This window comes from Azohydromonas lata, assembly GCF_034427735.1.
In the GTDB taxonomy this organism is placed as follows: domain Bacteria; phylum Pseudomonadota; class Gammaproteobacteria; order Burkholderiales; family Burkholderiaceae_C; genus Azohydromonas; species Azohydromonas lata.
In genome coordinates this window covers 1-54,768 of record NZ_JAXOJX010000023.1, presented here as the reverse complement: position 1 = coordinate 54,768, position 54,768 = coordinate 1, and the positions used below count along the sequence as shown (strand labels likewise).

General features: G+C 69.5%; 54 protein-coding genes and 1 tRNA gene. 27 read left to right on the top strand and 28 right to left on the bottom strand.

Annotated features, from left to right (window positions below):
- Nucleotides 1-1,141 precede the first annotated feature (1,141 nt).
- The gene (locus tag SM757_RS14980) at nucleotides 1,142-1,486 is read right to left on the bottom strand and encodes a hypothetical protein (RefSeq protein ID WP_322466067.1); all 345 of its coding nucleotides are present in this window, start codon (nucleotides 1,484-1,486) and stop codon (nucleotides 1,142-1,144) included.
- Nucleotides 1,487-1,757: 271 nt separating this feature from the next.
- Between SM757_RS14980 and SM757_RS14975 the strand changes: the two genes are divergently transcribed.
- Both SM757_RS14975 and SM757_RS14970 read left to right on the top strand, forming a co-directional pair.
- Nucleotides 1,758-4,430 (top strand): tape measure protein, encoded by a 2,673-nt coding sequence (locus SM757_RS14975; RefSeq protein ID WP_322466066.1) that lies wholly within the window; start codon nucleotides 1,758-1,760, stop codon nucleotides 4,428-4,430.
- A gap of 64 nt (nucleotides 4,431-4,494) precedes the next feature.
- Nucleotides 4,495-4,845, top strand: coding sequence for a hypothetical protein (locus SM757_RS14970; protein WP_322466065.1), 351 nt, complete (start codon nucleotides 4,495-4,497; stop codon nucleotides 4,843-4,845).
- 18 nt (nucleotides 4,846-4,863) lie between these two features.
- Here SM757_RS14970 and SM757_RS14965 read toward each other — a convergent pair whose 3' ends face one another.
- Complete coding sequence (locus tag SM757_RS14965) at nucleotides 4,864-5,121, bottom strand: hypothetical protein (RefSeq protein WP_322466064.1); 258 nt, start codon at nucleotides 5,119-5,121, stop codon at nucleotides 4,864-4,866.
- Between the two features lie 172 nt (nucleotides 5,122-5,293).
- Here SM757_RS14965 and SM757_RS14960 point away from each other — a divergent pair, with 172 nt between their 5' ends.
- The 3 genes from SM757_RS14960 to SM757_RS14950 all read left to right on the top strand — a co-directional run bounded on the left by SM757_RS14960 (nucleotide 5,294) and on the right by SM757_RS14950 (nucleotide 8,562).
- Complete coding sequence (locus SM757_RS14960; protein ID WP_322466063.1) at nucleotides 5,294-6,202, top strand: hypothetical protein; 909 nt, start codon at nucleotides 5,294-5,296, stop codon at nucleotides 6,200-6,202.
- Between the two features lie 890 nt (nucleotides 6,203-7,092).
- Entirely contained in the window at nucleotides 7,093-7,488 is a 396-nt protein-coding gene (locus SM757_RS14955) for a hypothetical protein (RefSeq protein WP_322466062.1), read from the top strand.
- 237 nt (nucleotides 7,489-7,725) lie between these two features.
- On the top strand, nucleotides 7,726-8,562 hold the full coding sequence (locus SM757_RS14950; RefSeq protein ID WP_322466061.1) for a hypothetical protein: 837 nt from the start codon (nucleotides 7,726-7,728) through the stop codon (nucleotides 8,560-8,562).
- Here the strand turns inward: SM757_RS14950 and SM757_RS14945 are convergent.
- The gene (locus tag SM757_RS14945) at nucleotides 8,519-9,007 is read right to left on the bottom strand and encodes a DUF488 domain-containing protein (RefSeq protein WP_322466060.1); all 489 of its coding nucleotides are present in this window, start codon (nucleotides 9,005-9,007) and stop codon (nucleotides 8,519-8,521) included. The two genes, SM757_RS14950 and SM757_RS14945, sit on opposite strands and share 44 nt — an antisense overlap.
- Nucleotides 9,008-9,648: 641 nt before the next feature.
- On the opposite strand from SM757_RS14945, the gene xth reads away from it, so the two are divergent.
- Entirely contained in the window at nucleotides 9,649-10,431 is a 783-nt protein-coding gene (xth, locus tag SM757_RS14940; RefSeq protein WP_322466059.1) for an exodeoxyribonuclease III, read from the top strand.
- A gap of 54 nt (nucleotides 10,432-10,485) precedes the next feature.
- Here xth and SM757_RS14935 read toward each other — a convergent pair whose 3' ends face one another.
- Nucleotides 10,486-10,842, bottom strand: coding sequence for a putative quinol monooxygenase (locus tag SM757_RS14935; protein WP_322466058.1), 357 nt, complete (start codon nucleotides 10,840-10,842; stop codon nucleotides 10,486-10,488).
- Nucleotides 10,843-10,973: 131 nt separating this feature from the next.
- Complete coding sequence (locus SM757_RS14930; protein WP_157118884.1) at nucleotides 10,974-11,357, bottom strand: hypothetical protein; 384 nt, start codon at nucleotides 11,355-11,357, stop codon at nucleotides 10,974-10,976.
- Between the two features lie 288 nt (nucleotides 11,358-11,645).
- Here SM757_RS14930 and SM757_RS14925 point away from each other — a divergent pair, with 288 nt between their 5' ends.
- Complete coding sequence (locus SM757_RS14925) at nucleotides 11,646-12,698, top strand: hypothetical protein (protein ID WP_322466057.1); 1,053 nt, start codon at nucleotides 11,646-11,648, stop codon at nucleotides 12,696-12,698.
- 56 nt (nucleotides 12,699-12,754) lie between these two features.
- Here SM757_RS14925 and rng read toward each other — a convergent pair whose 3' ends face one another.
- The 8 genes from rng to SM757_RS14885 are packed head-to-tail and all read right to left on the bottom strand — an operon-like array spanning nucleotide 12,755 to nucleotide 19,848.
- Nucleotides 12,755-14,236: a ribonuclease G gene (rng, locus tag SM757_RS14920; protein ID WP_322466056.1), complete on the bottom strand. Its 1,482-nt coding sequence runs from the start codon at nucleotides 14,234-14,236 to the stop codon at nucleotides 12,755-12,757.
- A gap of 34 nt (nucleotides 14,237-14,270) precedes the next feature.
- Nucleotides 14,271-14,885 carry a Maf family protein gene (locus SM757_RS14915; RefSeq protein ID WP_322466055.1) on the bottom strand — a complete coding sequence of 205 codons (615 nt, stop codon included), beginning with the start codon at nucleotides 14,883-14,885 and terminating at the stop codon, nucleotides 14,271-14,273.
- 53 nt (nucleotides 14,886-14,938) lie between these two features.
- On the bottom strand, nucleotides 14,939-15,409 hold the full coding sequence (rlmH, locus tag SM757_RS14910) for a 23S rRNA (pseudouridine(1915)-N(3))-methyltransferase RlmH (protein ID WP_322466054.1): 471 nt from the start codon (nucleotides 15,407-15,409) through the stop codon (nucleotides 14,939-14,941).
- A gap of 12 nt (nucleotides 15,410-15,421) precedes the next feature.
- Nucleotides 15,422-16,267: a ribosome silencing factor gene (rsfS, locus tag SM757_RS14905; RefSeq protein WP_322466053.1), complete on the bottom strand. Its 846-nt coding sequence runs from the start codon at nucleotides 16,265-16,267 to the stop codon at nucleotides 15,422-15,424.
- Complete coding sequence (gene nadD, locus SM757_RS14900; protein WP_322466052.1) at nucleotides 16,268-16,879, bottom strand: nicotinate-nucleotide adenylyltransferase; 612 nt, start codon at nucleotides 16,877-16,879, stop codon at nucleotides 16,268-16,270. It abuts the gene before it with no gap.
- Nucleotides 16,876-17,829, bottom strand: coding sequence for an oxygen-dependent coproporphyrinogen oxidase (gene hemF / locus SM757_RS14895; RefSeq protein ID WP_322466051.1), 954 nt, complete (start codon nucleotides 17,827-17,829; stop codon nucleotides 16,876-16,878). Before hemF ends, nadD begins: the two co-directional genes overlap by 4 nt.
- Before the next feature lie 4 nt (nucleotides 17,830-17,833).
- Nucleotides 17,834-19,120 (bottom strand): phosphoribosylamine--glycine ligase, encoded by a 1,287-nt coding sequence (gene purD, locus SM757_RS14890; protein WP_066335668.1) that lies wholly within the window; start codon nucleotides 19,118-19,120, stop codon nucleotides 17,834-17,836.
- Entirely contained in the window at nucleotides 19,117-19,848 is a 732-nt protein-coding gene (locus tag SM757_RS14885) for a YebC/PmpR family DNA-binding transcriptional regulator (RefSeq protein WP_066335672.1), read from the bottom strand. The genes purD and SM757_RS14885 overlap by 4 nt, the downstream gene beginning before the upstream one ends.
- A gap of 110 nt (nucleotides 19,849-19,958) precedes the next feature.
- Here SM757_RS14885 and SM757_RS14880 point away from each other — a divergent pair, with 110 nt between their 5' ends.
- Entirely contained in the window at nucleotides 19,959-21,464 is a 1,506-nt protein-coding gene (locus SM757_RS14880) for a helicase HerA-like domain-containing protein (protein ID WP_322466050.1), read from the top strand.
- A 64-nt stretch (nucleotides 21,465-21,528) separates the two neighbouring features.
- On the opposite strand, the gene SM757_RS14875 is transcribed toward SM757_RS14880, so the two are convergent.
- Entirely contained in the window at nucleotides 21,529-21,978 is a 450-nt protein-coding gene (locus SM757_RS14875) for a hypothetical protein (protein WP_322466049.1), read from the bottom strand.
- Nucleotides 21,979-22,131: 153 nt separating this feature from the next.
- Here SM757_RS14875 and SM757_RS14870 point away from each other — a divergent pair, with 153 nt between their 5' ends.
- The 5 genes from SM757_RS14870 to SM757_RS14850 all read left to right on the top strand — a co-directional run bounded on the left by SM757_RS14870 (nucleotide 22,132) and on the right by SM757_RS14850 (nucleotide 25,745).
- Nucleotides 22,132-23,937 (top strand): glutamine--tRNA ligase/YqeY domain fusion protein, encoded by a 1,806-nt coding sequence (locus tag SM757_RS14870; protein WP_322466048.1) that lies wholly within the window; start codon nucleotides 22,132-22,134, stop codon nucleotides 23,935-23,937.
- 144 nt (nucleotides 23,938-24,081) lie between these two features.
- A complete protein-coding gene (locus SM757_RS14865) occupies nucleotides 24,082-24,333 on the top strand; it encodes a hypothetical protein (RefSeq protein ID WP_066335686.1) in 252 nt (83 codons plus the stop codon).
- Between the two features lie 66 nt (nucleotides 24,334-24,399).
- The gene (locus SM757_RS14860; RefSeq protein WP_066335689.1) at nucleotides 24,400-24,795 is read left to right on the top strand and encodes a YchJ family protein; all 396 of its coding nucleotides are present in this window, start codon (nucleotides 24,400-24,402) and stop codon (nucleotides 24,793-24,795) included.
- Entirely contained in the window at nucleotides 24,792-25,601 is an 810-nt protein-coding gene (locus SM757_RS14855) for a pseudouridine synthase (RefSeq protein ID WP_322466047.1), read from the top strand. Before SM757_RS14860 ends, SM757_RS14855 begins: the two co-directional genes overlap by 4 nt.
- A gap of 68 nt (nucleotides 25,602-25,669) precedes the next feature.
- Nucleotides 25,670-25,745 (top strand) — tRNA-Ala (locus SM757_RS14850).
- Between the two features lie 539 nt (nucleotides 25,746-26,284).
- Here the strand turns inward: SM757_RS14850 and SM757_RS14845 are convergent.
- The gene (locus tag SM757_RS14845) at nucleotides 26,285-27,205 is read right to left on the bottom strand and encodes a DUF808 domain-containing protein (protein ID WP_322466046.1); all 921 of its coding nucleotides are present in this window, start codon (nucleotides 27,203-27,205) and stop codon (nucleotides 26,285-26,287) included.
- Between the two features lie 127 nt (nucleotides 27,206-27,332).
- Between SM757_RS14845 and SM757_RS14840 the strand changes: the two genes are divergently transcribed.
- From SM757_RS14840 to SM757_RS14810, 7 genes are all read left to right on the top strand, one after another.
- On the top strand, nucleotides 27,333-27,611 hold the full coding sequence (locus SM757_RS14840) for a hypothetical protein (protein WP_157118887.1): 279 nt from the start codon (nucleotides 27,333-27,335) through the stop codon (nucleotides 27,609-27,611).
- A gap of 147 nt (nucleotides 27,612-27,758) precedes the next feature.
- On the top strand, nucleotides 27,759-28,811 hold the full coding sequence (locus SM757_RS14835; RefSeq protein ID WP_322466045.1) for a LacI family DNA-binding transcriptional regulator: 1,053 nt from the start codon (nucleotides 27,759-27,761) through the stop codon (nucleotides 28,809-28,811).
- A 151-nt stretch (nucleotides 28,812-28,962) separates the two neighbouring features.
- On the top strand, nucleotides 28,963-29,724 hold the full coding sequence (locus SM757_RS14830) for a sugar phosphate isomerase/epimerase family protein (RefSeq protein WP_322466044.1): 762 nt from the start codon (nucleotides 28,963-28,965) through the stop codon (nucleotides 29,722-29,724).
- A complete protein-coding gene (locus SM757_RS14825; RefSeq protein ID WP_066335704.1) occupies nucleotides 29,721-30,686 on the top strand; it encodes a sugar kinase in 966 nt (321 codons plus the stop codon). Before SM757_RS14830 ends, SM757_RS14825 begins: the two co-directional genes overlap by 4 nt.
- Nucleotides 30,683-31,657 carry a 2-hydroxyacid dehydrogenase gene (locus SM757_RS14820; RefSeq protein ID WP_066335705.1) on the top strand — a complete coding sequence of 325 codons (975 nt, stop codon included), beginning with the start codon at nucleotides 30,683-30,685 and terminating at the stop codon, nucleotides 31,655-31,657. The genes SM757_RS14825 and SM757_RS14820 overlap by 4 nt, the downstream gene beginning before the upstream one ends.
- Nucleotides 31,658-31,689: 32 nt before the next feature.
- On the top strand, nucleotides 31,690-32,505 hold the full coding sequence (locus SM757_RS14815) for a shikimate dehydrogenase family protein (RefSeq protein ID WP_322466043.1): 816 nt from the start codon (nucleotides 31,690-31,692) through the stop codon (nucleotides 32,503-32,505).
- Between the two features lie 104 nt (nucleotides 32,506-32,609).
- On the top strand, nucleotides 32,610-33,647 hold the full coding sequence (locus SM757_RS14810) for a TRAP transporter substrate-binding protein (RefSeq protein ID WP_322466042.1): 1,038 nt from the start codon (nucleotides 32,610-32,612) through the stop codon (nucleotides 33,645-33,647).
- A 72-nt stretch (nucleotides 33,648-33,719) separates the two neighbouring features.
- Here the strand turns inward: SM757_RS14810 and SM757_RS14805 are convergent, their stop codons facing one another.
- From SM757_RS14805 to SM757_RS14760, 10 genes are all read right to left on the bottom strand, one after another.
- Nucleotides 33,720-33,977 (bottom strand): hypothetical protein, encoded by a 258-nt coding sequence (locus SM757_RS14805; RefSeq protein WP_157118888.1) that lies wholly within the window; start codon nucleotides 33,975-33,977, stop codon nucleotides 33,720-33,722.
- 5 nt (nucleotides 33,978-33,982) lie between these two features.
- On the bottom strand, nucleotides 33,983-35,866 hold the full coding sequence (gene feoB / locus SM757_RS14800) for a ferrous iron transporter B (RefSeq protein ID WP_322466041.1): 1,884 nt from the start codon (nucleotides 35,864-35,866) through the stop codon (nucleotides 33,983-33,985).
- A 34-nt stretch (nucleotides 35,867-35,900) separates the two neighbouring features.
- On the bottom strand, nucleotides 35,901-36,143 hold the full coding sequence (locus SM757_RS14795) for a FeoA family protein (protein WP_066335768.1): 243 nt from the start codon (nucleotides 36,141-36,143) through the stop codon (nucleotides 35,901-35,903).
- Between the two features lie 71 nt (nucleotides 36,144-36,214).
- Nucleotides 36,215-36,793: a DUF4405 domain-containing protein gene (locus SM757_RS14790; RefSeq protein WP_322466040.1), complete on the bottom strand. Its 579-nt coding sequence runs from the start codon at nucleotides 36,791-36,793 to the stop codon at nucleotides 36,215-36,217.
- Entirely contained in the window at nucleotides 36,772-37,527 is a 756-nt protein-coding gene (locus SM757_RS14785; protein ID WP_322466039.1) for an FAD:protein FMN transferase, read from the bottom strand. The genes SM757_RS14790 and SM757_RS14785 overlap by 22 nt, the downstream gene beginning before the upstream one ends.
- Nucleotides 37,528-37,548: 21 nt before the next feature.
- Nucleotides 37,549-38,091: an FMN-binding protein gene (locus SM757_RS14780; RefSeq protein WP_322466038.1), complete on the bottom strand. Its 543-nt coding sequence runs from the start codon at nucleotides 38,089-38,091 to the stop codon at nucleotides 37,549-37,551.
- A 2-nt stretch (nucleotides 38,092-38,093) separates the two neighbouring features.
- Nucleotides 38,094-39,413, bottom strand: a complete 1,320-nt coding sequence (locus SM757_RS14775) for a hypothetical protein (RefSeq protein ID WP_066335719.1) — start codon at nucleotides 39,411-39,413, stop codon at nucleotides 38,094-38,096.
- 58 nt (nucleotides 39,414-39,471) lie between these two features.
- A complete protein-coding gene (locus SM757_RS14770) occupies nucleotides 39,472-40,692 on the bottom strand; it encodes a cytochrome-c peroxidase (protein WP_322466037.1) in 1,221 nt (406 codons plus the stop codon).
- A 204-nt stretch (nucleotides 40,693-40,896) separates the two neighbouring features.
- Nucleotides 40,897-41,757, bottom strand: coding sequence for a carboxylating nicotinate-nucleotide diphosphorylase (gene nadC / locus SM757_RS14765; protein ID WP_066335723.1), 861 nt, complete (start codon nucleotides 41,755-41,757; stop codon nucleotides 40,897-40,899).
- Nucleotides 41,758-41,853: 96 nt separating this feature from the next.
- Complete coding sequence (locus SM757_RS14760; RefSeq protein WP_407655763.1) at nucleotides 41,854-42,780, bottom strand: LysR family transcriptional regulator; 927 nt, start codon at nucleotides 42,778-42,780, stop codon at nucleotides 41,854-41,856.
- 149 nt (nucleotides 42,781-42,929) lie between these two features.
- Here SM757_RS14760 and SM757_RS14755 point away from each other — a divergent pair, with 149 nt between their 5' ends.
- Nucleotides 42,930-44,462, top strand: coding sequence for a CoA-acylating methylmalonate-semialdehyde dehydrogenase (locus SM757_RS14755; protein ID WP_322466035.1), 1,533 nt, complete (start codon nucleotides 42,930-42,932; stop codon nucleotides 44,460-44,462).
- Between the two features lie 496 nt (nucleotides 44,463-44,958).
- Nucleotides 44,959-45,684, top strand: coding sequence for a PEP-CTERM sorting domain-containing protein (locus SM757_RS14750; protein WP_322466034.1), 726 nt, complete (start codon nucleotides 44,959-44,961; stop codon nucleotides 45,682-45,684).
- Between the two features lie 42 nt (nucleotides 45,685-45,726).
- On the opposite strand, the gene SM757_RS14745 is transcribed toward SM757_RS14750, so the two are convergent.
- The 3 genes from SM757_RS14745 to SM757_RS14735 form a co-directional block, all read right to left on the bottom strand.
- Nucleotides 45,727-48,399: an AAA family ATPase gene (locus tag SM757_RS14745; RefSeq protein ID WP_322466033.1), complete on the bottom strand. Its 2,673-nt coding sequence runs from the start codon at nucleotides 48,397-48,399 to the stop codon at nucleotides 45,727-45,729.
- Nucleotides 48,396-49,517, bottom strand: coding sequence for a metallophosphoesterase family protein (locus SM757_RS14740; protein WP_322466032.1), 1,122 nt, complete (start codon nucleotides 49,515-49,517; stop codon nucleotides 48,396-48,398). Before SM757_RS14740 ends, SM757_RS14745 begins: the two co-directional genes overlap by 4 nt.
- Before the next feature lie 68 nt (nucleotides 49,518-49,585).
- The gene (locus tag SM757_RS14735; protein ID WP_322466031.1) at nucleotides 49,586-50,611 is read right to left on the bottom strand and encodes a helix-turn-helix transcriptional regulator; all 1,026 of its coding nucleotides are present in this window, start codon (nucleotides 50,609-50,611) and stop codon (nucleotides 49,586-49,588) included.
- 185 nt (nucleotides 50,612-50,796) lie between these two features.
- On the opposite strand from SM757_RS14735, the gene SM757_RS14730 reads away from it, so the two are divergent.
- From SM757_RS14730 to SM757_RS14710, 5 genes are all read left to right on the top strand, one after another.
- The gene (locus tag SM757_RS14730; RefSeq protein WP_066335737.1) at nucleotides 50,797-51,858 is read left to right on the top strand and encodes a hypothetical protein; all 1,062 of its coding nucleotides are present in this window, start codon (nucleotides 50,797-50,799) and stop codon (nucleotides 51,856-51,858) included.
- A gap of 152 nt (nucleotides 51,859-52,010) precedes the next feature.
- Nucleotides 52,011-52,604, top strand: coding sequence for a hypothetical protein (locus SM757_RS14725; RefSeq protein ID WP_157118889.1), 594 nt, complete (start codon nucleotides 52,011-52,013; stop codon nucleotides 52,602-52,604).
- A gap of 119 nt (nucleotides 52,605-52,723) precedes the next feature.
- Nucleotides 52,724-53,311, top strand: coding sequence for a hypothetical protein (locus SM757_RS14720; protein ID WP_066335744.1), 588 nt, complete (start codon nucleotides 52,724-52,726; stop codon nucleotides 53,309-53,311).
- A gap of 73 nt (nucleotides 53,312-53,384) precedes the next feature.
- The gene (locus SM757_RS14715) at nucleotides 53,385-53,684 is read left to right on the top strand and encodes an HPr-rel-A system PqqD family peptide chaperone (RefSeq protein WP_066335748.1); all 300 of its coding nucleotides are present in this window, start codon (nucleotides 53,385-53,387) and stop codon (nucleotides 53,682-53,684) included.
- A gap of 10 nt (nucleotides 53,685-53,694) precedes the next feature.
- A complete protein-coding gene (locus tag SM757_RS14710; RefSeq protein ID WP_322466030.1) occupies nucleotides 53,695-54,636 on the top strand; it encodes an HprK-related kinase A in 942 nt (313 codons plus the stop codon).
- The last annotated feature ends 132 nt before the right edge of the window (nucleotides 54,637-54,768 follow it).

The following is a 54,768-nucleotide window of genomic DNA, read 5'->3' as shown; positions in this document are numbered from 1 at the left end:
GAGCCGGAGACCAGGCACACCAGGGCGGCCAGGCGGGGGGGGCAGCCTGTTGACAAACGTTGACCCGGCGACCTCGCGCACCAGGGCAGACTGATAAGGTTTAGGTAAGGGTCTGGGGAGGTTTTGGGTAGGGTGCGGCACCAGCGCAGGCGCCGCCTGCCTCTTTTCCGGGCACTGCCACTGAAGGCTTGCGGGGCAAGGGCTTAGGCGTGATCTGGGCCGGTTGTCCCGCGCCTTGTCCACTGTTTCTGTGGACGGCAGATGGATTTTCTGTACGCATCGCGCGCGCAAGCGAGGGTCAGCGCATCGAGATGCCGAGGCGCAATGCGCGAGACCATGAAGGTAGTGGACGGGTGCGCTGGCGCTGGTGGCCTGGAGCCATAGGGTTCCGTAAGGGCGCGGGCGGCGGGGCCTCGTCCCCTTCCGATAGTGCAACGGTGACCGCGTGCTCCGCGCGTGCGCAGTCGGCGGCACAAATGGGTTGGGTGCGCAGCCGGCGACTTCAGAAAACTTCAGATTGCCCGCGAGCTGACCGGTGGTGCTTCCTGAGGAAACGGCACCCTGCGGCATCCCGCGCGCTCCCCTGGCGCTGGTGGCCCGATGCCTTCACAGTGCTTCCGTCACCGCGACGGAATGGCGGTGCGCTGGTGGCCGGTGCCACGTGAGCGGCGATGCCCCGCCGCCGCGTCAGGAGCGCCTAGGAGCAGCGAACGCGGGTGGGATGGTGGCAGGTGCCGGCGCCAGTGCTGGCGCTGCTGCAGGGCCGTTTTTTTGGGTCAAAGCCCGCAGGGTATGGGGACTGTCCGACGTTAGAGAAGAGTCATCCGGCTCCGCCTCGCTGTCCGACTGCGCCGGCGCAAAAACTCACGCGGCACTGCGCCTCGGATCGCCATTTTTGTCAATGAAATCAACCGGCTCAAAGTTGAGCCGGTTGACTGCGGCTGCGCCTGGGGTGCGTGGAGGGCGCAGCCCCGGTGCACGAGCCTGCGACCTGAGAAAACCTGAGTCGGCGGGTGGTTGCGGCGCGCAGCGCCAGCCCTGGGCCGGAAGCAGACAAAACCAGACACTGCGCCTACTCCTGGACAGCGTGTCGACTTCTATACCGGCCCAGGCCGATACGAAGACATGACGGTGTACCCACCTATCGGCAGCGCGCCTCTCCCAGCGCGACCCACTTGTTCGTGCGCACGAGCTTCTGGACGTCGATTACCTGCACTGAGATGCCGCGGCCGGCCAGTCCTTGCTCTGTAACGACCTCACAGACATAGCTCGCATAGCCATCCCGTGAGGAGCCGTTGTCAATCACGCCAACTCTGAACATGGACGGCGAGGTCCAAAGCGCATCCTTGGCGGTCTTCTCAGCTGGGCTTTTGAACTGACGCAGCACCGCTTCCTGAGCCGGCGACAGCGATACAGCCTGCGACTGAGCCGCCGTTGGCCCTGCAAGCGCCAGCGCCAGCGCGCCGAGCGCAATCACCTTTTTCATGACGTCCCTCACATTGGTTGATTAGTGCACATGGTGTGAGCGCGGCCTGATTTGGCGCACTCCCTAAGGATTCTGGTGCGGTGCTAGCCGACAACTGCCAAGCGACTCCATGCGGCCGCCACGGTGCTCAGCAGCCACAGCGCCATCCCAGGTAGCTGGAACGGGCGGTTGACCGAAAAGGCTTTGGGAATGGTCCAGCGGCGTTTGGGGCTGACAGCGTGATCCGTAGCTTTCCGGGGATGACCACAAACCTAAGCCGAAGGGGACCGCTGTGAGCGAACTGGTAGGCGCCATCTACTACGAGTGCACCTTGGAAACCCAAGGCTTGATCCACGCGCAGCGCAAAGTTGATGCCGCACTGAAGAAGGCCGCCGACAGCTTCGACAGCCTCAAGCAGGTCGGCGTTGGCGCTATGACGGCCATCGCCACTGCCGTGAAGATTCTGGCCGCAGCCATGAGCTTGGTGAAGGCGGCCGAGATGGCCGACGACATGCGCCTCCTGGCTGCCCGCGTCAACATCGCCGCCGGCAGCATCCAAGCCGGCGCCGAGGCGCTGCAGGCTCTCACCAAGATCAGCGCGGCCACGCAGACCGAGTTGGAGAGCAACGTCCAGGTGTTCGCGCGCCTGAACTCGTCCATCAAGCAGATGGGCGGCACACAGCAGGACACGCTCACGCTTACCGAACTGCTGGCCAAGGCCATCAAGGTTTCCGGTGTGTCGGCAGCCGAGGCCTCCGCGGCGATGCTCCAGTTCGGCCAGGCGCTGGGCTCCGGGAAGCTCGCCGGCGATGAGCTCAAGTCGCTGATGGAAACCGCGCCCTATCTAATGAAGCAGTTAGCCGACGGCATCGGCGTGCCTATTGGCCAGCTCAAGAGCCTGGGTGAGCAGGGCAAGCTCACCGCCGACGTGGTGGTGCAGGCGATGAGCAAAGCCGCCAACAGCATCAACAGCGACTTCGCCCAGATGCCTGAGACGGTCAAGGGTGCCTTCACCGTCGCGATGGATGCCGCCGCGCGCGCTAACGAGAAGTTGGACGATCTGACCGGCACGAGCGCTGCGCTCACCGGTGCCGGCAAGGGCCTGGGCGACGTGCTGGACTTCGTGGCCGGTCGCCTGGCTGCCATGGCCGGCGAAAGTGAGAAGGCCGGCCGCGCGAAGCTGGTGCAGAAGTGGGCTGAGGACACGGCCACCGTGCTGTCGTATGTCGTGGACGCCACGGACTTCGTAGTGCGCGGCTTCCGGCAGATGGGCGCTGGCGTGGCCGGTCTAGCTGCATCGGCCGGGCTCGCTGCCCAGGGGCAGCTGGGCGCCGCGCGCGCCGCGCTGACACAGATGAAGGACGACGTGCTGGCCATCGGGAACGCCGGCTACATCGGCCCGCGCTTCCGGCAGCAGCAGGCGGCGCTGAAGCTCACGCCCGAACCCGACCGCCTGGACCGCGCTGGGCAAGCTGCGCCGGCCATGTCCAAGCTCAAGCCGACGAAGGACGAGGACGAGGCCCGCAAGGCCGCCGCCAAGACCGCGGCGGCACAGGCCTACTACGAGGGCTTGGTGGCCGCGAACAAGACCGCCCTGGAGCAGATCGACGCCGAGGAGCAGAAAGCTCTCACCGAGAACCAGCGGCGCATGCTGGCGGACAAGGACAACGCGGCGATCTACACCAAGGCGAAGGTGGAGATCATCAAGAAGTTCGCGATGGAGCGCGCGCGCCTGGAGGAGGAAAACGCCCAGCAGATTGCGGACCTCAACATCCAGACAACCACCGACGAGGCCACAAAGATCGAGGCCATCCGTGCCGAGAGCGTGCGTCGTGCGGATGCCGCGGAGCGCCTGGGCACGATGACCCACGAGCAAGCCGAGCGCGCCAGGACCGCGGCCACCTTCGAGGCCGAACAGGCGCGCGCCGACCTGGCCGAGCGCAGCACCCGCGCCCGCGCCGAGGCCGGCATCCTGTTGGCCGGAACCACCGAGCGCCGCATCCTGCTCGTCCGGGACGAAGCGATCCGACAGGCGGAGGAGGCCTACCGGCGTGGGCGAGCCACGTTCGAGGAGGCGGAAGCGGCGAAGGTCCGCGCGGTGCAGACCGCCATTGATCAGCAGAAGCAGTTGGAGGCTCAGCGTACGGGCGTGAAGCTGCAGACGCTGCAAATCAAGGCCGAGGGCGGCGGACTACAGGACCAGGAGAACCTGATTCGAGGCCAGGCCGCAGCGGAGATGGAGCAGGCGAGGCAAGCGGAGCTGCTTGACCTGGAGAACGCCCAGCTCTACGCCGACCTGCGCGTGGCCATCGAAGAGGACATGAATCGGCGGCTCGAAGCGGCGCGCACGGCGGCGAACGTGTCGGCTATGCAAAGCACGGCCAGCACTTTCGACTCCCTGGCTGGCATCATGAAGACGGCGGCTGGCGAGCAGTCGGGCATCTACAAAGCGATGTTCGCAGCCAGCAAGGCCTTCGCCATTGCCGAGTCGATCGTGAAGATTCAGCAGGGCATCGCCAACGCTGCATCGTTGCCATATCCGCTGAATCTGGGCGCCATGGCCAGCGTGGCGGCTGCCACGGCGAGCATCGTGCAGAACATCCAGGCCGTGAAGATGGCCGGCGGGCGGCGGTACGGAGGCCCAGTGTCGGCCGGCTCGCTGTACCAGGTGAACGAAGACGGCCGGCCTGAGATGTTCACGGCGTCTGGTGGGCGCCAGTTCATGCTGCCTACGGCCAGTGGGCGCGTGACACCGGCTGACCAGGTGGGCGGCAGCGACGCCGCGCCCACCATCAACATCATCAACAACGGGCGCGCCATGGCGGTGGAGAACTCGTCCTGGGACGCGCAGAAACGCACCATGGACCTGACGGTGAAGGAAGTGGCCAATCAGATCAGCAGCCACACCGGGCCCGTGTGGAGTGCACTCAGGGGCACGACGAACGTGCAGTCTCGCCTGAGCTGACGCTTGCCAGCGCCGTGCGGGTGGCGCGCGGCATCATGGGCGCTCCAATAACAAGGGAGATTCCATGTTGACTATCAAGCGCGCGGCCAGCGCGGCGATCTTCGCCTGGCTGCTAGCCACAAGCGCGGCCGCACTGGCCCAGTCCTACACCATCCCGTCAGACCCGAAGGCCACCTATGCCGTCCTGGAGCGCGGCGGCAACGGCAACATCCGCACCATCACGTACCGGCGCAGCGGGCCCAGTGGGCAGTCGTATTCCAAGCGAGAGTACGACTGCAATGCGGCGAAGACGCGCTACTTGGGGACCGGCGACACGATGGAGGCCATGAAGGGCTCGAAGCCTGAGCCGAGCCGGTACGGCATCGTAGATGGCTCGATTGCGTCCTACTTGGGCGGGCTCGCCTGCAACAAGTAGAGAAGGGCGCCGTTTAGCTCAGTGCACAAGCCCCAGAGGCGCCTGCAGTTCCTCGAGTTCCCCCGGCGGCTGCTGTGCCGGGATGGTGGCCAGCAAGTCCACCTTGACGTGAGACGTGCCGCGAATCACGGTGAACTTTTGCCCCGCCTCCACCGTGAACTCCACACGCGTGCCGGTAGCTAGGCACGTGACGGCATAGCGGGCAGTTGCGCCGGTGGACTCGATGTGAAGGGGCTCCCCCTCCTTGCCTTCGAAGGCGCCGATGTGCTGTGTCATGTATGGATGGTGGTGGACGTTCACATGGAGCCTGCTAACCAGGAAGGCGACAGGCGCGAAGTCTGAGCATATCATTGCGACAACATCAATATGCAAAGGAGTTGTCGCTGTGATAACAGATCAAACGAATGAGCGGTCCACAGTTATGCGACGCGCGCTTGCTGCGCTCGGCATGACAAGCACCGAACTGGCCGATCTGCTGTCGAACATTCGTATGGACGGACAGTCGACTTCAAAGTCAACAATTTCCCGTTGGGTAAATGGTGCGCCAGCTGAGCCAGGAGTGCTTCTTTATCTTCGTGAGCGGCTTGTTGCGTTGGCGAAGAAATCACCGCCATCGTTAGGAGAATGCCGCGCTATCGCTATTGGTGGCGGAAAAGGAGGAGCGGGCGCCACGACCATCACATTTCATTTGGCCGCAGTTGCAGACCATCTCGGGTATCGAGTCACGCTGGCCTCAATTAACCGAATTTTCGATGTCAATGACAAAACGGCAGCCGCATTGGGACTCAAAATAGAGCACAAAGCAGTCGACATTGCCAATATTAGCAATATAAAGAAATCGCTTACCGATAAGTCCGACCTTTTATTGATCGACTACGGATCACGCACCCTCACGGGTTTTGATGATGACTATATAGGGCGAGCAGATGATTTCGATTTGGAAGGCATTGATCTTTTTGTTATCCCTTTCAGTCCGGCTGTTGAGTGGGAATATGATCCAGCACTGAAGGCCGTCAATACACTCATGAATTATGGTATTACAAGGTTTCGCTTGCTACCAAACATTCGGAGATTTGATGTTGGCCATTTACTTGGCGACACCAAAGCTGTGGAGGCAATAAAAGAATATCACTCATATGTCACGGAAACCTGCGTTTATCACAGGGAGGGTCTTGAATGGAGCACAAATTTCCAGGCGGGAAATCCCGATTGGGCTGGCATGCCGGAAATTAGCCTGTACTACGAGTATCTGTCGGTTTTCAGTGACTTGCTCAAGGCCATCGGCGTGGATATGGAAGTTGAAAACAGTGTCGACAAGATGAGCATTGAAGAGCTGCTTGCATACGTCCGGAAGTGACCTGGCCGCGCTAGTAGCACGCGACGGTGGCACTGGTTGGGCGCTGCTCAGTCTCTCAACGCGATGTCAGGGTCACGAAATCGCTACGCTGCAGGTCCCTGCTACACCGCGTCCAGCGTCGAACCGATGCTGCCTTCAAGTCGGCAGGCGTGCGCTTCACTGCTGGCAGATTTTCAGCTCCGCACCCGCCGGACGGCGGCAGGGTCCCGCCCCTGTCCGACGTTAGAGAAGAGTCATGCTGACTACCCAGGCTGTCCGATGGCGTGAGAACCAGCGGCCTTCGAAATTCGCTCTGCCGCCCTCGCCTGCCACCACTGCCCGTCGAACGCCTTGACTGACACCCTTAGCGTCCTGCTGGCTCTGCGGGCAGCACGCGCGAGCACAGCGGCCTGGTGGGTTTGGTGGGTTTTGGGGGGTTTGGTTTGCAAAGGTCTCGCAACATCGCGACGCAGCGCCGGGCTTGCAACTGATACGTGCACGCGACCACCACGTAGGTGGTTTGGCGCCTGCATGGGATCGGTGTCGCGATTGACTTCCAGCGCCAGCAGCTGCCATGTGCCCCACGAGCCACTGCGCCTGATGCAGAACACATCGCCGGTCTTCGAGCTGTTGGCGCTGCTAGTCAGGCTGCCGCGCCGGCCGTGGGGACGCAGCTCGGCACCCAGCGGGCGCCCTCGCCTGCGGGCTGCTGCAGGACTGCACGGCTACAGCGCCGCGACAACACCATCCCAACCCCGCCAGCGGCCTTGTTGATGCAACCTGAAAGGTTGTGACACGGATTGAAGCAAAATGCCGGCGCGGCCCGAATCTCGTTCGGCGCCATGGGCGGCCGTGTAGTAGCCCGAAGAAGACCTACGACGGCGCCAAGCTGGCGCTTGGAGGACAGAGGGATGAACAAGGGAAGCGCCTGCGCGCTTGCCGTCCTTGTGGCGGCATCCATGGCTACAGCGCCAGCAATGGCACGTGGCGGGTCACACGGTGGTGGACACCACAGCAGCAGCCACTCTAGCTACAGCCATGGCAGTAGCGGCGGCAGCTACTCGTCGAGCAAGAGCAACTCCACGGCCGGCCGCAACACCGCCAAGGCCGTCACGGCCGTTGCCAAGGCAGTCACGCCGAAGCCAACGAAGCAAAAGACCAGCACCTCCAATCCGGTGCAGACCAGTCAGGACGGCGCCGCACCGGTACCGGCCAAGGCTACAAGCCAGGATCGGAGCGACGCCACGGCGTGCATGGCGCCGAAGCCCGTCTTCGACAAGGTGCGCGGCGTGTGCGTGGAAGCCTGACGCGGCTTTTGGCTGCCGCGCTGATCGCGACCGCTGGCTCACCCGCAGCCTCAGACACGCACAGCAGTTGGGTCAGGCGGAAATTCAGGCGCCGACAGCTCTGCCCTGCCCGGCCACAGGCACTCAAAAGGGCGCCTGTCCGGGTTGGGTTGTTGATTACGTCGAGCCGCCGTGCGGAGCGCGCCTTGTGTCTCAGGTTAAAAGAAGCCGACAGACGCATTAAAAGAGAGGGAAATATTGGCAACCTTCACCGAGCGCGTGCTCATTCTGTGCAAAACGTATCCGTCCCCAAGCGCTAGTTATGTGGAAACTTCCTGTGTGGCAGGAGTTACTGCAGCAGGCAAGCTCATCCGCTTATTCCCGGTCCCCTTTCGTCTCATTGCAGACGAGCAACAGTTTCGAAAATGGCAGTGGATCACGGTCCGCATGGAAAAAGCTCCGGCAGATCACAGGCCGGAAAGTCACCGGGTATTCGTTGATACCGTCCAGTGCGAAGGAGAGCCCTTACCTTCGGGAAAGCAGGGATGGCCGCGGCGCATGGAGCACCTGCGCAATGTACCTATCTTTTCGGATTTCGATGCGGTGCAGGCAGCCAGGGAAAGTCAGGGAACAACTCTGGCACTGCTGCGCCCAAACCGTATCCTTGAATTGCAGATCAAACCCACCAAAAGCGCGGACTGGACGCCCGAAGAGCTTGCCAAACTGAAGCAAGACCAAATACAAACAAGCCTTTTGGATACCGAAGCGCATCGCAAACCAGCGCCGTTACTGCAAAAGATTCCCTTCGACTTTCACTACCGGTATGAGTGCTTAGTCGATGGAAAGTCAGTTGTATATCGGCACAAACTTGTTGATTGGGAGGCTGGCGCGCTCTACCGTAGATTACTGCGGGAGCATGGTCCTTCAGGCTGGGAGGCGCCATTCAGAGCCAAATATGAGCAAGAGTTGCCTTCGACAGATTTACTGATGCTCCTCGGAACCATGCACCGGTTCAAGGACAAATGGCTTGCGGTAAGCGTAATTTGCCCGCCTAAGCCGCAATCTGCAAACCACAGTCAGGAATCGCTGTTTTAGCGGTCAGGTGCATTACGGAGGGGCCACCGTGTTTTCGCGCGCTGCGTGCCACGTAGGTGCGGTGGCACATTGAGTAGTCGGCCTCGAAGCACACAAGGCACGCCGTGGTGGACTTCGACAACTTCACCAGCTCGCGAATGGTGGCGCCTTGCGTTTCGATGTAGGCCTGGAAGTCGCGCGTGTACGCCGCCCAGTCCTTGTCCACCTTGTAGCGGTCGCGGATATCCCGCGGGCAGCCCAGCGCCGGGATGTGCAAATAGGCCAAGCCGGCGCTGGCCAGCTCGGTCTTGAAGGGGGTTTTGGAAAAGCCCTTCTTCCGCGACAGCGGCAGCTCCCGCACGTCCACGATGGTCTGCACGCCGGCAGCGCGCGCACGAGCGATGAAGGCGGCGATGTCGAGGCCTTCATAGCCGAATGTAAAGATGGCGCGCGCGGTTGAGTTCATGTCGGGCGCCAGTGTACCGACCGATGCTGCACCGCGGCATTCGATGTCTTCCCTCAAGCCAAGCCATGGGACACATGACACGGCGCCTGAGGCCTTGAAACACCGCCCCGCCCGTCACCGGCTACAGCCCTTGCCTCAACCCTCCGGCCCCGTCAGGCTCCGGCCCGCCTCGTGCGGGCTTTTTCACCTCTAAGCAGCGAAGGCCGGCGAGCAGTGGACGCGCCGTCAGGTGTGAACGCGCCGCGCCGGCTGGCGCTGGCGGCCGGACGTCACCACGAGATGCCGCACAGTGCCCCACAGTGACCAAGCCCCAGCCACTTGCCAGCGGTGCATGCCGCCGGGGGTGCGGTGGCTGGGCAGCACCGGGAGCGGCCCCGACTGCAGTGCGCACCTCCTATGCCGCCACGTGCGCCAGCAGTTCATGCATGTGGGGCGCCACCAATGACGCCAGCCCAGCAGCCGCTAGGTCTGCCGCCTGCACACCACAGGCACGAACCTCCTGGCCAGCCAGCAGGGACATCAAGCCCACGGCGCAGAATCGCCCCGACCGCACACGCACGCTACTCCTGCGTAGCTAGATGCGTAGCCAGCCCAAACACCAAAAACTCAAGTGTTTGATTTACAAGGAATAAATTGCAGAAATGAAGCTTGCCACCTGGAACGTCAATTCCCTCTCCGTGCGCCTGCCGCAACTGCTGGACTGGTTAGCGGCCAACCCCGTGGACGCCATCGCGCTGCAGGAAACCAAGCTCACGGACGACAAGTTTCCCCACGAGGCGCTGCAGGAGGCCGGCTACCACGCGCACTGGTTCGGCCAGCGCACCTACAACGGCGTGGCCCTGCTCTCGCGCCAGCCCGCCACCGACGTGCAGCGCAATATCCCGGGGTTCGACGATCCACAGGCCCGGGTGATCACGGCCTCCCTGCCCTGCGCCGACGGCCAGCCGCTGCGCTTCATCGGGGCCTACTTTCCCAACGGCCAGGCACCGGGCAGTGAAAAATTCGCCTACAAGATGGCGTGGCTGGAGGCGCTGCGCGAGTGGCTCACGGATCAGTTAGCCCAATACCCGCGGCTGGTGTTGGGCGGCGACTTCAACATCGCCCCCGAGGACCGCGACGTGCACGACCCCGTCGCCTGGGCCGGGCAGATCCACTGCACGCCTGAGGAGCGTGCGCACTTCCAGGCGCTGGCGGGTTTGGGGCTGTCGGACGCCTTCCGCCTCTTCGAGCAGCCGCCGCGGCTGTGGAGCTGGTGGGACTACCGCAACCTGGCCTTCCGCAAGAACCAGGGCCTGCGCATCGATCACCTGCTGGTGAGCGACGCGCTGAAGCCGCTGGTGCGCGGCTGCCATATCGACAAGCTGCCGCGCAAGAACGAGCGGCCCAGCGACCACGCGCCGGTGGTGGTGGAGCTGGCGTGCTGATCGGGGGTGCGGCCCGCCCCACGGGGCCGCAAGAAGGAGCGCGCGCGAGGCGCTTCAGCGCCTGAATCCGCCTTCCACCGTGAAGAAGGCCGGGTTGAGCTTGGCCAGCGGGCCGCGCAGCTTTTCCAGCTCGGCGGCTGGCGCGTGCACTTCCAGCCGCGTGATGTCGGCCACCTTCAGCGCCTCCTGCAGCACCGAGCCGACGTTGTCCAGGTGGTGCAGCAGCGCGGCGGCGTCCACGTAGCCCTCGCGGCAGTGCACCTCGTTGCCGTTGAAGCTGAAGGCGTAGTGCAGGCAGCCGGGCTCGGTGAGGGTCTTTTCCTCGAAGCTGGGGCCCAGGCGCTTGAAGTCGTCCATGCGCCCCTCGTGGACCTTGAAATACGGCACCAGGGTGCAGCAGGTGTCGGCCATGGTTGTCGTCTCCTGAAAATGTGAATGCGTTGATGGCGGCGCCGCCAAGCGCCGCCGGGGCATTGTGAGTCAGCCGCCCGCCACGGCGAGCCCGTGCATTGCCGCATTCACAAGACCGCTGGCCGGCAGCCTCAGCGGCGGATGCGGCAAATGGCCGTGACCACGGGCGTCACGCGCTGGCCACTGGCGTTGACCAGCCAGCCGCGCACGCGCCCGTCCTGGATGAAGCCCGGCGATATGGCGGTGGCGCCTTCGGCGATGTCGGCGGGGCGGCTGTCGAAGTCGAACTCCACCTCGTCGCCCACGGTGTGCTCGAAGGGGCTGCGCGCGGTGCCGGCGCCGGAGGTGACGACGGCCCGGTAGTTGCCGTCGGCCAGGTTGTTGCCGTCCACCGAGACCTTGGAGCGGCTGCTGCGCTTCTCGCAGGCCACGCTGACGTCGGCGGCTTGGGCGGCTACCGCGGTGAAGGCGAACACGGCCACAGCGGCTGCAAGACCCAGGGAACGGATGCTCATGGGGAACTCCTGTGATGCAAGACATTCGGCGCGCCGGTCCGGCGCCACCGCCATCCCTTGCGCAACGCCCATGCCAAAGCGCTTCCCAGGGGAACGCGCCGTGCGCGGTGCGCCACTGGGCCATTTGCCCCACCCGGGACGGTCAAATCCCCCAGGCAGGCCAGCTCCTGAGCGCTTTGCCCAGCCCGCTGCGCCGCCGCTTGCGGCGCGGCGGCACGCCGGTTGCACCCCTTGCGGCCCAAGCTCCGCGCTTGCGCGGGACCCCATGACGACGAGGAGGCCCACCCCATGGACATGCGCCAGCTCCAAGGTTTCACCCTGCCCGGCCTGGGCACCGTGCAGGCCCTGCAGGCCGAAGTCGTTGAGCTCTCCGGCCTGGCGCTGCGCGACGGCGCCTGGCGCTTGGGCCGGCTGCTGCTGCGCGGCGTGGAGCTGCGCACCCCGGCGCTGGCTTTGCGCGCGACGCAGGTGCTGCTGCGCGGGCTCAGCGTGGTGCCGGCGCCGCCGGGCGATGCGGCCGCCCAACCACTGCGCGCCCTGAGCCTGGACGCGCTGGAGGTGCAGGACGCGCAACTGGAGCTGGCCCGCGCGCCCTCGCCCGCCGCGGCCGGCGAGCAGGCGCAGTGGCAACTGGACGCGCTCGCGGGCCTGGACGGCCGCCTGCAGATGCACATCGACGACGCGGCCTGGATCGTCGACGCCGAGGTGGGCGTGGCCATCCAGGGCGGGCGCATCGACTTCAACCGCATGTCCGTGGAGCACATCGGCCCGGACTCGCCCATGGGCGTGAGCCACATGGGCATCTACGCCGACAGCCCAACGGGGCGCGACTACCTCTACCAGTTCATGCTGCCGCACGTGCCGGGCGTGCGCTTCGAGCAGCGCGGCTCGCTCTTCGGCGCGCGGGTGACGGACCGGGGCTCGCTGGAGCTTCAACCCTTCGTGGAAAGCCTGCTGCACAACGCCGGCTGCGGCACGCCGCAGGGACGCCCCGGGCGCCACGCGGCGCCTGCCCTGCAGCGCACGCGCGTGAGCGGCGAGCTGAGCCTGGGCGACGGCGTGATGGGCACGCGCACGCAGCAGGTGGAACTGGCGGGACGGGCGCAGGGGCGCAACCGGGTGGGCCTCTCGGCGGCGTCCCTGGGCCAGCAGATCGTGCTGCGGCTGCCGGACCTGTGGGCCGCGCGGGCCCTGTTCTCACTGGCCGGGCTGCAAGGGAGCAGCGGCGCGATCACGGGCACGGTGAGCGCCACCGTCAGCGCGCCGGGCAACGGGCCGGCGCTGCGGCTGGCGGCCGAGCGGCTGAGCGTGGAGGCGGTGCGGCTGGACAGCGGCGCGTGAAGGTGCGTGAAGGCACGTAAAGGCGCGCGGCCACCGCCTGCGCGGTGGCGCCGCGCCTACAGCAGCACGATGTCGTACTGCTCCGGGTTCATGGTCGGCTCGGCCGACAGCGAGATGGGCTTGCCGATGAACTCCGACAGGCCCGCGAGGTGCGGGCTTTCCTCGTCCAGCAGCATTTCCACCACGGCCGCGCTGGCCACGACGCGGAATTCCTTGGGATTGAACTGCCGCGCCTCGCGCAGGATCTCGCGCAGCACGTCGTAGCAGACGCTGCGCGCGGTTTTCACCTGGCCGCGGCCGCCGCAGGTCGGACAGGGCTCGCACAGCATGTGCGCCAGCGACTCGCGGGTGCGCTTGCGCGTCATCTCCACCAGGCCCAACTGCGTGAAGCCGCTCACCGTCGTCTTGGTGCGGTCGCGGCCGAGCTGCTTGCGGAACTCGCCCAGCACGGCGCTCTGGTGCTCGTCGCGCGCCATGTCGATGAAGTCCACGATGATGATGCCGCCCAAGTTGCGCAGCCGCAGTTGCCGCGCGATGGCGCCGGCCGCTTCGAGGTTGGTCTTGAAGATGGTGTCGTCGAAGTTGCGCGCACCGACGAAGCCGCCGGTGTTGACGTCGATCGTGGTCAGCGCCTCGGTCTGGTCGATGATGAGGTAACCACCGCTCTTCAGGTCCACCCGGCGCGCCAGCGCGCGCTCGATCTCGGTGTCGATGTTGTAGAGATCGAAGATGGGCCGCTCGCCCTTGTAGAGCTCCAGCTTGCCCACGGCGCCGGGGGTGAACTCCTGGCCGAACGCCTTGAGGTGATCGAACTGCAGCCGCGAGTCGATGCGTATGGAGGCGGTCTGCTCGTTGCTGAGGTCGCGCAGCACGCGCTCGGCGAGGTTGAGGTCCTGGTGCAGCAGCGTGCCCGGCGGCACGCTGAAGGCGCGCTCGCGGATGGTGGCCCAGGTCTTGCGGCCGTAGGCGATGTCGTCGGCCAGCTCGGCGTCGGTGGCGTCCTCGGCGTTGGTGCGCAGGATGAAGCCGCCCCCGCCGCCCGTCTCGCGCGTGCTCACCAGAGCCTGCATGCGCTGGCGCAGTTGCTCGCGCAGCTCGTGGGAGCCGATCTTTTGCGAGATGCCGATGTGGTCGTCCTGCGGCAGGTGCACGAGCAACCGCCCGGCGATGCTGATCTGCGTGGACAGCCGCGCGCCCTTGGTGCCTATGGGGTCCTTGATGACCTGCACCATCAGGCTCTGGCCTTCGAACACCTGGCGCTCTATGGGCACGGGCGTGTGGCCATTGCCGTTGCCGCCGGGCTCGAAGCGGCTGTGGCCGACGAGGTCGGCCACGTGCAGGAAGGCGGCGCGCTCCAGGCCTATGTCTATGAAGGCGCTTTGCATGCCGGGCAGCACGCGCGCAACCTTGCCGAGATAGATGTTGCCCACCAAGCCGCGTTCCAGCGCGCGCTCGATGTGCAGTTCCTGTACCGCGCCGTTTTCGACGATGGCGACCCGCGTCTCCTGCGGGGCCCAGTTGATGAGAATGTCTTGCATGCGCTGCAGCCTCTGACTGCCGCAGCGCGCGGTCTCAGAAACGCACGTGCGCTTGCCGCAGCAGCATGGCCGTCTCGTGGAGGGGCAAACCCATGATACCGGAGTAGCTCCCTTCGACATGGGCGACGAAGGCGGCGATGCGGCCTTGTATGCCGTAGGCGCCGGCCTTGCCGAAGGGCTCGCCGCTGGCGATGTAGGCGTCGATGTCGGTCTCGCGCATACCTTCCAGGCGGACGCGCGACACGCTCAGCGCGTGCAGCACCCGGTTGCCTTCGCAGGCCACCGCCACGGCGGTGAGCACGCGGTGCGTGTGGCCGCACAGCGCGCGCAGCATGGTGCGGGCCTCGGCCTCGTCGGCGGGCTTGCCCAGGATGCGCTTGCCCAGCGCCACGGTGGTGTCGGCAACCAGCACGGGCACGGCAGGCAGCTCCAGGCGCGCGCGGCGCGCCACGGCCGCATCGAGCTTGGCGCGGGTCACGCGCTGCACGTAGGCGTCGGGCGTCTCGCCCTCGAGCACGGCTTCCAGCGCCTCGGCGTCCTCGTGCGCCTCCGGCAGCAGCAGTTCATGTGCAACCCCGATCTGTTCCAGCAACTGGCGCCGGCGCGGGCTCTGGGAGGCGAGCAGGATGGATTCGTGTGAGATGGTCATGTGCAGAGGTCTGCGCACCGGCGGCCGCCAGGGCACGCCGGTACGCGTAAGGGTCATTCCCGGTGGTACGGGTGGTTCACTGTCAGCGACCAGGCCCGGTAGAGGCCTTCGGCCAGCAGGATGCGGACGAAGGCATGGGGCAAGGTCAGCTCGGACAGGCGCAGGGTCTCGTCGCCGGTGGCTTTGAGCGCGGGGTCCAGCCCGTCGGGGCCGCCGATGAGGAAGGCCACGTCGCGGCCGTCGCCCATCCAGAAGCGCAGCCGATCGGCCAGCGCGGCGGTGGTCTGCCGCGTGCCACGCTCGTCCAGCACCACGCGCCGCACCCCCTTGGGGATGGCGGCTTCGATGCGCTGCGCCTCGGCCGCCATCAGCGCCGCCGCCGGCTTGCCGGTGGTGCGCGGTTCGGCCTTGAGCGCCTTGAGCTCCAGCCGCAGCTCCGGCGGGAAGCGCTTGGCGAAGTCGTCATAAGCCGCCTCGGCCCACGCCGGCTGGCGCTGGCCTATGGCGGCGATCACCAGCCGCACGGCTTAAGCCGCTCAGCCGCGGCTGGCCTTGGCGGCCTTGCGGGCCGGCGCGGCCTTCTTGGCTGCAGGCGCCTTCTTGGCAGCCACGGCCCGCTTGGCCGGCGCAGCGGCGACGCGGGTCGCCGTCTTCTTGGCTGCGGGCTTCTTGGGCGGGGCGTTGACCACCACGCGCTGCTCCGGCGCGGCCGCAGCCGTGGCAGTCTTGCGCGCGGCCGTCTTCACGCCGGCGGTGCGGGTGACGGCGGCCTTCTTGGCCGGCGCCTTCTTGGCAGCAGCCTTCTTGGCGGGCGCGGCCTTGGCCGTCGTCGCCGTGGAGGCCTTGGTCGCCGTGGTCTTGGCCGTGGCCTTCTTGGCGGCGGCCTTCTTGGCCGGGGCCTTGGTGCCTGCGGTCTTCTTGACCGCCGCGCCCAACGCCGCCTTGCCGGCCGCGGAACGGGCGGTGCGGGCGGCCGGCGCGGCGTCTTCCTCGTCCTCATCGTCCGCGGACGAGGCCTTGGGCAGGCCCTTGGCCGGGCCGCCCAGCTTGATCTTCACCGGCTTCTCACCCCAGATTTCCTCGAGGTGGTAGTAGTCGCGGATGGCGGGCTGCATGATGTGGGCGACGGCGGCGCCGCAGTCCACGATGATCCATTCGCCGTTGTCCTCGCCTTCGGTGCGCATGACGTCCAGGCCGCGGGACTTGACGGTCTCGCGCACGCTGGCGGCCAGCGCCTTGGTCTGGCGGTTGCTGGTGCCCGACGCAATGATCACGCGCTCGAAAAGCGGTGAGAGGTGCTCGGTGTTGAAGACCACGATGTTCACGGCCTTCACGTCTTCGAGGCCATCGACGATGGCGCGTTGCAGCTTGCGGATGTCCATTCAGCTCCCAAGGTCCGCCCGGTACAGGGCGTTCTGGTCAATATAGGCCGCGACCTCGGGGCCCACCAGCGAGGAGATTTCCTCGCCTTGGGCCGCGCGGGCGCGGATGTCGGTCGATGACACCGCCATGGGCGGCAGTGCCAGGATTTCAATGTCACGAGGCTCGGCAGCCACTGGCGGCGGCGCCTGGGGTGCCTCGCCGGCACGGCCGGCCACGGCCAGCGTGGCCAGGCGCAGCAGCGCCCGCCAGTCGTGCCAGGTGTGCAGCCGGGCGTACTGGTCCTGTCCGATCACGAAAAACAGCCTGGCTTGAGGCTGCTCGCCGTGGATGTCGCGCACGGTGTCCACGCTGTAGCTGGGCCCGGCGCGGTGCAGCTCGCGCTCGTCGATCACGATGCCCGGCTCGCCCCGCGTGAGCAGCCTGAGCATGGCCACGCGGTGTGCCGCGGCCACGGGCGCGCGCTTGCCGGCGGCAAGCTTCTGCCAGGGCTGGCCCGCGGGCAGCAGGCGCAGCTCGTCCAGCCGCAGCTCCTCGCGCGCCTGGCGGGCCAGCGCCAGGTGCGCCAGGTGCGGCGGGTCGAAAGTCCCGCCCAGCAGGCCGATGCGCTTCACTCGCTGAGCCAGTCGCGCGGGCGCAGGAAGTCGCTGTAGAGCCGCGCCTCGGCGCTGCCCGGTTGCGGATGCCAGTCGTAGCGCCACTTCACCAGCGGCGGCATGGACATGAGGATGCTCTCGGTGCGGCCGCCGGACTGCAGGCCGAACAGCGTGCCGCGGTCGAAGACGAGGTTGAACTCGACGTAGCGGCCGCGCCGGTAGGCCTGGAAGTCGCGCTCTGGCTCACCGTAGGGCAGCTCGCGGCGGCGCTCCACGATGGGCAGGTAGGCCGGCAGGAAGGCATCGCCCACGGACTGCACCATCTCGAAGCTGCGCTGCGGGCCCAGCTCGCAGAAGTCGTCGAAGAAGATGCCGCCCACGCCGCGCGGCTCGTTGCGGTGCTTGAGGAAGAAGTACTCGTCGCACCACTGCTTGAAGCGCGGGTGCAGCGCCTCGCCATAGGGCGCCAGCGACTCGGCACAGGTGCGGTGGAAGTGGCGCGCGTCTTCCTCGAAGCCGTAGTAGGGCGTGAGGTCCATGCCGCCGCCGAACCACAACACGGGCGCGCGGCCGTCCTGCGGCTGCGCGGCGAACATGCGCACGTTCATGTGCACCGTGGGCACCAGCGGGTTGCGCGGATGCAGCACCAGCGACACGCCCATGGCCTCGAAGCTGGCGCCGGCCAGCTCCGGCCGGTGCTGCGTGGCCGAGGGCGGCAGCGCGCGGCCCTTGACGTGCGAGAAGTTGCAGCCGCCGCGCTCCAGCAGGTTGCCCTCCTCCACCAGGCGCGACAGGCCGTCGCCTTCCAGCCGGCCGCCGGGCTCGCGCGTCCAGCCGTCGCTGCGGAAGGGCGTGCCGTCCGCCGCTTCCAGCGCCGAGACGATGCGCTGCTGCAGGTCCAGCAGCCAGCCGCGCACGGCGCTGGTGTCCAAGGGCTGCTGATCGCCGCCGGTGCTGCCGCTGCTCATGGCTTCAGCGCTGCTTGATGGCACGGTAGCCGATGTCCTTGCGGAACTGGGCCCCGTCGAACTGCACGCCGGCGAGCACGTCGTAGGCGCGCTGCTGGGCCTGCTTGGCCGATTCGCCCAGGGCAGTGACGCACAGCACGCGGCCGCCGCTGGTGACCACGCCCTGGTCGGTGGGCGTGGTGCCGGCGTGGAAGACCATGGCGTCTTCGGCCTGCGTGGTGGGCAGGCCCAGGATGAGGTCACCCTTGCGCGGATTCATCGGGTAGCCGGCAGCGGCCATGACCACGCCCAGCGCGAAGCGGCGGTCCCACTGCAGCTCGACCTTGTTGAGCGTGCCGTCGGTGGCGGCGAGCAGCACGTCCAGCAGGTCGCTCTTGAGCCGCATCATGATGGGCTGCGTCTCGGGGTCGCCCATGCGGGTGTTGAACTCCAGCGTCTTGACCTGGCCCTCGGGGCTGATCATCAGCCCGGCGTAGAGGAAGCCCGTGAAGGGCCGGCCCTCGCGCGCCATGCCGGCGATGGTGGGCAGAATGATTTCGTGCATGGCGCGCGCATGCACGTTGGGCGTGACCACGGGCGCGGGCGAGTAGGCGCCCATGCCGCCGGTGTTGGGGCCCTGGTCGGCGTCCAGCAGCCGCTTGTGGTCCTGGCTGGTGGCCAGGGGCAGCACGTGGTGGCCGTCGCACAGGACGATGAAGCTGGCTTCCTCGCCCTGCAGGAACTCCTCGATCACCACGCGGGCGCCGCCGGCGTTGTGCTGCACGCCCAGCTCGTTGCCTTCGAGCATGAAGTCGATGGCCTGGTGCGCCTCTTCCACCGTCATGGCCACGACCACGCCCTTGCCCGCGGCCAGGCCGTCGGCCTTGACCACGATGGGCGCGCCCATCTTGTCCACGTAGGCGTGGGCGGCGGCGGGGTCGCTGAAGCTGTCATACGCCGCCGTGGGGATGGCGTGGCGCTTCATGAAGTCCTTGGCGAACGCCTTGGAGCTCTCCAGCTGCGCGGCGGCCTTGGTGGGGCCGAAGATGCGCAGGTGGCGCTGGCGGAACACGTCCACCACGCCGGCGGCCAGCGGGGCTTCGGGGCCCACCACCGTCAGCGCGATCTTCTCGGCCTGGGCGAAGTCGGCCAGCGCGTTGACGTCGGTGATGGCCAGGTTGTGCAGCCGCGCATCGGTGCCCGTGCCGCCGTTGCCCGGGGCCACGAAGACCTGATTGACGCGCGGCGACTGCGCCAGCTTCCAGGCCAGCGCGTGTTCGCGCCCGCCGCTGCCTATGACCAGAACCTTCATGCCTGTTCCTCGAGCTCGGCGTTGTGGAAAACGGCCTGGGTGTCGTCCAGGTCCTCCAGCACGTCCAGCAGCTTTTGCATGCGCTGGGCGTCCTCGCCGGCTAGAGCGATGGTGTTTTCGGCGCGCATGGTGACTTCGGCCACCTCGGCGTTGAAGCCGGCGGCCGACAGGGCTTCCTTGACGGACTCGAAGTCGCCGGGGGCGGTGAGCACCTCGATGGAGCCGTCCTCGCCGGTGATGACGTCCTCGGCGCCGGCTTCCAGCGCGGCTTCCATGAGCGTGTCCTCATTGGTGCCGGGCGCGAACAGCAGTTGGCCGCAGTGCTTGAACTGGAAGGCCACGGAGCCCTCGGTGCCCAGGTTGCCGCCGTACTTGCTGAAGGCGTGGCGCACTTCGGCCACGGTGCGCACGCGGTTGTCGGTCATGCAGTCCACGATGATGGCCGCGCCGCCGATGCCGTAGCCCTCGTAGCGGATTTCCTCGTAGCTCACGCCCTCGAGGTTGCCGGTGGCCTTGTCGACGTTGCGCTTGATGGTGTCGGCCGGCATGTTGGCGGCCTTGGCCTTGTCGATGGCCAGGCGCAGTCGCGGGTTGGCCGTGACATCGCCGCCGCCCTGCCGTGCGGCGACCATGATTTCGCGGATGACGCGCGTCCAGACTTTGCCGCGCTTTTCGTCCTGGCGGCCTTTACGGTGCTGGATATTGGCCCATTTGGAATGTCCGGCCATAGTGGCTGCTCCTCGCCGGCCCGGGGGGCGTTCGGCTCTTGTGCTTGGTTAGACTGCCGGCGATTTTACCGGTCGCCCCCGTCACGCCCTTTCGAAGGAGCCCGCACGCCATGGCTGATCCGATACTGATCGCACGACACGGCAAGTTGGAAGCCTGCCTTTTGCCCGCTTTGGCCAACCGCCACGGCCTGGTGACCGGGGCCACGGGCACCGGCAAGACCGTCACGCTGCAGCGCCTGGCCGAAGGCTTCAGCCGCATCGGCGTGCCGGTGTTCATGGCCGACGTGAAGGGCGACCTCACGGGCATCAGCCAGCGCGGCGAGCCCTCGCCCAAGCTGGCCGCCGCGCTGCAGCAGCGCGGGCTGGATTTGCCTGAGCCCCATGCCTGCCCGGTGACGCTGTGGGACGTGTTCGGCACCCAGGGCCACCCGGTGCGCGCCACGGTGAGCGACATGGGCCCGCTGCTTCTCTCGCGCATGCTGGACCTCAACGAGACGCAGGCCGGCGTGATGAGCCTGGTGTTTCGCATCGCCGACGACCACGGCCTGCTGCTGCTGGACCTCAAGGACCTGCGCGCCATGCTCACGCACGTGGGCGAGAACGCCCGCGAGTTCACCACCAGCTACGGCAATGTCAGCGCCGCCAGCGTCGGCGCCATACAGCGCGCGCTGCTGCAAGTCGAGCAGCAAGGCGGTGACCAGTTCTTCGGCGAGCCCATGCTGGACATCGCCGACCTCATGCAGACGGTCAGCGGCCAGGGCGTGGTCAACATCCTCGCCGCGGACAAGCTGCTGCAGGCGCCGCGCGTGTACGCCACTTTCCTGCTGTGGATGCTGTCGGAGCTGTTCGAGGCGCTGCCGGAGGTGGGCGACCTGGACAAGCCCAAGCTGGTCTTCTTTTTCGACGAGGCGCACCTGCTGTTCAAGGACGCGCCCGCGGTGCTGGTGGAGCGCATCGAGCTGGTCGTGCGCCTGGTGCGCTCCAAGGGCGTGGGCGTGTATTTCGTCACGCAAAACCCGGCGGATTTGCCCGACAGCGTGCTGGCGCAGCTGGGCAACCGGGTGCAGCACGCGCTGCGGGCGTTCACGCCGCGCGACCAGAAGGCCGTGCGCGCCGCGGCGCAGACCATGCGGCCCAACCCGGGGCTGGACATCGAGGCCGCCATCACCGAGCTGGCCGTGGGCGAGGCGCTGGTGAGCCTGCTGGACGAGCACGGGCGCCCAAGCGTCACGCAGCGCGTGTTCGTCCAGCCGCCGGGCAGCCAACTTGGCCCCATCACGCCGCAGCAGCGCCAGGCGCTGCTGGAAGGCTCGCTGGTGGCCGGCGTGTACGAGCAGGCGGTGGATCGCGAATCGGCCTACGAGCAGCTGCGCGCGCGGGTGCCGGGCGCCTCTGGCCCGGCCGGTGCCGCCAGCCCCGCGGAAGCCGGCGGCGGGCTGCTGGACGGGCTCAAGGACGTTCTTTTCGGCAGCACCGGACCACGCGGCGGGCGGCGCGAAGGCTTGGCCGAAGCGGCCGCGCGCAGTGCCATGCGCACGATGGGCTCCACCGTTGGGCGCGAGATCGTGCGCGGCGTGCTGGGCTCGCTGTTGGGCGGCACGCGGCGGCGGCGCTGAACCCGGCAGGCGCCGCTGCGCTGCGAGAGGCGACGGCGCGCTGTCGCCGGCCAGGGATGCAGGCTCAGCGGCGCCAGTGATGGTGGTGGCCGCCCGGCCACACCGGGACGACCACCGGCGCGGCATAGACCACCGGTGCCGCATACACCCCCGGCGGCGCGATGTAGCGCGGCGCGGCCGGCACGTACACCGGCGGCATGGGCGGCCCGTACACGGGCGGCGGGGCGTAGTAGATGGGTGGCGGCGCCACGTAGGCCGGCGGGCGCGGCACGTACAGCGGCGGCGGCGAGACGTAGACCGGCGGCGGCGGCGAATAGCCCACGCCGGGCGGCGCGACGTACACCGGCGCCGGGTGCACGGGCACGTTGGAGATGACGGTGCCCACCGCCACGCCCGGGTTCAACGCATTGACGCCAATGGTCCATTGCACGCCGGCCGCGTGGGCCGGCGCCGCAAGCAAGCCGCCAAGAAACAACACGGCGGCGGCGGAAAAAGTGGGCAGGGATCGCTTCATGGCGGCGTCCTTCGACAAGCAGGCTTTCACAACGCGGCTGCCGGCCCTTCGGTGCACCGCCAATTGTGTCGGCCTGCAAACGCACCCCCTCTATAAAATCCCCGCAACAACCCGCATTGCACCGGCCGCGGGCCGGTCACTTTCCACACCTCCATGTCCGCACCCGAAGCCCCCAAGCCGAGCAACTTCCTGCGCGCCATCATCGAACGCGACCTGGCCGCAGGCACCTATGCCCAACGCCATTGGGCCGGCGGCCCCGGCGACGCCGCGCACCAAGGCAGCGGCGCGCTGGACCCTGCGCGCATCCGCACCCGCTTCCCGCCCGAGCCCAACGGCTACCTGCACGTCGGCCACGCCAAGAGCATCTGCCTGAACTTCGGCCTGGCGCGCGACTACGGCGGCGTCTGCCATATGCGCTTCGACGACACCAACCCGGAGAAGGAAGAGCAGGAGTACGTCGATTCCATCCTCGACGCCGTGCAGTGGCTGGGCTTCGGCTGGGAGGCCAACGGCAGCAGCCACCTGTACTACGCGAGCAACTACTTCGACTTCATGTACCGCGCGGCCGAGGCCCTCATCGAGGCCGGCCACGCCTACGTGGACGAGCAGACGCCGGAGCAGATGCGCGCCAACCGCGGCGACTTCGGCACACCCGGCACCAACAGCCCCTATCGCGACCGCAGCGCCGAAGAGAACCTCGCGCGCTTTCGCGAAATGCGCGACGGCCGGCACGCCGACGGCGCCATGGTGCTGCGCGCCAAGATCGACATGGCCTCGCCCAACATCAATCTGCGCGACCCGGCCATCTACCGCATCAAGCACGCCACGCACCACAACACGGGCGACCGCTGGTGCATCTACCCGATGTACACCTACGCGCACCCCATTGAGGACGCGCTGGAGAACATCACCCACAGCATCTGCACGCTGGAGTTCGAGGACCAGCGCCCCTTCTACGACTGGGTGCTGGAGCGCCTGGCCGACCTGGGCCTGCTCGCGCGCCCGCTGCCCAAGCAGTACGAGTTCGGCCGGCTCAATCTGACCTACGTGATCACGAGCAAGCGCAAGCTCAAGGCGCTGGTGGATGAAAACATCGTCAACGGCTGGGACGACCCGCGCATGCCCACCATCGTCGGCCTGCGCCGGCGCGGCTACACGGCCGAGGCGCTGCAGCTGTTTGCCGAGCGCATCGGCGTGGCCAAGGACTACAGCTGGATCGACTACGCCACGCTGGAGCAGTCGCTGCGCGACGACCTGGACCCCAAGGCCGCGCGCGGCCTGGCGGTGCTGGACCCGCTCAAGCTCGTCCTGGAGAACTGGGGCGAGGCCCTGGGCGCCGGCCACATCGAGCCCTGCAGCGCGCCCGTGCACCCGGCGCAGCCGGAGCGCGGCCGCCGCGAGTTCGCCATGGGCTCCGAGGTCTGGATCGAGCGCGAAGACTTCGCCATCGATCCGCCCAAGGGCTACCACCGCCTCTACCCGCCCAAGGGCGACGTGGCGGGCGGGCGCGTACGCCTGAAGTACGGCTACGTCATCGAGTGCACGGGCTTCGAGCAGGACGCCGACGGCCGCGTGACGCTGGTGCGCGCCAAGCTGTTGCCCGACACCAAGAGCGGCACGCCGGGCGCCGACAGCGTGAAGGTCAAGGGCGTGATCGGCTGGGTCGGCGCGCAGTCGGCCGAACAAGGCGGCGGCGTGGCGGCGGAGGTGCGGCTGTACGACCGCCTCTTCACCGAGGCGCAGCCGGATGCCGGCGGGCGCGACTTCAAGGCCAGCCTCAACCCGGAAAGCCTGCGCGTGGTGCAGGCCATGGTGGAGCCCTCGCTGGCGCAGGCCGGTGCGGACGAGCGCTTCCAGTTCGAGCGCCATGGGTACTTCGTCACCGACCGCAAGGACCACGCGGCCGGCCGAGCGGTGTTCAACCGCATCACCGGGCTCAAAGACAGCCGCGGGCGCTGATGGCCCGAAGAATGCGGGCGGGGGCCGCCGCAACGGCTCCTTGCCCGCATTGGAGCCGCATCTGCTGCGGCAGGCGTCGCGCAGCGGCGACAATGGGTACTTGGCGGCTTCCCGTTAGCCGCCCATTCCACAGCAGGAGACCGCATGGCCAAGCCCAATTACGCCTTCGAGAAACGCCAGCGCGACCTGGCCAAGAAGAAAAAGAAGGAAGAGAAGATGGTAGAGCGCAAGGCGCGCAAGGCCGCCGGCGGCCTGGGCGAAGGTGGCGCCGAGGGCGAATCGCTCGCCCCTGAAGGCGACGTGACCGATCCCGGCGACGGCACGGCCGGCGCCTCGGAAATCCAGCGCGACGATCCCACCGGCGCCGCCCCGGCCGCCGGCAGCGACGCCCGCTGACGTTCCAGCATCCCGGGCATCGCCCAGGCGCGGCGGGCCGTTGCTTCACCACACCACCCGCTCGCGATGACGATGCTCCCTGCCGAGCCCTGCCCCTGTGGCAGGGGCTCCTCTTATGCCGGCTGCTGCGGCCGCTGGCATGCCGGCGCGCAATACCTACAAGCGCCGGATGCGCAGGCGCTCATGCGCTCGCGCTACAGCGCCTTCGTCCTGGGCTTGGTTCCCTACCTGCTGGAGACCTGGCACCCGACGACGCGCCCCGCCGCGCTGGAGCCCAACGAGCCGGGCCTGCGCTGGCTGGGCCTGCAAGTCAAGCGCCACGAGGTGCTGGACGCCGCTCACGCCCTGGTCGAGTTCGTTGCCCGCAGCAAGCTTGGTGGCCGCGCCCACCGCCTGCACGAGATCAGCCGTTTCACTCGCGAGGACGGGCGCTGGTTCTACGTGGACGGCGACCTGCTTTGACACCCCTGCCCCCGCCGGCGGCCGGCGACGCCACCGACCTGGACGACGACGCCCCGCCGCTGCCGCTGCTGCACCGCGACGCGCAGCTCGCCGTCGTGGACAAGCCGCCGGGCCTGCTGGTGCACCGCACCGCGCTGGACGCGCACGAGCAGCGCGCCGCGCTGCAGCTGCTGCGCGATCAGCTAGGTGCTCCCGTGTGGCCCGTGCACCGCCTGGACAAGGGCACGTCCGGCGTGCTGGCCTTCGCGCTGGACGCCGACACGGCCCGCCGCGTGGGCGCGCAATTCGAGGCGGGTGTGCCGAAAAAAACCTATCTCGCGCTGGTGCGCGGCTGGCCGCCGGTGGCCGGCGAGATAGACCATCCGCTCGCGCGCGACCCTGAGCGCCCTTCCGCCGGCCAGCCGCTGCTGGCGGCGCGCACGCGCTTCGAGCGCCTGGCGCGGGTGGAATGGCCTTTCGCCACCGACGCGCAGCACGCCACGAGCCGCTACGCGCTGCTGCGCGTCTGTCCGGAAAGCGGCCGCCGCCACCAGATACGCCGGCATATGAAACACATCGCGCATCCGCTCATTGGCGACGCCACGCATGGCAAGGGCCCGCACAACCGCGCCGTGGCGGCCTGGTTGCAGGTGCAACGCCTGTGGCTGCATGCACTGTCGCTGGAGCTGGCGCACCCGGCCACGGGCCAGGCGTTGCGCATCGAGGCCCTGCCGGACGCCTCCTGGCACGCGCTGCTGGCGCACGGACCGTGGCAATGGGACGCCGAGCCGCCGGCTTGGGCCACGGTTGCGCATGCCCCTAGATGAGAAATTCAAATTTTCGATCCGATAGGCTTGCACACCCGAATTGATAGCGTTACACTGCTAGCTTCTGTGGGGACGTAGCTCAGCTGGGAGAGCGTCGCGTTCGCAATGCGAAGGTCGGGAGTTCGATCCTCCTCGTCTCCACCACAAATTCGAAAAGGGCCTTGCGCAAGCAAGGCCCTTTTTCTTTGCGCGCTCATCTTTCGCACGTCCGGCAGGTTCTCCCCAGCCGCTGTGGACAACCCTGTGAGGCGCCTGCTCGCACCGCGCTTAAGTTGTTGTTTCACAAGGACCGCCTTGGCGATGCCCATAAATAAGGCAGCTTGATGACAGCCGGCGCGGACAGCCACGCTTGCTGCACCGCGTCAAACCCCTAACAGCAACGTCGGTGCACTTGAATCCCCGGCTCGTGGGCGCGTAGAGTGAAGCCGTCAACCGATGGCACTGCGGAAGGCCAGAACGGAACGCCGCCAGGGCTTACCCAGTACCGCCTCCGATATCTGCTTGAGGACGACAAGCAACCCGCCCCCGGATCAAGGCCGCTGGCGGGTTGCTCCATTTTGGGGTCCGGGTTTTCCCCTATCGCTGTGGACAACACTGTGGGCCACCTGCCCACAGCATCGTTAAGTCCTTGATTCGTATCGGCGGACGCTTGCTCTGCCCAAAAAACAGGCAGTTTCGCTAGCTCAATGCGCCGGCTGGCGTCCGCGCAGGCGCTGCACCAGCGTCACCACCACCAGCACCACGGCGCCGGCCACGATGCCCACTGCCGCGTCGAAGAGGCTGGTGAGCAGCACGTCCATGGCGCCCGTGTGCTCGTCGGTGGCCTCTTCTATCCAGTGGTGCAGCACGCTCACGCCATGCACCAGGATGCCGCCGCCCACCAGGAACATCGCGACCGTGCCCGCCACCGACAGCGCCTTCATCAGCCAGGGCGTGGCGCGCACGATCCAGCCGCCTATGGCTTGAGCGGCGGACGACGCCTTGCGCTGCAGCCACAGGCCCAGGTCGTCCAGCTTCACGATGCCGGCCACGATGCCGTAGACGCCCACCGTCATCAGCAGCGAGATTCCCACCAGCACGCCCACCTGCGTGATCAACGGCTGCCCGGCCACGGCGCCCAGGGTGATGGCGATGATCTCTGCCGAGAGGATGAAATCGGTGCGCACCGCACCCTTGATCTTCTCCTTCTCGAAGGCGACCAGGTCCACCTTCGGATCGTCCAGCGCGCGCACGAGATCGGCATGGGCGGCTTCGTCCTCCTCCTTGCTGTGCAGGAAGCGGTGGGCCAGCTTTTCCACGCCTTCAAAACACAGGAACAGCCCGCCGACCATGAGCAGCGGCGTCACCGCCCATGGGGCAAAAGCGCTGATGAGCAGCGCCAGCGGCACCAGGATGGCCTTGTTCACCAGCGAGCCCTTGGCCACCGCCAGCACCACGGGCACCTCGCGCTCGGCGCGCACGCCCGTGACCTGCTGCGCATTGAGCGCCAGATCGTCGCCCAACACGCCGGCCGTCTTCTTGGCCGCCACCTTGGAAAGAACCGCCACATCGTCGAGCACGGTACCTATGTCGTCCACCAGCGCCAGCAGGCTGCCTGTTGCCATGTTTGTCCTCTATGGGAATTCCCGCGTTGCCCGCCATGGGCAAGCCGCGCGCCATTGTGGCGGGCATGCCGATTGCGGCACGCTCGCATCCCGTTCTTTCGACAACGGTTTTCACGGAGGTTTGACCATGGCTGACCTACGTTCCAGCGACGCCCATTTCGAGCGCTACCGCGAGGAATACGCGCGGCAACTCGACGAGAAATACCGCGCCATGCGCACCCAGGGTGCGCGCCACGGCGCACACGCCCCCTGGCGCGAAGCGCCTGAGGGCTCACAGCACAAGGACAGCGCCCTGGAGGGCTTGGGCCGCGCCCTCTCCGCCCCGGTGTTCGGCGCGACCGAGGAGCCCGCCGTCAACAACCAGCCCAACCGGGAAGACATTCCGGTGTCGGGGCGCATCGCCTGACGCGCGTGCGCTGCGCAGGCCCGCCACCGCGGCCCGCATCACCCACAAGCCGCCGGCCTGCACGCCGGCGGCTTTTTTGCACCCGGCACTCCCGGCTCCGGCAAATCCCTGAAACCGGTTTCTTGACGCGCGGGCTACAGTAGCGGCATGTCCGCCCATCCTGCCCCCACCGCCCGCACCCGCATCACCATCGACGACGTCGCCCGCGAGGCCGGCGTGTCCAAGGCGACCGTTTCGCGCGTCATCAACCGCCGCGGCGAGCTGATGAGCCCGGAGCTGGCGGCGCGGGTGCAGGAGGCCATCACCCGGCTGGGCTACGCGCCCAGCCCCATGGCGCAAGCGCTCAAGCGCGGGCGCTCGCGCCTCATCGGCCTGGTGGTGGCGGACGTGGCCAACCCCTTCTCCGTGGCCGTGATGCAGGGCGCCGAGCGCGTGTGCCGCGCCGCGGGCTACATGCTCATGCTCTACAACCTGGCCGGCGACGAGGGCCGCGAGCGCGAGGCCATCACGGCCCTGGCCTCCTACCAGGTGGAAGGCTTCATCCTCCACACCTTGGGCCGCGAGCGGCAGGTGCTGGACGATGCGCTGCAGCGCAACAAGCCCATCGTCCTCGTGGACCGCGCACTGGACGCGCCGCTGGACCTCGTGGGCCTGGACAACGCGCAGGCCGTGCCCCTGGCGCTGGACCACCTGCTGCAGCAAGGCTGGAATGAGCTGCTCTTCGTCACCGAGCCCATACAAAGCGCCACCTCGCGCGAGGAGCGGAGGGCCGCCTTCACCGCCTACACCTCGGCCCAGGCGGCGCAGTGCCGTGGCCAGGGCGTGGAAGTGCCCGCGGGCGACGACGCGACGCTGGACGCCGCGCTGCGCGCGCTGCTGCAGCGCGCGGGCGACGACGCCCGCCGCCCCGCCGTGCTGGCCGTCAACGCCGTGGTCGGCCTGCGCATCGCCGCCGCCGCCAAGCGCCTGGGCTGCACGCTGGGCCGCGAGCTGGGCCTGGTCACCTTCGACGAAACCGACTGGGCCCCGCTGGTGGGCCCAGGCATCACCACGCTGGCGCAGCCCACCGACGACATCGGCCAGCAGGCCGCGCGCTGCCTCATAGAGCGGCTGGAGAACCCAGGCCAAACCACCCAACCGCGCCGCTTCAGGCTGCCGGCGCGGCTGCTGGCGCGGGGCTCGTCGCAACGGGAAGGCTGAAGGCCCTCTTCCCGTAGAGCGGCGGGCCCCTCCGCCGCTGCCGCCGGGCGGCTCGTCTGAAGATCAATGCCCGCTCCGGGTTAGCCCTCATACCATCTTGAAACCGGTTTCTTAAACTCTTGAGAAACCGGTTTCCCAACAGCAGCCATCCATGCCTTCTCCCCAAATCCTCATCTCCCTGGGCGCTTTTGGCGCAGCCGAAGTGCGCCGCCACGGCCAGTGCTGGTTCACCGAGCTGGCGGCCGAGGCCGGGGCGGATGGCGTGGAGGTGCGCGGCGAGCTGCTGGCCGATCCGGCGCGCGAGCTGCCGGCGCTGGCGACGCTGACCGCCGCCTGTCGCCTGGCGCGCGTCTATTCCAGCCCGCAGGGGCTGTGGCAGGCCGACGGGTCGCTCGCCGTGGCCGCCCTGGAGCGCGCCCTGGACCACGCCCGCCTGTTGGGCGCACCGCGCCTGAAAATGTCCATTGGCGGCTATGCCGGCCGCGGCCTGGGCGCCCTGGCCGACCGGCTGGGCGACACCCCCATTGAATTGCTGATCGAGAACGACCAGACCGAGTCCGCCGGCACCCTGCCCGCGCTGCGCCGCTTTTGCAGCGACGCGCGGGACGCCGGCTTGCCGTTGCCCCTGACCTTCGACATGGGCAACTGGCACTGGCTCGGAGAAGACCCGCTGCAGGCGGCGCAGGCGCTGGCCCCCCAGGTCGGCTACGTGCACTGCAAGGGCGTGCACCGGCGCCAGGACCGCTGGGTGGCCGTGCCGCTGCTGGAATCGGCCGCCCCCTGGCGTGCCGTGCTGCGCGCGCTGCCTCCTGAGGTGCCGCGCGCCATCGAATACCCGCTGCAGGGCGACGATCTGAAGGCCGTCACCCGGGCCGAGATCGCCCTGCTGCGCCGCGTGGAGACCCAGGCATGAACGACATCCCCCATCACGACACGGCGCTGGACGTCGTGACCTTCGGCGAAGCCATGCTCATGCTGGTGGCCGACGAGTGCGGCCCGCTGGAGCAGGTCCAGCACTTCCACAAGCGCACGGCCGGTGCCGAGACCAACGTGGCGATCGGCCTGTCGCGCCTGGGCCATCGCGTGGGCTGGGGCAGCCGGCTGGGCGCGGACTCCATGGGCCGCTACCTGCTGGCCGAGATGACGCGCGAGGGCCTGGACTGCTCCCACGTGGAAGTGGCCGCCGGCGAGCGTAGCGGCTTCCAGTTCAAGGGCCGCGTGGACGACGGCAGCGACCCGCCCGTGGAGTACCACCGCGCCGGCTCCGCCGCCAGCCGCATGGGGCTGCAGCACCTGGACGAAGCCTGGCTGCGCGGCGCGCGCCAACTGCACGTCACGGGCGTGTTCGCGGCGCTGTCGGCCAGCACCCTGGCGCTCGCCCGCCGCGCCATCGCCGTGATGCGCGAGGCGAGCAAGCCCATCTCTTTCGACCCCAACCTGCGGCCGACGCTGTGGGCCTCGCAGGACGTGATGCGCGACACGCTCAACGCCCTGGCCGTGCAGGCCGACCTGGTGCTGCCCGGCATCGAGGAAGGCTTCATCCTCACCGGCACCCGCGACCCGCAGGGCATCGCCCGCTTCTACCGCGGCCAGGGCGTGCGCACCGTGGTCGTGAAGCTGGGCGCCGAGGGCGCCTATTACGACGACGCCGACGAGGGCACGGGCCAGGTGGCCGCCTTCCCCGTGGCCCGCGTCGTGGACACCGTGGGCGCGGGCGACGGTTTTGCGGTGGGCGTGATCAGCGCCCGCCTGGAAGGCCGCAGCGTGGCCGACGCCGCGCGGCGCGGCGCCTGGATAGGCGCGCGCGCCGTGCAGGTCACGGGCGACACCGAAGGGCTGCCCACGCGGGCGCAACTGCTGGAGGCCGGGCTGTGAGCCAAAGAAAGAACGTTCTCGTCTTCCGCGCCCTGCCGCCGGACCTGCTGGAGCGCATCGCCCAGCGCCACACGGTGACCGTGGCCGACCCGCGCCGCGCCGAGGAGCTGCCGCGCTTCCTGGCCGCGCTGCCCACGGCGCAGGGGCTGATCGGCTCGAGTTTCAAATTGGACGCCGCCGCGCTGGAGCGGGCGCCGGCGCTGGAGGTGATCTCCAGCATTTCCGTGGGCGTGGACAACTACGACCTGCCCTACCTGGAGCAGCGCGGCGTGATGCTTTGCCACACGCCGGGCGTGCTCACGGAAACCACGGCCGACACGCTGTTCGCCCTCATCCTGTGCGCCAGCCGGCGGCTGGTGGAGGTGGCCAACCTTGTGCGCGAGGGGCGCTGGGTGCGCAACATCGGCGAAGACCTCTTCGGCTGGGACGTGCACGGCAAGACGCTGGGCATCCTGGGCTTTGGGCGCATCGGCCAGGCGCTGGCGCGGCGCGCCGCCCTGGGTTTCAACATGCGCGTGCTCTACCACGACCCCCATGCGGTGCAGGTGGCCGAGCTGGCCGGCCAGGCCACGCAGCTCCCCATGGACGACGTGCTGCGGCGTGCCGACATCGTGGCGCTGACCCTGCCGCTCACCGACGCCACCCGCGGCCTCATGGGCGCGCGCGAGTTCGGGCTGATGAAGCCCGGCGCCCTCTTCGTCAACGGCGCCCGCGGCGGCTTGGTACAGGAAGACGCGCTGCTGCACGCCCTGGACCACGGCAGCCTGCGCGCCGCGGCGCTGGACGTGTTTGCCACGGAGCCGCTGCCGCAGGACTCGCCGCTGCGCACCCACCCGCGCGTGACGCCGCTGCCGCACATCGGCTCGGCCACGCACGAGACGCGCCGCGCCATGGCCGAGCTGGCCACCGACAACCTGCTGATGGCGCTGGACGGCCAGCGCCCGGCCTGCGCCCTGCTGCCCCGGCGCTGACGCGCCGCCAACCGACCCAGGACACCTCCGCCATGCCCCGCTCCATCCCCACCCTGTGCGGCTCCATCATGGGCTCGCCCTTCACTTTCAACGTCAAGGTGCACAACGCCGCCTATGCGGCGCTGGGCCTGGACTACACCTTCGTGTGCTTCGGCGTGGAGGACGTGCCCGGCGCCATCGCCGCCGTGCGTGCGCTGGGCATTCGCGGCCTGAACGTGTCCATGCCGCACAAGCAGGCCGTCATGGCGCACCTGGACGCGCTGGACGAGACCGCGCGCGCCATAGGCGCCGTCAACACCATCAACCACGTCGATGGAAAACTCACCGGCTACAACACCGACTGCGTGGGCGCGGTGCGGGCGCTGGAGGAGATCACCACGCTGCCGGACAAGAAGGTCGCGCTGCTGGGCGCCGGCGGCGCGGCCCGCGCCATCGCCTACGGGCTGCGCGAGGCCGGCGCGCGCGTGACGGTGTTCAACCGCACGGCCGACAAGGCCCGCGCCCTGGCGGCGGATTTCGGCCTGGACTTCGGCGGCACGCTGGAGGATTTCAAGGCCGCGGACTTCGACGGCGTGGTCAATGCCACCGCGGCGGGCTTCAAGGCGCCGGACGTCAACCCCATCGCCGGCCGCCTGGCGCCGCACCTGTTCGTGATGGACGCGGCCTTCATTCCCGTGCGCAGCCGCCTCATACGCGACGCGCAGGCCCTGGGCTGCCGCACCTCGGACGGCACGCGGATGATGCTTCACCAGGCCCGCGGCCAGGTCGAGCTCTACAGCGGCGGCCTGCAGGCGCCGCTGGAGGCCATGAGCGCCGCGCTGCTGGCGGAAATTGAGCGCGTGGGCTGACAGGCCCAGGCACCAAGGCCCGCGGACTGCCCCCCGACACACACCCCTTCTTCCCATCCACGAGCCGGCCCACCGCTGCCAGCACGTCCCTCGGAGACCACCCCATGAACAGCATCCACCGCTTCAAGCGCAGCTTCCTCGCCGCAGGCGCCGCCCTCCTGTTGGGCACCTTCACCACCGGCACCGCCTGGGCCGCCGACGTCAAGGAGCGCACCATCAAGCTGCCCATCGTCAACCAGCTCGACCACCCGCAGGGCCTGGGCGCGCAGAAGTTCGCCGACCTCATGAGCGCCAAGAGCGGCGGCAAGCTGAAAGTGAAGATCTTCCCCGGCGGCACGTTGGGCGGGGAGCAGCAGGTGGCGTCGGCCATGCAGGGCGGCACGGTGGAGGCGTCCATGATGGCGCCGGCGCAGCTCGTGGGCATGATCAAGGAGTTCGTCCTGCTGGACTTCCCCTTCGCCTTCGCCACCGAGCGCGAGGCCGACCTGGTGCTCGACGGCCCCGTGGGCAAGAAGCTGCTGGACATGATGCCCGCCAAGGGCCTGGTCGGCCTGGCCTACATGGAGCAGGGCTACCGCAGCATCACCAACAGCAAGCGGCCCATCCAGAAGATGGAAGACATCCAGGGCCTGAAGATCCGCACCATCCTCAACCCGCTCTACATCGACATGCTCAACGCGTTGGGCGCCAACGCCGTGCCCATGCCCTTCCCCGAGCTGTACACCGCGATGGAGAGCAAGGCCGTGGACGGCCAGGAGAACCCCTACGCCACGGCCGAGGCCTCCAAGTTCTACGAGGTGCAGAAGTACATGAGCAACACCCGGCACATCTACAACCCGCAGATGCTGCTGGTGAGCAAGAAGTTCTGGGACAGCCTCTCGGCCGACGAGAAGAAGATCGTGCAGGACTCGGCCTTCGAGGCCCGCGACTACCAGCGCAAGGTGGCGCGCGAGATGAGCGAGAAGTCGCGCCAGGAGCTGATCAAGCACGGCATGTTGATCAACGACGTCGCGCCCGCCGAGCTGCAGCGCATGCGCGACAAGGTCAAGCCCGTGGTGGACAAGTACGCCGCGCAGGTGGGCGAGCCGCTGGTCAAGGCGTTCCAGGCCGAGCTGGAGAAGGCGCGCGTGGCGGCCAAGTGACGGCGCCCGCGGCGGCACTCGCCGCCATCACGCCTCCATGAAAAACGCCGGGCCCAGCCCGGCGTCGTCACATCAGGAGCGCCGCTTCAGGTGCAACTGGATGGTCTGCCCCTCGGCCCTGCCGCCCGCCGGCTTCTTCGCCGGCCCGCAAGCACCGCCACACCCGCCGCAGCCGCCCTCGGCCGACGGCGCCACGCGGCGCGCCAGCCCCGGGCAGTAGCGCTGCCCAAGCCGCAGCAGCGCGCGGCGCAGCGGCGTGGGCATGAGCACCCAGGCGGCATAGACGCTGGCCCAAGCGACCAGCACGGCAACGATCAGCGTCTGCGTCATGAAGCTCAACCTCCTCCAAGCACCACCGCCACGCGGTAAGTGATGAACGCCGCCAGGTAGGCCAGGCCGAACAGGTACACGGCCATGGCGATGGGGTAGCGCCAGGCATTGGTCTCGCGCTTGACGGCGGCCAGGGTGGAAATGCACTGCGGCGCGAACACGAACCACGCCAGCAGCGAGAAGCAGGTGGCCAGCGGCCACTGCTTGGCGATCAGCGGCGCCAGCGCCGCGTCCACGCCGTCACCGGACAGGGCGTACACGGTGCCCAGGGCGCTGACGACCACCTCGCGCGCAGCCATGCCCGGCACCAGCGCGATGGAGATCTGCCAGTTGAAGCCCAGCGGCGCGAACACCACTTCCAGGATGCGTCCGAGCTGGCCGGCAAAGCTGTACTCGATGGCCGTGCCGCTCCAGTCCGCGGGCGGCGCCGGGTAGCTGGAGAGGAACCACAGCAGCACCGTCAGCGCAAAGATGATGGTGCCCACCCGGCGCAGGAAGATGCGCGCCCGCTCCCACAGGCCCAGGCCGAGGTTGCGCAGGCCCGGGACGCGGTAGGGCGGCAGCTCCAGCATCAGCGGCTGGTAGCGGCTGCGGTGCCACACGCGCTTGAACACCCAGGCGACCGCCATGGCCGAGAACACGCCGGCCACGTAGAGCGCAAACAGCGTCAAGCCCTGCAGGTTGAAGGGCCCCACCGAGCGCTCGGGGATGAAGGCGCCTATCAGCAGCGCATACACCGGCAGCCGCGCGGAGCAGGTCATGAGCGGCGCGACCATGATGGTCGCGAGCCGGTCGCGCCAGTGCGTGATGGTGCGCGTGGCCATCACCCCCGGCACGGCGCAGGCGAAGCTGGACAGCAGCGGGATGAAGGCGCGGCCGGAGAGGCCCACGCGGCCCATGAGGTTGTCCAGCAGGAAGGCCGCGCGCGGCAGGTAGCCGGAGTCCTCCAGCACCAGGATGAAGAAGAACAGGATCAGGATCTGCGGCAGGAAGACCAGCACCCCGCCCGCGCCGGCGATGACGCCGTCCACCACCAGGCTGCGCAGCGGCCCGTCGGCCATGTGCGCGTTGACCCACTGGCCGAGTTGCGCGAAGCCCGCCTCGATGGCGTCCATGGGCACGCTGGCCCAGGAGAACACGGCCTGGAACACGATGAACAGCAGCGCCGCCAGGATCACCAGGCCCCACACCGGGTGCATCACCCAGGCGTCGAGCTTGTAGTGGAAGCGCTTGACGTTCAGCGCGCTGGGCGCGGCGGCTTCGAGGATGCGGCGCACCTCCTGCTGCAGCGCGGCGCTCTCCGGCAGCGACAGCGTGTGCGGCGCGTTGAGCTGCGGGTCCGGCGGGTCGGACTGCAGGTGTTTCACGAGCTGCTCGATGAGCGCCTTGTGGCCGTCGCCCTTGACGGCGATGGTTTCGACGACGGGGATGCCCAGCTCGCGCGACAGGCGCTGCGTGTCGATGTGGATGCCGCGGGCGCGGGCCACGTCGGTCATGTTGAGCGTGAGCATCATGGGCCGGCCCAAGCTCTTGAGCTCCAGCACCAGGCGCAGGTTCATGCGCAGGTTGGTGGCGTCGGCCACGGCCACGATGTAGTCCGGCACCGCCTCGCCCACACGCTGGCCCTGCAGCACCTGCAGCGTCACTTCCTCGTCCGGCGTGGCCGGGCGCAGGCTGTAGGCGCCGGGCAGGTCGATGACCTGCACGCTGTGGCCGTTGGGCAGCCTGGCGGTGCCCAGCTTGCGCTCCACGGTCACGCCGGCGTAGTTGGCGACCTTCTGGCGCGCGCCGGTGAGCAGGTTGAACAGCGCGGTCTTGCCGCAGTTGGGGTTGCCCACCAGGGCCACGCTGGGCAGCGCGACGGGGGACGGCAGTTCGGCGGCGGACATGGCGGCTCCCTCTTGGCGGCTCTTGTTGCGTGGGTCAGTCGGGGATGACTTCTATGGAGCGCGCTTCGGCCAGACGCAGCGCGAACATGGTCTGCCCCACCGTCACGGCGAGGGGCTCGCGCCCGCCCGGGCCGCGGCGCAGCACCTGCACGGGCTCGCCCGGCAGGAAGCCCAGCTCGCCCAAGCGGCGCAGCGCGGCGGCGTCCAGCGGCGGTGCTTCAGGCAGCACGCGCTGCACGGTGGCGCTGGCGCCGTTGGGCAGGTCGGATAGCAGCATGGTCACGCGTCGGAGCTCGTGTAAATGAGATTCTGTCTCATTATCACCTGCTCCTAGCCGCCCGTGGCTGCTCAGGGCTTGCGCCAGCTCAAGAGACGGCGCCGCGCGTGCCACAGCCCGGTACCGGCCAGCGCGGCGCCCAAGCCGGCGTGAATCCAGCCCATGAGGCCGCGCCACGCTTCCGGCGCGAAGTAATAGAGCAGGTAGGCGCTGAGCACGGTGAGCGACAGCAGGCTCACGAGCGCGATGCCGCTGCCGCGCTGGCGGCCCAGCCGCGCCGACACGCGCCAGCCCGCCTGCACGTGGGCGCCCGCCATGGCGCCGCCCGCGAACAGCGCGGCGAAGGCGCCCGCGCCGTGCAGCCGCATCAGCCAGGGCTCGGCCGGGTGCGGCAGCTCGCCGGCGCCCGCTCCCAGCAGGTAGTGCACGGCCAGCCAGGCGGCACCGCTGGCCAGCAGCAGCGCGGCGGTGGCCAGCAGCAGCAGGCGCTGCCAGCGGGCCACGGTGAGCGTGGGCGCGCGGGCCGCGCCGGCTGCGGCGGCGGCATGGCGGGCGGTGGCGTGCTTGGCCAGGGCGAGGTCTATGACGCCGCCGGCACCGTGCGGGCGGTGCGGCGGCGGCGAATGTTTCAGGGGCTTGGATGGACCCATGCCTGTGCTCCCAGGCGCCGCAGCAGCGGCGCCACGTCGATGTCGTCCAGCGCCACGAGCTTGGCCAGCGCGTCGGCCCAGAGGGCGCGCGGCGCGGCCACGCTGACATGGCGAAACCCGCCATTGTCCGTGCCGCCGTGCAGCCGGCTGCGGCTGCCGGGGCCGTAGTGGCTGGTGGCGAAGGCGCCTTCGTGCAGAAATCCCAGGGGGCGGACGCCGCCGCCGCGCTCGTCGCGCAGTTGCAGCGGCACTTCGACGTCGCCAAAGGCGCGCAGGTCGCCGCCGGCATTGACCCAGCCGGCGCGCGCGCCCGCGCGGCGCAGCGCGGCCACGGCGCGGTCCACGGCATGGCCCTTGGCGATGCCGCCCAAGTCCAGCCGGGTGGCGGCATCGAGTTTCAGGAGGCGGGCACCCTCGACGCGCCAGCGGCCGCTGCCCAGGGCGACGTCGAAGCGGCCGCCGCTGGCCGCGTGCAGGGCTTGGGCGGCGTGGAGCACGCGGCTGCCTGCCGGGTGGAGCCTCAGCTCACCGCCGGCGCCCAGGCGCTCGAAGCGGGCGACGTCGCTGCCGGGATCGAAGCGCGAGAGCGCGGCCTGGACCTCGGCGACGGCGGCGAAGGCGGCCTCCAGCGCGGGCGCGGGCGCGCCGGCGTCGGCGGCCATGTCGACCAGCGTGCCCAGCAGCGGGCGGGCGCGGCGCTGCCAGGGCCTGGGAGCGGGGCCGGGCGACGACATCACGCGGGCCGCCGGCTCAAATCAGAGCACCCCGCCCTTCTTCCCCATCTCCACCACCACCACGATGCGTCGCACGCCGTCGGTGACGTGGGTGCAGCTCAGCGTGGCGCCGCTGATGTTGGCGATGTCCTCGCCCACGCGCAGCGGCGCGGCGCCCGTCTTGCCCACGAACTGCTTGCGCCACGCGGGCAGCCGCACCTCGTGGCCGTGGCTCTCGCGGTAGGACAGGATTTCCACCTGCTTGACCGCCCCCTCGGCCGTGAGGCCGACGGCGTAGCCGATGAGCTCGAACTTGCCGATGACGGCGTCCGCCACCACGTAGCCCAGCACCTGCGTGCCGCGCAGCGCGGCCTGCACGCTCCACTGCGCCGAGCGCGCCGCGACGCCCCTGGCGGCGAGCTGCTGCATCTGTGCCGCGTCCAGCGTGAGCGCGCGCGGCTCGAAGCGCTCGGCCTCCGGGAACATGAGCTTGGCCGCCTGCTCGGCGCTCATGTACTCCACGGCAAAGGCCCCGGCCGGGGCCAGGGCCAGTGCGGCGGCTGTGGGGGCCAGCAGCACGCGCATGTTTAAAAACTCCAGCCCAGGCCCAGGTCGAAGCGGTCCATGGATTTATCTTGCTTGAAGCGCTGGATGTCGGCCTTGAGCACCACGCCGGAGCCGATGTCGAAGTTGGCGCCGGCGGTGAGCACGCGCTCGGCCGGCAGCCCGTTGGGCGCCCCCGCCGGGCCCAGGCCCTGGGCGTAGCGGCGGCCGGTGTTGAAGCGCTCGGCCCGCACGAAGGGTTTCAGGGCGTAGCGGCCGCTCTCCCACAGCTTGTAGGCGGCCTGCACGTAGCCGCCGTCAAAGCGGGCGGGGATGGGCGCGGCGGCGCCGGCAAAGCCGAACTCGGTGTTGAGCGCGGCGCTGTTGCTGATGCTGCCGCGCGCGTAGACGGCGGCCAGGTCCCAGCGGCCAGGCGTCCAGCGGGTGTGCACATCCCACAGCGTCACGCGCGACTTGTTGAGCGTCTGCGCCTGCGAGGCACCGCCGCTGAACACGCCGCCGCCCACCAGCAGCCCCGGGACGCCGCGCCAGTTGAGGGCGCCGAACAGCGAGAGGTCGCGGCCGCGGGCCTGCGCCATTTCCTGGTGGATGGTGCCCAGGGGCGACTCGCGCCCTTCTTCCGTGCTCCAGCCGCTGATGTTGAAACCGGTGGACACGCCCGCCTGCACCGTCAGCCCGTTGTCGAAGCTGCCCACGGCTTGGATGCCGCCCTCGCGCCAGGTGCTGGGGATGATGGCCGTCTCCACGAAGTTGCGCTCCACGCCGTAGTAGGCGGTGGGCTCGTGGTTCTCGTTGAGCAGGCCCATGGGGATGAGGAACAGGCCCGCGCGGCCGGCCCAGGTGTCGGTGAACTGGTGCTCCACGTAGGCCTGCTCCAGCGCGACTTCGCCCACGTCGTCGGCGGAGGACACGGCGTGCTCCACCTCCAGCTCCGTCACGACCTTGGTCTTGTCGTCGAAGCGGTGCTGGATGCCGATGACGGCGCGGCGCAGGTCGGCTTCCGTCTTCTTGGCGTCGTTCTTGTAGCGGTTGTAGTTGACCTCGCCGTAGCCGGTGATGACGGTGGCGGGCTCGCCCGCGGCCGGTGCGGCGGCGGCGTAGCCGGCCGGGGCCGCGGCGGGCACGGCCGCGGGTGCAGCCGCCGGGGCCGGTGCGGCGGCGGTGGCGCGCTGTTGCTGCTGCAGCGTGGCCAGCTCGGCCTTGACGGCGGCCAGCTCGCTGGCGAGCTGGTCCAGGCGCTTCATCAGCGCGCTTTCACCGGCGCTTTGGGCGTGGGCCAGGCCGCAGCAGAGCAGCAGCGCGGCCGCGAGCGGGCGCAGGACGAAACGGGTATCGGCTTTCATGGCGGGCTTTCTTCTCGGAGGCGGGATTCGGCAGGCGGGCGTCGGTGGGGCGCGGGCTTCAGCGCGCGGCGTAGCCGTCGGTGAGCGTGTTCAGGAAGGCGATGAGGTCCGTGATCTCGGCCTCGGTGAGCGCGGGGGCGGCGCCTTCCTGGCGGTTGTAGGGCGCCTCGGTGCGGTTGACGTTGCGCCGGTACTGCGCGGGCAGGTCGTCGAACTTCAGCACGCTGCCGTCGGCCTGCGTGTACCAGCGCGCGGGGTTGGTGTCGCGGGTGACGTAGAAGGAAAGCGCCTCGCGCAGGTCCGTGAAGCGGCCGTTGTGGAAGAAGCTGCCGCGCAGCGCCACGTTGCGCAGCGAGGGCACCTTGAAGGCGCCGCAGAGGTCGGCGCGGTCCTTGTAGGCGTCCAGCGCGCACAGGCCCAGGTCGTAGAAGCCGGCGTCGTCCTGGACGGGCTTGAGCTTGGGGTTGCGCGGCACGCCCAGGGCGTCGTAGCTGAAGTCGGTGAACAGCGGGTGCGAGCCGTCGGCGGCCTTGGCCGAGGGGTGGCAGGCGGCGCAGTTGCCCTTGGCGGGCGAGTTGAACAGCACCAGGCCGCGCTGCTCGGCGGCGCTGAGCGTGGTCTTGCCGCGCAGGACCTCGTCGTACTTGCTGGTGAAGGGAGCGAAGGCGGCATCCTCCTGCTCGAAGGCCTGCAGCGCGGTCTTGATGGCCTCGTAGGCGTCATTGGGGCGGTTGAAGATGTCGCTGCCGAAGACCTGGCGGAACTGCGCGGCGTAGTCGGTGGCGGCCAGCTTGGTGACGACGGTGGCCTTGTCGGGGTTGGCCATCTCGGCCGGGTTGAGGAAGGGGCCGCCGGCCTGGTCGGCCAGCGAGGCGGCACGGCCGTCCCAGAAGAAGCCGCCCGTGGGCGTGCCGTCCTTGGCGAAGTAGAAGGCGGTGTTGAATTTCAGGTAGCGGATGGAGGGCGAGCTGCGCCCGCCCTGCCCGGCCGTGAGCACCGTGCCGCCGGGCTGGCCCGCGTCGTGGTTGGGCGCGCCGTGGCCGAAAGCCGGATCGTGGCAGCTCTGGCAGGACTGTGCCCGCGAGGCCGACAGCGTCTTGTCCACGAAGATCTTGGCGCCCAGCGCCGCCTGCGGCGACAGCGCCGTGGCGGTTTCCGTGGGCGCGGCGCCCGCCGCATCGCTGCTCCCGCTGGAGCCGCCTCCGCCGCAACCCGCCAGCGCCGCCACCAAAGCTGCCGCCAGCGCCGCGACCGTCTGTTTTATGAATTTCGACTGCATCACCGGCCTTTTTCGGACGCCCCTCGCGTCCTCATGAAGCCAAATGATAAAGATTCTCAATTCGAGTCAGCCAGCCCTCGTGGTACGGTTACGACACGGCATTTGATGCAGCGCAATAAAAAACCGCCTTGCGGCGGCTTTTTGTGTCGGGGTGCACAAAGCGGTCAACAGGCGCGCGGCGCGCCCTTTTAGCGGGCTCCCGGCTCAGCCCAGCACGCGCATGGACAGGTCCACGGCGCGCACGTCCTTGGTGAGCTTGCCGCTGGAGATGCGGTCCACGCCGGTGGCGGCGATGCGGCGGATGGACGCCAGGTCCACGCCGCCGGAGACCTCCAGCACGGCGCGGCCGGCGGTGAGCGCGACGGCCTTTTCCATGTCCTCGAAGCTGAAGTCGTCCAGCAGCACGTTCTTCGCGCCGGCGTCCAGCGCCTGCTGCAGCTCGTCCAGGCTTTCCACTTCGATCTGGATGTCCACGCCCGCGTTCAGGGCGAAGGCGGCCTCCAGCGCGGGGCGTATGCCGCCGGCGGCAGCGATGTGGTTTTCCTTGATCAGGATGCCGTCCCACAGCGCCATGCGCTGGTTGTGGCCGCCGCCCACGCGCACGGCGTACTTCTGCGCCTGGCGCAGCCCGGGCAGGGTCTTGCGCGTGTCCAGCACCTTGCAGCCGTTCGGGTTGGGCGAGAGGCCCTGGATGGCGTCCACGTACTCGCGCGTGAGCGTGGCCACGGCCGAGAGCATTTGCAGGAAGTTCAGCGCCGGGCGCTCGGCCGAGAGCTGGGCGCGGGCGTCGGCTTCGATGCGCACCAGCACCGTGCCGGGCTCGACGCGGTCGCCCTCCTGCACGGCCCAGGCCAGGCGGGCGTCGGGGTCCAGCGCGTGGAAGCAGGCGTCGAACCAGGCACGCCCGGCGATGACGGCCGCCTCCTTGGCCACCACCTGCGCCGTGACGCAGCGCCCGGCCGGGACGAGCTGCGCCGTCCAGTCGCAGCGGCCGATGTCCTCCATCAGCGCATCGCGCACGTTGCGCGCCAGCGCCGCGTCCAGGGTCTCGTTGCTCTCGAACATGTCTTCAAACGGTCGGAAAGGAAAACACGCCAGTGTCGCAGCTTCGCGCCGCGCCGCCGACCGGGACGAGCACCGGCCAGGCGCCATCCACCCTCTTCAGCCGCCCAAGCCCCCGCCCAGCCGCTCCTTGAGCCAGTCCACCAGGCACTGCACCGCCCGCGGCACCTGGGGCGAATAAGGCCGCAGCGCGTAGATGGTGGCGCCGAACACGCCCACGGGTTTCCAGTCCGGCAGCAACTCCACGAGCTGCCCGCAGCGCAGCGCGGCGGTGCAGGAAAAGTCCGGCAGCAGCGCGATGCCCAGGCCGCCCAGCGCCGCCTCGCGCAGCAGCTCGCTGTTGTTGGCCTTGAAGGGGCCGCCCACCGCCACGCTCACCCGCTCAGCGGCGCGCTTGCGCGGCGCGGCGGGCTCGAAGTCCCAGCGCTGCCCCGCGCCGCCGCGCAGGTAGGCCAGGCACTGGTGCCCGGCCAGCACCGAGGGGTGCTGCGGCTCGCCGTGGCGGTCCACGTACCCGGGGCTGGCCACCAGGTGCGAGCGCGTTGGGCACAGCGGCCAGGCCACGTGCGTCTGCGGCGGCGCGTCGGTGTGGCGGATGGCGAGATCGAACCCCTCCTGCGGCAGGTTGACGAGGCGGTCGCTCAGCTCCAGCTCCAGCCGGATGTCAGGGTACTGCAGCAGGAAGGGCGGCAGCAGCGGCGCGACCACCTGCCGCCCAAAGGCCACCGGCGCGCTCACGCGCACCAGGCCGCGCGGGGCGCCCACCAGGTCGCGCACGCCGTTGAAGCCCTGCTCGATGCGGGTGAACGACTCCTGCACCTCCTCCACCAGTTGCTGGCCGGCCTCGGTCAGCGCCACCGAGCGTGGGCCGCGGCGCACCAGCGGCACACCGGCGGCGCGCTCCAGCTCGCTGATGCGGGCGCTGGCCGACGCCTTGGAGATGCCCAGCCGCCGGGCCGCCTGGGTGTAGCTGCGCGTGTCGGCCAGGACGGTCAAAAGGTGCAGATCGGCCAGCACCGGGGCCATCAATCGTTCGCTCACGTGCCCTGCGCTCCCTCTGTGAATGGCATTCATCGTTCAGATTTCTGAACAATGCGGTCAGCAGTTGGCGATTGTGGCGGGGGCCTGCGCTTCCTAGACTTCTGGCCTTTCCTGACCAACGAAGAGACAAGCTCATGGGCGCTTCCGACTCCCTGCAACAAGCCCCCCTGGCCACCGCCGCCACCGTGGGCCACTGGATAGGCGGGCGCGCCGTCACCGAGGGCGCGCGCACGCAGGACGTGTTCAACCCCGCCACCGGCGCGGTGGCGCGCCAGGTGCTGCTGGGCGGCGCCGATGAAGTCGCCGCCGCCGTGGCCGCCGCCCAGGCCGCGGCGCCCGCCTGGGCCGACACCCCGCCGCTGCGCCGCGCGCGCGTGCTCAACAAGTTCCTGGCGCTCATGAACGAGCACCGCGACACGCTGGCCGCGCTGATCACGGCCGAGCACGGCAAGGTGTTCACCGACGCGCAGGGCGAGGTGACGCGCGGCATCGAGATCGTGGAGTTCGCCTGCGGCATTCCGCAGCTGCTCAAGGGCGACTTCAGCGACCAGGCCTCCACCGGCATCGACAACTGGACGCTGCGCCAGCCGCTGGGCGTGGTGGCGGGCATCACGCCCTTCAACTTCCCGTGCATGGTGCCGTGCTGGATGTTCCCGGTGGCGCTGGCCTGCGGCAACGCCTTCATCCTCAAGCCCAGCGAGCGCGATCCCTCGCCTTCGCTCTTCATGGCCGAGCTGCTGAAACAGGCCGGGCTGCCGGACGGCGTGTTCAGCGTCGTGCAGGGCGGCAAGGAGGCGGTGGACGCCCTGCTCGTCCACCCCGACGTCAAGGCCGTGAGCTTCGTGGGCAGCACGCCCATCGCCCAGTACATCTACGAGACCGGCGCCCACCACGGCAAGCGCGTGCAGGCGCTGGGCGGGGCCAAGAACCACCTGGTGGTGATGCCCGACGCCGATCTGGAGCAGGCGGTGGACGCCCTGATCGGCGCGGCCTACGGCTCGGCCGGCGAGCGCTGCATGGCCATCTCGGTGGCGGTGCTGGTGGGCGACGTAGCCGACAGGATCATCCCGAAGCTGGCCGAGCGCGCCCGCGCGCTCAAGGTCAAGAACGGCATGGAGCTGGACGCGGAGATGGGCCCCATCGTCACGCGCCAGGCGCTGCAGCGCATCGAGGGCTTCATTGCCGAGGGCGTGGCCGAGGGCGCGACGCTGGTGGTGGACGGGCGCAACTTCAGCGTGCCCGGCCACGAGGGCGGCTTCTTCACGGGCGGCACGCTGTTCGACCACGTGACGCCGCAGATGCGCATCTACAAGGAAGAGATCTTTGGCCCGGTGCTGTCCTGCGTGCGGGTGAAGGACTTCGCCGAGGCCGTGAGCCTGGTCAACGCGCACGAGTTCGGCAACGGCGTGTCCTGCTACACCAGCGACGGCAACGTGGCGCGCGAGTTCGGCCGGCGCATCGAGGTGGGCATGGTGGGCATCAACGTGCCCATTCCCGTGCCCATGGCCTGGCAGGGCTTCGGCGGCTGGAAAAAGAGCCTCTTCGGCGACATGCACGCCTACGGCGAGGAAGGCGTGCGCTTCTACACGCGGCAGAAATCCATCATGCAGCGCTGGCCGGCCAGCATTGGCAAGGGCGCGGAATTCGTGATGCCGACGTCGAAGTAATCTCCGGCCGGAATCAGACCGGCACCCCATCACCCAGGAGGCCGAGGCCTCCTTTTTTCATGGCTGCCATTTTCCCATGGCAACGTGAAAATACACCCCAATACCTCCGGCAAATCACTCAATAAAAACAAGGCCGGACGCCCTTGAATCAAATCCCGAATTATCAATTCCCGGCATTCAATGCTTCAACGGGAAACCCGGACCGGGCCGGCACGCCGCATACCGCCGGCATCACAAAGTCCAGAACCGCGGCGCCCTGGGGTGGTCCGCCAGGGGAGACACCCCACCCCGCAGGTTGCTTGAACAACCAAAACCCTAGCGATGCATACCCATGCCATTGGGCATATTTCCAGGCCATTTAATCCGAGGGGAGAAACGTGGTTCCACCAGGCCACGACACAATCACGTGACATTCCAGCGGCACTACTCCAGAAACTGTTACCAGGCAGTGACTTATTCACGGCTTTATTAACAGCAACCGTCCTGGAGAAATGAGATGAGCGGAAAACTTCTTCGGCAAGGTGCCCTGACCCTGGCGGCGCTGGCGGGTATGGCCTTGAATAGCGCGCAGGCCGCCGCGGTGCATTTCGATGTCGTGGGAACGGGCTTTGCGCTGGCGCAGGGCAATACCTACGGCACGGACGCCAACAACAGCCCCAATCACCTGTTGGGCGTGACCTTCTCGGCCACGGCGCCCAACCTGCACCAGATCGAAAACCTCGCCGTGGGCCAGTCCTATTCCTTCCAGTTCGGCACGGTGGCGCTGCACGAGGAGGGCAACAACGGCAGCAACGTCAACAACGGTGCCGCCGCCATCACGGAGGCGGAACGCACGCAGTTGGGCGTGAGCGCGCTCTTCAAGTTCCTGGAGCCCGTCAACAGCCCCGACCTCAGCATCTCCGCCGTCGTCACGGCCGTGCTGGGCAACCTGGTGGACTCCGCGGTGGACTTCTCCATCGATTGGGCCGACACCACCGTGAGCTTCGGCAACGGCGGCCAGTTCAGCCTGTCGCTGGACGACCTGAGCTTCAACCGCAACCACATGGCCATAGACCAGTGGGCCACGATCACGCTGCTCAGCGCCCCCATCGTGCCCAGCCCGCCCAACAACGGCGGCACGGGCGGCCACGCGGTGCCCGAGCCGGGCTCGCTGGCGCTGGCGGGCCTGGGGCTGGGCGTGGCCGGGTTCATCGGCCGGCGCCGCAAGCAGCAGCAGGGTTGAGCCCACCCAAGGGCCGCGCCTCGGGCGCGGCCTGAGGCGGCCTCAACGCCCTTGGCGCAGCGCCTCCAGGCTGCGCGGGGCCACGCCCAGGTCGCGCCAGGCCTCGGGGTGGCAACTGAAGACCAGGATCTGGTGCCGCGTGGCCGCGTCGAACAGGATGCGCTTCATGGCCGACAGCCGCGCCGCGTCGCTGTGCACCAGCGCGTCGTCCAGCAGGATCAGCGTCGGCCGCCCCGCCTCCTTGAGCAGGTCGGCGTAGGCCAGGCGGCTGATCAGGCCCATCTGCTCGCGGGCGCCGAAGCTCAACTGCTCGAAGGCGCCCTCGCCGTCGGCCTGGCTGACGCCCTCGCGGCGCAGCGGGCCGGGCATGAGCAGATCGTCCAGCTCCACGCTGGCGTGCGGGAACAGCAGGCCCAGGTAGCGGTTGAGGTGCTTCTGCAGCGGCGCCTGCAGCCGCTGCGTCAGCGCCCGGCGCTTTTCGTTGAGCAGGCCCAGCAGCAGGTCCAGCGCCTGGGCGCGGCGCTGCAGCTCGGCGGCGTGGCGCTGGGCGCGCTCCAGCGCGGCGCGCTGGTTGGCGAGGCTGTCCTCCAGCCCTTGGGCGCCGGCTTCGTCCAGCCGGGTCTGCAGGTCGCGCCGCTCGTCGCGGCGCTGCTGGTAGGCGCGGTGGGCCAGCTCGGCGCTTTGCTTGAGGCGCTGCACGTCCTGCTGCAGCAGCTCCGGCCGCGCGGCGTCGATGTCGGCCTGCTTCGCCTTCAGCAGCGTCTGCAGGTCGTCGCGCTGGCGCAGCAGCGCCACGCGCTCGGCTTGGGCGCGCTCCAGGGCCACGCGCTGCTCGTCCGAGGCCAGCGCCGCCTGCAGCGCCTCGTGCTCGCGGCGGGCGTGTTCCACATTCGCCTGCGCCTGCTCCAGCTCGGATTGCGCCTGCTGCGCCGCCTGGCCGGCCTGTTCCCATTGCCGCGAGGCGTCCTTCAGCGACTGCTCGGCCTGCGCCGGCGCGGGTAAGGCGTCGTCGCCCGGCTCGGCCGGCGGCAAGGTTTCGATCTGCTGCACCGACGCGGCCAGGCGGATTTGCAGGTCGTCAGCTTCAGCCTGCAGCGCCGGCACGCCCTGCGGGGCGAGCTGGGCCAGCAGGGCCTGGCGCGTGTCGATCTGGCCCGCGAGCACGCGCTGGCGCTCGTGCCGGGCCTCGGCATCGGCCAGTGAAGCCACGCCCAAGCGGCGCAGCAGCGATTGCAGCGCCGCGCCGGCCTCCTTCAGTTGCGCGGCCAGGCGCTGCAAATCCGCACCGCCGGGCGTGACCGTCACCTGTCCTACGCCCGGCAGCTCCAGCACCGCGGGCTGCAGCAGCAGCCGCCCGCCCTGGCCCGCCAAGGGCTGGCCGTCCAGGCGCGGCGCGGTGGCGGCGCCAGTGCCGGCGTGGTTGAAGCTCCATTGCAACTGCGTGGCGGCGGCCTCGCGGCGCAATTCCAACTCGCGCAGGCGCTGCTCGGCCGCGCGCAGGGTTTTCAGGTGCGCCGTGTCCAGGGCCACGCGCTGGGCTTCCTCGCGCAGCCTGGCCAGCTCCACGCCATGGGCCTGGGCCTCGGCCAGGGCGGACTCCAGCGCGCGCACGTGCTGCGCCGCGGCCGCGTGCTCGCGCTGCAGCGAGGCACGCCACTGCTGCGCGTGCACCCGCTCCCGCAGTGCCTGCGCGGCCTGCCGTGCCTGGTCGGCCTGCGACTCGCGCGCGCGGGCCGGCGCCAGCCGCTGCGCGGCCGCCTCGCGGGCCTGCTGCGCGGCCTCCAGCGCGGCCTGGCGCTGCGAAAGCGAGCGCTGCTGCTGCGCGTGGGCATCGAGCTGCTGCTGAAGCAGGTCGATCTGGCGCTGCAGCGGCGCGAGCTGCTCGCGCTGGCGCTGGAGCTGCTCGGCCGCGGCGTGCAGGCCGTCGAGCTGCGCTTGGGCCGCCTCGCGCTGCGCCTGCAGCGGCTCCCAGGGGCGCTCGGCCTCGTCCAGCGCGATCTCGGCTTGCACCTGACCCAGCCGGTCCACCTGCTCGCGGTACTGCGCCAGGCGCTGCTGCGTCTGCTGCAGCCCGGCCTGGAGCTCATCCCGCAGCGCCAGCGCCTCGGCGTAGGCGCCGCGGGGCTCGCCCTTCTTCTCGGTGAGCAGCGCGTTGCGCTCCTCGCGCACGCGCTCCAGCACGTCGTCGCCCGCGGTGCTGGCGACCTCGCCCAAGGAGCCCTGCAGCGCCGTGCGCAGGTGGTCGGTGGCGTGCTGCACCTCGGCGCGGATGTGGTGGCTGCCGCCCTGCTCTATCCACAGCAGGCCCGGAATGCCCCAGTGCTCCGGCTTGCTCTCGCCGCGCGTGGCCAGTTGAAAGCCCAGCAACTCGCACAGGCGGGCTTCGGCGTCGTCGTTCTCCAGCGCCTGCGCGTCCACCTGCAGCCGGCAGCGCTTGCGCTGCAGGAACTGCTTATGCAGCCGCCAGCGGCTGCCCGCGGCGTCGAACTCCAGCTCCACGCTTGGGCTGGCGGCGCCGTCGCCCCAGGGCTGCAAGTCCTTGACGCTGCTGGAGCGGTAACGCTCGAAGAAGGCCGCGCGTATGGCACGGACGATGGTGCTCTTGCCGCTCTCGTTGGGGCCGGTGATGAGGTTCAGGCCCGGGTCCAGTTGGGCCAGCTCCAACGGCTGGCGGAACTGCTTGAACTGCTCGATGCGCAGGCGCTGCAGCTTCATGCCCGCTCTCCTTGCGCCTGCTGGCGCTCGCGCAGCAGCCCGGCCAGCACGGCCAGGGCTTCGCGGGCCACCTCGTCGCCCTCCTGGCGCGCGCGCAGCGTGCCCAGCACTTCACCCAGGTAGCCGTCGGCGCGCAGGGCCTCCACGTCCTCCTCGGTGGGCGCGAGCTGCAGCGCCTCGCGGTCGAGCAACAGGCAGCGCAGCCGCCCCTGGGCCTGGCCCAACAGCGTTTCCAGCCGCTCGTGGGCGGCCAGGTCCAGCCGGCCCGCGAGCGTGAGCGAGAGCACGTCGCGCGCGTCCAGCGCGGCCAGCAGCTCGCCCAAGCGGTCCACGTCGCCGGGCAGCGACAGCGTTTCGCTGCGCTCGTGCCAGCGGTGGCCGGCCACGGCGTGCGGCGTGACCTGCGGCGGCGCGCCCGGCGCCGTGAGGTCCACCTCCAGCACATGCCCAGGCGCGTTGCCCTTGAACCTGTCGGGCTCGGGCGTGCCGCTGTACCAGGTGCGCTCGTCGATCTGCTTCATGCCGTGCCAGTCGCCCAGGGCCAGGTAGTCCAGGCGGGCGCGGCGGGCGCGATCGGGGGCGATGGGGTTGAGCGAATCCACCTCCTCGGCCAGCAGCCCCTGCACGCTGCCGTGGGCCAGGCCCACGCGCAGCAGGCCTGCGGGTGTTTCCTGCGTGTCGAAGAACCCGGTGAGGTCGGTGTGCGTGTGGCGCTGGGTGAGCGACGCGCCCAGCACGGCCAGGCCGATGTCGGCGAACACCTGCACGCCCGGCCGCTCCAGCACGTGGGCATTGGGCGGGATGCAGTTGAAGCGCCGCGCGCGCGTCCACACGCTTTCGGCCAGCGCCGCGTCGTGGTTGCCGGGGATGAGGACCCAGGGCCCGGCAAAAGCTTCCAGCGCGTTGAAGAGGCGGCGCAGCGTGCGCTCGGAAACGGTCTGCGTGTCGAACACGTCGCCGGCCACCAGCACCGCGTCCACGCCGCGCTCGCGCGCCAGCGCGGCGATGCGCTCCACGGCCAGGAAGCGCGCCTCGGCCAGCGGGATGGCGTCCTGGGGATCGAAGCGGCCGTATTGCCGGCCGATCTGCCAGTCGGCGGTGTGCAGGAATCGGGTCATGTCGGGGGAAGCTGCTGGCTTGAAGCCCGCCGCGACGTGCGGGCGGGCGGGAATGAGGGGCGGGATTGTCAGGCGGCGCCGTACTGGCCGGCGGCGTCCTTCAGGCGCTGGGCCACCAGCGCGGCCAGGCTGGCGGGCTTGAGCACGCGCACCTGCTCGCCGTGGCGCAGCACGTCCATGGCCAGCTCCGTGGCCTCGGCGTAGGGCAGGCGCAGCGTCAGCGCGCCGTCGCTGTCCACGGTGGCCTCCTGCGCCGGGTGCCACTGCTCGTGCGCCACCCACTGCGCGGCCTCCGGCGTGAAGCGCAGCGTCGCCCACTGCAGCTTGCCGCCGGTGAAGATGCCGTAGCCGGCGTCGAACTCGGCCTCCACGGTCTTCAGGCCCACGTCGCGCGCGCGCTGCTCCAGCGGCTGCACGGCGCGCACGGCGTCCAGCGCGAAGCGGCGCAGCCTCTCGCTGCCGTGGCACCAGCCGTCCAGGTACCAGGTGCTGCGGTAGTGCACCAGGCGCTGCGGCGAGACCACGCGCTCGGTCTCCTCCTGGCGGCTGCGCACCCAGTAGCTCATCTGCACGCGCTGGCGCCGCGTGAGCGCGCTGCCGATGATCTCGAAGTGCCGCGGCGCCACCGGGCGCCGCGCGGGGCTGGCGATCTTCACGCGGCGCATGAGCTCGCGCGACTCGTTCTCGCTGGGGCCCAGCATGCCGTGCAGCCGTTCCAGCAGCGGCTGCAGGTGGCGCGCGAGCACGCCGCCCTCGTCCAGCCCCTTGATGAGCTGGTGCATGGTCAGCAGCGCGTGGATCTCGCCTTCGCTGAACCACAGCCCCGGCAGCTCGTGCGCCGTGTCGCCGCCCTGATGCGCGGCGGTGCCGTTGCCGGTGCCGGTGCCCGCGGGCGGGGCGAAGCGGTAGCCGTTGCAGCCGCGGTCGTAGACGATGGGCGCGTTCATGCGCTCGCGCAGGTACTCCAGGTCGCGCTTGAGCGTGGCGCGCGAGACGCCCAGCTCCGCCATCAGCTCCGCGAAGCTGACGCAGCCGTCGCCCAAGCGGCTGCGGATGAGCATCTCGATCTTGTAGAAGCGTTCAGTACGGTCCACAGACTCCCTCCAGAAGGCACATCGTACAAAACGTAACAGTGCCCGGCCGCCGTGCCGGAACGGGGCGGCTGTTGAGAAGTCCGATTATCCCTGCGGGCTTATCCACAGGCTCATCTGGTGAGCCGCATCAAGCGCATACTGTATGAATCCACAGGATCCGAACAGTGTTATCCAGGAGCCGCGACATGACCCAGGGGAGGCTTGAATTCGACGCGCCGGTGCAGGACCCGATCGGCTTCGACATCGGCTGGGAGCATGCGCGCCACGCGATCACGCCGCCGCAGGCCTGGCTTGGGCCGGGCAGCGCGCTGCGCCAGGGCTGGGAGGCGGGCCAGGCCCGCTTTGGCCGGCGCACGCGCGCGGCCACGCCCGCGGTGCGCGACTGGCTGCAGTTGCGGTTGCGCGCCTGGGAAGGCGGGCGCGAGTTCGAGGCGCTGCAGGTCACGCCGCTTTTCCTGCGGCAGATCGACGTTGGGCACTGCCCCATCACCCGGGAGCCGCTGACGCAGTCGCTGGACCGGCCCACCGATGCCTGCGTCGACCGCGTCTTCGACGCCGCGGGCTACGCCGCCGGCAACCTGGCCGTGATGAGCCGCGCCGCCAACCTCGCCAAGGGCTCGCGGGACCTGGCCGGCGTGCAGGCACAGCTGCAGCGCATGGCGCGCGGCGGCCTGGCCACGCTGGACGGGCTGAGCGCCGCGCAGTGGGAGCGCGTGGGCGCCCTGGTCTCCTTCGTCACGCCGCTGGCGCACGAGGCGGCGGCGCGCCAGCCGCTGCTCGTGCTGCCCCCGCCGCGGCTGCGCCTGCTCAACCCCGTGCAGGGGCTGCAGGCGATGCTGACGCTGCAACTGGCGCAGCCGCAGTGGTCGCAGCGCCTCTCGTGCATCGAGGCGCTGTTCGACGCCATGGGCCTGCGCCAGGACTACAACCTCTTCATCCACACCCTGATTCCCCGGCTGCTGGCGGCCCAAGTGCGCGGCGACCCGCTGCGCACCCGTTGGGCGCTGGAAGACGCCTGGGCCCACGAGGCGCTGAACCGCCGCTGGCAGCGCCTGGCCCTGCGCCTGGACGCCGACGCGGCCGAGACGCTGATCGGCCGCATGGTCGCCCGCGGCCTGGCGCCGCAGGGCGGCGTGCTGGCCCACGCGAGCAGCGAGCAGGCCACCGAGGGCTGGGCCCTGGACCGCCAGGGTTTCACCAGACAGCCCCCGCGCCGGCGCGCGGCGCAGCGGGCGGCCGGGCGCTGACGGACAGAGGCCCCGAGGCACTAGGAAACCGGGTGGCTGCCCGGCAGGATTCACAAAGCCATCACACCCCTCGGGGAATTGCTGCGCACAGTTCCCTGCACGGCCATGGATTACCCGCGCGCGGTTCGCGCGGACGTCGGCCGCAGATGGACATGGACCACGACAAGCCGGCACCCGCGCCTTCGCCCAGCACCACCGACGACCCTGCGCGCGAGCCCAGCCGCCGCGCCATGCTGCGCCGCAGCCTGGGGGCGGCCGCGCCGGTGGTGCTCACGCTCTCCAGCGCCCCGGTGGCGGCGGGCCAGTGCATCACGGCCTCCGGCTTCGTCTCCGCCGCCGCCTTCCACAGCCGCCCGGCCCAACTGGGCGTGCTGCCCTGCGACGGCCTCTCGCCGGCCGAGTGGGCGCACCGCGCGCCCTACTGGCCCAGCGACGTCAAGACCAACACCCGCTTCCACAAGGCGTTCGGCGCCAAGACGCTCACGCCGGGCTTTCCCGAGAGCACCACGCTGCTGGAGGTGCTGCAGTCGCCCATGACGCTGGAAGCCCACATCACCGCCGCGCTGCTCAACGCCTACCGCGGCGGCATGGAGCGCCCCTTCGACACGCCGACGGCCGTGCTGCTCATCTGGGACAACATCCGCGCCAACGGCGGCTTCTACAAGACCGGCGACCCGAGCTCCCAGGCGCCGGCCATGACGCCAGGCGGCACGCTGCAGTGGATCGCCATGAGCTGGGAGCTATAGCCAACCCCTGCCGCAGCGGGCGCACTTCACGTGCGCCGTGCACACCCTCCCTGCTGGATCAAGTGAGCGGGCGCGGCGCGCCCTTACACTTTCGCCACGAGCGACCATTGGAAAAAGGGATGGACATGCATGAGGACAGCAGCGGATTGAGCGCGGCGCAGGACGGCACGCCCGCCGCCCACCGCCTGGCGCGCCGCCGCATGCTGCGCCGCAGTTTGGGCGTGGCCGCGCCGGTGGTGTTGACGCTGGCCAGCGCGCCGGTGGCCGCCGGGAGCTGCGTGTCGGCATCGAGCTTCGTCTCGGCCGCCACCTTCGCCAGCCGCGCCCCCAAGGGCGTGAGCGCCATCAGTTGCTCCGGCCAGTCGCCCGCGAGCTGGGCCGCCTCCCACGCCTGGCCCGCCGGCGTGGACCGCAACACCGCCACCTTCGCCGAAAAGCTGGGCGAGCCGCCGCTGGCGGCCTTCCCGTCCACGGCCACGCTGCTGGACGTGCTGCAGCAGCCCAGCACCCTGGAGGCCCACATCGCCGCCGTGTGGCTCAGCGCCTACGCCGGCACGCTGGCGCCGCCCTTCGAGGACGGCGACGCCGTGCGGGCCCTGTGGTCCAACATCCGCGGCAACGGCGGCTTCTTCAGGCCTGACAACGCCGAGCTGCGGGCGCTCACCGAGCAGGGCACGCTGCAGTGGCTGGCCATGACCTGGCAGTAAACGCCCGCGCGCCCGCAGACCTCCGCATCCGCACACGTCCGCACATCCCCTGCGCACGCCAGACGCCCACCGCATGGAGCCGCGCTACGCCGTGCCCGCGGGCACGCTGCACTGGCGCCGCTGGGACGGCGAGGAGGAGATGGCCGTCTTCGACGCCGCCTCCGGCAGCACGCACCTGCTCTCGGCCGCCGCCGCCGAGGTGCTGCTGGCGCTGATGGACAGCCCCGAGCCCCTGGACGCCCCCGCCCTGGCCCAACTTCTCCTGCCCGGCGAGGACGGCGCCGCGCCGCTGCCCGCCGACGTGCACGCCCTGCACACCGTGCTGCTGGACCTGGCCTGGCTGGGCCTGGTGCGCGGCCAGGACACCCCATGAGGCCGGGCGCATGAAGGTGGGCGCGCTGGAGCCGCGCGCCCTGCGCCGGCGGCTGCGCGGACCGGGGCTGCGGCTGCGCACGGGGCCGGTGGTCAGCTGCATACGCTCGCCGCTGGAGGCGGTGGCGCGCGGCATCGCGCTGCACTACGCCGCGCACCCGCTGGAGCCGGACGAGGCCTTCGCCGACTTCCACGTCAGCGTGGAGCGGCCCGTGGGGCTGCGGCGCTGGTGGCGGCCGCAGGTGCTGTTCAAGCTCGACGGCGAATCGCCCTTCACCCCGCTGCCCGGCGACCAGGGCTTTCCCATCCTGGAGTGGGGCCTGAACTGGTGCATCACGGGGCAGTACCACCGCTTTCTCACGCTGCATGCGGCCGTGCTGGAGCGCGGCGGGCGTGCCCTGGTGCTGCCCGCGCCGTCGGGCTCCGGCAAGAGCACGCTGTGTGCGGCGCTGGCGCTGAGCGGCTGGCGGCTGCTGTCGGACGAGCTGACGCTCATCGACCCCGCCACGGGGCTGATCCACCCGCTGCCGCGCCCGGTGAGCCTCAAGAACGAGTCCATAGACGCGGTGCGCCGCTTCTCGGCCGCGGCGCGCTTTGGCCAGGCCGTGCGCGAGACGAGCAAGGGCACGGTGGCGCACATGTGCCCGCCGCTGGAGGGCGTGCAGCGTGCCGGCGAGCCCGCGCGGCCGGGCTGGATCGTCCTGCCGCGCTTTGCCGCGGGGCAAGGCGCGCAACTGCAGCCGCTGCCCAAGGCGCAGACGCTCATGCGGCTGGTGGAAAACGCCTTCAACTACAACATCCACGGCTTGAACGGCTTCCGGCGCCTGGCCGCGCTGGCCGACGCCAGCGGCTGCCACGCCTTCAGCTACGGCCGGCTGGAGGAGGCGGTGGCCGTGTTCGACGCGCTGGCCGCCGAGCCGGCCGCCACGGCCGGTGCGGAGCCGTGCCCATGAGCGCCCCTGCGCTGTTGCGCCGAAGGGGGCGCTGCGTCGCGCCCGGCGGGACCGCGCGCAGTGCGGGGGTGCACCCGTGAGCCGCCAGCCCGCCGGCGCCATGCCCAGCGGCGAGGCCGCGCCCTCCGCCGC

Bases quoted from the DNA above. Each gene is read 5' to 3' on its own strand.
- SM757_RS14980 (WP_322466067.1), bottom strand. From the start codon at position 1,486: ATGAAAAAGGTGATTGCGCTCGGCGCGCTGGCGCTGGCGCTTGCAGGG.
- SM757_RS14970 (WP_322466065.1), top strand. From the start codon at position 4,495: ATGTTGACTATCAAGCGCGCGGCCAGCGCGGCGATCTTCGCCTGGCTG.
- SM757_RS14965 (WP_322466064.1), bottom strand. From the start codon at position 5,121: ATGACACAGCACATCGGCGCCTTCGAAGGCAAGGAGGGGGAGCCCCTT.
- SM757_RS14960 (WP_322466063.1), top strand. From the start codon at position 5,294: ATGACAAGCACCGAACTGGCCGATCTGCTGTCGAACATTCGTATGGAC.
- SM757_RS14955 (WP_322466062.1), top strand. From the start codon at position 7,093: ATGAACAAGGGAAGCGCCTGCGCGCTTGCCGTCCTTGTGGCGGCATCC.
- SM757_RS14945 (WP_322466060.1), bottom strand. From the start codon at position 9,007: ATGAACTCAACCGCGCGCGCCATCTTTACATTCGGCTATGAAGGCCTC.
- xth (WP_322466059.1), top strand. From the start codon at position 9,649: ATGAAGCTTGCCACCTGGAACGTCAATTCCCTCTCCGTGCGCCTGCCG.
- SM757_RS14935 (WP_322466058.1), bottom strand. From the start codon at position 10,842: ATGGCCGACACCTGCTGCACCCTGGTGCCGTATTTCAAGGTCCACGAG.
- SM757_RS14930 (WP_157118884.1), bottom strand. From the start codon at position 11,357: ATGAGCATCCGTTCCCTGGGTCTTGCAGCCGCTGTGGCCGTGTTCGCC.
- SM757_RS14925 (WP_322466057.1), top strand. From the start codon at position 11,646: ATGGACATGCGCCAGCTCCAAGGTTTCACCCTGCCCGGCCTGGGCACC.
- rng (WP_322466056.1), bottom strand. From the start codon at position 14,236: ATGCAAGACATTCTCATCAACTGGGCCCCGCAGGAGACGCGGGTCGCC.
- SM757_RS14915 (WP_322466055.1), bottom strand. From the start codon at position 14,885: ATGACCATCTCACACGAATCCATCCTGCTCGCCTCCCAGAGCCCGCGC.
- rsfS (WP_322466053.1), bottom strand. From the start codon at position 16,267: ATGGACATCCGCAAGCTGCAACGCGCCATCGTCGATGGCCTCGAAGAC.
- hemF (WP_322466051.1), bottom strand. From the start codon at position 17,829: ATGAGCAGCGGCAGCACCGGCGGCGATCAGCAGCCCTTGGACACCAGC.
- purD (WP_066335668.1), bottom strand. From the start codon at position 19,120: ATGAAGGTTCTGGTCATAGGCAGCGGCGGGCGCGAACACGCGCTGGCC.
- SM757_RS14885 (WP_066335672.1), bottom strand. From the start codon at position 19,848: ATGGCCGGACATTCCAAATGGGCCAATATCCAGCACCGTAAAGGCCGC.
- SM757_RS14880 (WP_322466050.1), top strand. From the start codon at position 19,959: ATGGCTGATCCGATACTGATCGCACGACACGGCAAGTTGGAAGCCTGC.
- SM757_RS14875 (WP_322466049.1), bottom strand. From the start codon at position 21,978: ATGAAGCGATCCCTGCCCACTTTTTCCGCCGCCGCCGTGTTGTTTCTT.
- SM757_RS14870 (WP_322466048.1), top strand. From the start codon at position 22,132: ATGTCCGCACCCGAAGCCCCCAAGCCGAGCAACTTCCTGCGCGCCATC.
- SM757_RS14865 (WP_066335686.1), top strand. From the start codon at position 24,082: ATGGCCAAGCCCAATTACGCCTTCGAGAAACGCCAGCGCGACCTGGCC.
- SM757_RS14860 (WP_066335689.1), top strand. From the start codon at position 24,400: ATGACGATGCTCCCTGCCGAGCCCTGCCCCTGTGGCAGGGGCTCCTCT.
- SM757_RS14845 (WP_322466046.1), bottom strand. From the start codon at position 27,205: ATGGCAACAGGCAGCCTGCTGGCGCTGGTGGACGACATAGGTACCGTG.
- SM757_RS14840 (WP_157118887.1), top strand. From the start codon at position 27,333: ATGGCTGACCTACGTTCCAGCGACGCCCATTTCGAGCGCTACCGCGAG.
- SM757_RS14835 (WP_322466045.1), top strand. From the start codon at position 27,759: ATGTCCGCCCATCCTGCCCCCACCGCCCGCACCCGCATCACCATCGAC.
- SM757_RS14830 (WP_322466044.1), top strand. From the start codon at position 28,963: ATGCCTTCTCCCCAAATCCTCATCTCCCTGGGCGCTTTTGGCGCAGCC.
- SM757_RS14825 (WP_066335704.1), top strand. From the start codon at position 29,721: ATGAACGACATCCCCCATCACGACACGGCGCTGGACGTCGTGACCTTC.
- SM757_RS14815 (WP_322466043.1), top strand. From the start codon at position 31,690: ATGCCCCGCTCCATCCCCACCCTGTGCGGCTCCATCATGGGCTCGCCC.
- SM757_RS14810 (WP_322466042.1), top strand. From the start codon at position 32,610: ATGAACAGCATCCACCGCTTCAAGCGCAGCTTCCTCGCCGCAGGCGCC.
- SM757_RS14805 (WP_157118888.1), bottom strand. From the start codon at position 33,977: ATGACGCAGACGCTGATCGTTGCCGTGCTGGTCGCTTGGGCCAGCGTC.
- feoB (WP_322466041.1), bottom strand. From the start codon at position 35,866: ATGTCCGCCGCCGAACTGCCGTCCCCCGTCGCGCTGCCCAGCGTGGCC.
- SM757_RS14795 (WP_066335768.1), bottom strand. From the start codon at position 36,143: ATGCTGCTATCCGACCTGCCCAACGGCGCCAGCGCCACCGTGCAGCGC.
- SM757_RS14790 (WP_322466040.1), bottom strand. From the start codon at position 36,793: ATGGGTCCATCCAAGCCCCTGAAACATTCGCCGCCGCCGCACCGCCCG.
- SM757_RS14785 (WP_322466039.1), bottom strand. From the start codon at position 37,527: ATGTCGTCGCCCGGCCCCGCTCCCAGGCCCTGGCAGCGCCGCGCCCGC.
- SM757_RS14780 (WP_322466038.1), bottom strand. From the start codon at position 38,091: ATGCGCGTGCTGCTGGCCCCCACAGCCGCCGCACTGGCCCTGGCCCCG.
- SM757_RS14775 (WP_066335719.1), bottom strand. From the start codon at position 39,413: ATGAAAGCCGATACCCGTTTCGTCCTGCGCCCGCTCGCGGCCGCGCTG.
- SM757_RS14770 (WP_322466037.1), bottom strand. From the start codon at position 40,692: ATGCAGTCGAAATTCATAAAACAGACGGTCGCGGCGCTGGCGGCAGCT.
- nadC (WP_066335723.1), bottom strand. From the start codon at position 41,757: ATGTTCGAGAGCAACGAGACCCTGGACGCGGCGCTGGCGCGCAACGTG.
- SM757_RS14760 (WP_407655763.1), bottom strand. From the start codon at position 42,780: ATGGCCCCGGTGCTGGCCGATCTGCACCTTTTGACCGTCCTGGCCGAC.
- SM757_RS14755 (WP_322466035.1), top strand. From the start codon at position 42,930: ATGGGCGCTTCCGACTCCCTGCAACAAGCCCCCCTGGCCACCGCCGCC.
- SM757_RS14750 (WP_322466034.1), top strand. From the start codon at position 44,959: ATGAGCGGAAAACTTCTTCGGCAAGGTGCCCTGACCCTGGCGGCGCTG.
- SM757_RS14745 (WP_322466033.1), bottom strand. From the start codon at position 48,399: ATGAAGCTGCAGCGCCTGCGCATCGAGCAGTTCAAGCAGTTCCGCCAG.
- SM757_RS14740 (WP_322466032.1), bottom strand. From the start codon at position 49,517: ATGACCCGATTCCTGCACACCGCCGACTGGCAGATCGGCCGGCAATAC.
- SM757_RS14730 (WP_066335737.1), top strand. From the start codon at position 50,797: ATGACCCAGGGGAGGCTTGAATTCGACGCGCCGGTGCAGGACCCGATC.
- SM757_RS14725 (WP_157118889.1), top strand. From the start codon at position 52,011: ATGGACCACGACAAGCCGGCACCCGCGCCTTCGCCCAGCACCACCGAC.
- SM757_RS14720 (WP_066335744.1), top strand. From the start codon at position 52,724: ATGGACATGCATGAGGACAGCAGCGGATTGAGCGCGGCGCAGGACGGC.
- SM757_RS14715 (WP_066335748.1), top strand. From the start codon at position 53,385: ATGGAGCCGCGCTACGCCGTGCCCGCGGGCACGCTGCACTGGCGCCGC.
- SM757_RS14710 (WP_322466030.1), top strand. From the start codon at position 53,695: ATGAAGGTGGGCGCGCTGGAGCCGCGCGCCCTGCGCCGGCGGCTGCGC.